General features: G+C 70.5%; 52 protein-coding genes, 1 pseudogene and 1 riboswitch (2 of these 54 cut by a window edge). Of the genes and pseudogenes, 29 read left to right on the top strand and 24 right to left on the bottom strand.

Annotation, left to right across the window (positions count from 1 at the left end):
* The 3 genes from ACIPY8_RS15760 to ACIPY8_RS15750 form a co-directional block, all read left to right on the top strand.
* Positions 1-759, top strand: partial view of a uroporphyrinogen-III synthase gene (locus tag ACIPY8_RS15760; protein WP_400820065.1) — the 3' portion only. It extends 33 nt beyond the left edge of the window; only the last 759 of its 792 coding nucleotides appear in the window; the start codon falls outside the window, past its left edge; it ends in the stop codon at positions 757-759.
* The gene (gene hemB, locus ACIPY8_RS15755) at positions 756-1,733 is read left to right on the top strand and encodes a porphobilinogen synthase (protein WP_400820063.1); all 978 of its coding nucleotides are present in this window, start codon (positions 756-758) and stop codon (positions 1,731-1,733) included. The genes ACIPY8_RS15760 and hemB overlap by 4 nt, the downstream gene beginning before the upstream one ends.
* Positions 1,734-1,856: 123 nt before the next feature.
* On the top strand, positions 1,857-3,179 hold the full coding sequence (locus tag ACIPY8_RS15750; protein WP_400820375.1) for a glutamate-1-semialdehyde 2,1-aminomutase: 1,323 nt from the start codon (positions 1,857-1,859) through the stop codon (positions 3,177-3,179).
* A 35-nt stretch (positions 3,180-3,214) separates the two neighbouring features.
* Here the strand turns inward: ACIPY8_RS15750 and ACIPY8_RS15745 are convergent, their stop codons facing one another.
* Entirely contained in the window at positions 3,215-4,660 is a 1,446-nt protein-coding gene (locus ACIPY8_RS15745) for a DUF222 domain-containing protein (RefSeq protein WP_400820060.1), read from the bottom strand.
* A gap of 144 nt (positions 4,661-4,804) precedes the next feature.
* On the opposite strand from ACIPY8_RS15745, the gene ACIPY8_RS15740 reads away from it, so the two are divergent.
* Positions 4,805-5,254 carry a hypothetical protein gene (locus tag ACIPY8_RS15740; RefSeq protein ID WP_400820057.1) on the top strand — a complete coding sequence of 150 codons (450 nt, stop codon included), beginning with the start codon at positions 4,805-4,807 and terminating at the stop codon, positions 5,252-5,254.
* Positions 5,255-5,321: 67 nt separating this feature from the next.
* Here ACIPY8_RS15740 and ACIPY8_RS15735 read toward each other — a convergent pair whose 3' ends face one another.
* On the bottom strand, positions 5,322-7,307 hold the full coding sequence (locus ACIPY8_RS15735) for an ATP-binding cassette domain-containing protein (protein WP_400820055.1): 1,986 nt from the start codon (positions 7,305-7,307) through the stop codon (positions 5,322-5,324).
* A 121-nt stretch (positions 7,308-7,428) separates the two neighbouring features.
* Between ACIPY8_RS15735 and ACIPY8_RS15730 the strand changes: the two genes are divergently transcribed.
* The 3 genes from ACIPY8_RS15730 (at position 7,429) to ACIPY8_RS15720 (ending at position 12,661) form a co-directional block, all read left to right on the top strand.
* Positions 7,429-8,490 (top strand): enoyl-CoA hydratase/isomerase family protein, encoded by a 1,062-nt coding sequence (locus tag ACIPY8_RS15730; RefSeq protein ID WP_400820052.1) that lies wholly within the window; start codon positions 7,429-7,431, stop codon positions 8,488-8,490.
* A gap of 215 nt (positions 8,491-8,705) precedes the next feature.
* Positions 8,706-10,433, top strand: a complete 1,728-nt coding sequence (locus ACIPY8_RS15725) for an ABC transporter ATP-binding protein (RefSeq protein ID WP_400820050.1) — start codon at positions 8,706-8,708, stop codon at positions 10,431-10,433.
* The gene (locus ACIPY8_RS15720; protein WP_400820048.1) at positions 10,430-12,661 is read left to right on the top strand and encodes an ABC transporter ATP-binding protein; all 2,232 of its coding nucleotides are present in this window, start codon (positions 10,430-10,432) and stop codon (positions 12,659-12,661) included. Before ACIPY8_RS15725 ends, ACIPY8_RS15720 begins: the two co-directional genes overlap by 4 nt.
* 112 nt (positions 12,662-12,773) lie before the next feature.
* Here ACIPY8_RS15720 and ACIPY8_RS15715 read toward each other — a convergent pair whose 3' ends face one another.
* Entirely contained in the window at positions 12,774-14,270 is a 1,497-nt protein-coding gene (locus ACIPY8_RS15715; protein ID WP_400820046.1) for a D-alanyl-D-alanine carboxypeptidase family protein, read from the bottom strand.
* Between the two features lie 81 nt (positions 14,271-14,351).
* Positions 14,352-14,461, top strand: a riboswitch (TPP riboswitch).
* Between ACIPY8_RS15715 and ACIPY8_RS15710 the strand changes: the two genes are divergently transcribed.
* The 6 genes from ACIPY8_RS15710 to ACIPY8_RS15685 all read left to right on the top strand — a co-directional run bounded on the left by ACIPY8_RS15710 (position 14,455) and on the right by ACIPY8_RS15685 (position 21,014).
* Entirely contained in the window at positions 14,455-15,111 is a 657-nt protein-coding gene (locus tag ACIPY8_RS15710; protein WP_400820043.1) for an ECF transporter S component, read from the top strand. Its footprint overlaps the riboswitch before it by 7 nt.
* A complete protein-coding gene (locus ACIPY8_RS15705; RefSeq protein WP_400820041.1) occupies positions 15,108-16,568 on the top strand; it encodes an ABC transporter ATP-binding protein in 1,461 nt (486 codons plus the stop codon). Before ACIPY8_RS15710 ends, ACIPY8_RS15705 begins: the two co-directional genes overlap by 4 nt.
* Entirely contained in the window at positions 16,565-17,362 is a 798-nt protein-coding gene (locus ACIPY8_RS15700; RefSeq protein ID WP_400820039.1) for an energy-coupling factor transporter transmembrane component T family protein, read from the top strand. The genes ACIPY8_RS15705 and ACIPY8_RS15700 overlap by 4 nt, the downstream gene beginning before the upstream one ends.
* Positions 17,363-17,526: 164 nt before the next feature.
* A complete protein-coding gene (locus tag ACIPY8_RS15695) occupies positions 17,527-18,561 on the top strand; it encodes a TerC family protein (RefSeq protein ID WP_400820037.1) in 1,035 nt (344 codons plus the stop codon).
* Positions 18,562-18,655: 94 nt separating this feature from the next.
* Positions 18,656-19,954: a hemolysin family protein gene (locus tag ACIPY8_RS15690; protein WP_400820373.1), complete on the top strand. Its 1,299-nt coding sequence runs from the start codon at positions 18,656-18,658 to the stop codon at positions 19,952-19,954.
* Positions 19,955-19,991: 37 nt separating this feature from the next.
* Positions 19,992-21,014 (top strand): Gfo/Idh/MocA family protein, encoded by a 1,023-nt coding sequence (locus ACIPY8_RS15685; RefSeq protein ID WP_400820034.1) that lies wholly within the window; start codon positions 19,992-19,994, stop codon positions 21,012-21,014.
* Positions 21,015-21,023: 9 nt separating this feature from the next.
* Here ACIPY8_RS15685 and ACIPY8_RS15680 read toward each other — a convergent pair whose 3' ends face one another.
* Complete coding sequence (locus tag ACIPY8_RS15680; protein WP_400820031.1) at positions 21,024-21,749, bottom strand: phosphotransferase; 726 nt, start codon at positions 21,747-21,749, stop codon at positions 21,024-21,026.
* 152 nt (positions 21,750-21,901) lie between these two features.
* Between ACIPY8_RS15680 and ACIPY8_RS15675 the strand changes: the two genes are divergently transcribed.
* The gene (locus ACIPY8_RS15675; RefSeq protein ID WP_400820029.1) at positions 21,902-22,663 is read left to right on the top strand and encodes an SDR family NAD(P)-dependent oxidoreductase; all 762 of its coding nucleotides are present in this window, start codon (positions 21,902-21,904) and stop codon (positions 22,661-22,663) included.
* A 29-nt stretch (positions 22,664-22,692) separates the two neighbouring features.
* Positions 22,693-23,523, top strand: a complete 831-nt coding sequence (locus ACIPY8_RS15670) for an SDR family oxidoreductase (protein ID WP_400820027.1) — start codon at positions 22,693-22,695, stop codon at positions 23,521-23,523.
* Between the two features lie 28 nt (positions 23,524-23,551).
* On the opposite strand, the gene ACIPY8_RS15665 is transcribed toward ACIPY8_RS15670, so the two are convergent.
* Genes ACIPY8_RS15665 through ACIPY8_RS15650 form a run of 4 tightly spaced genes read right to left on the bottom strand, consistent with a single transcriptional unit; the run spans position 23,552 to position 26,050 of the window.
* Complete coding sequence (locus ACIPY8_RS15665) at positions 23,552-24,301, bottom strand: sulfite exporter TauE/SafE family protein (RefSeq protein WP_400820024.1); 750 nt, start codon at positions 24,299-24,301, stop codon at positions 23,552-23,554.
* Between the two features lie 7 nt (positions 24,302-24,308).
* A complete protein-coding gene (locus ACIPY8_RS15660) occupies positions 24,309-24,797 on the bottom strand; it encodes an ankyrin repeat domain-containing protein (protein ID WP_400820022.1) in 489 nt (162 codons plus the stop codon).
* Between the two features lie 49 nt (positions 24,798-24,846).
* On the bottom strand, positions 24,847-25,485 hold the full coding sequence (locus ACIPY8_RS15655; RefSeq protein WP_400820020.1) for a bifunctional 4-hydroxy-2-oxoglutarate aldolase/2-dehydro-3-deoxy-phosphogluconate aldolase: 639 nt from the start codon (positions 25,483-25,485) through the stop codon (positions 24,847-24,849).
* Positions 25,486-25,537: 52 nt separating this feature from the next.
* Positions 25,538-26,050, bottom strand: coding sequence for a ribosomal protein L7/L12 (locus tag ACIPY8_RS15650; RefSeq protein WP_400820018.1), 513 nt, complete (start codon positions 26,048-26,050; stop codon positions 25,538-25,540).
* Positions 26,051-26,115: 65 nt separating this feature from the next.
* On the opposite strand from ACIPY8_RS15650, the gene rlmN reads away from it, so the two are divergent.
* The gene (gene rlmN / locus ACIPY8_RS15645; protein ID WP_400820016.1) at positions 26,116-27,402 is read left to right on the top strand and encodes a 23S rRNA (adenine(2503)-C(2))-methyltransferase RlmN; all 1,287 of its coding nucleotides are present in this window, start codon (positions 26,116-26,118) and stop codon (positions 27,400-27,402) included.
* Here the strand turns inward: rlmN and ACIPY8_RS15640 are convergent.
* A complete protein-coding gene (locus tag ACIPY8_RS15640) occupies positions 27,351-27,995 on the bottom strand; it encodes an NAD(P)H-dependent oxidoreductase (protein ID WP_400820014.1) in 645 nt (214 codons plus the stop codon). The genes rlmN and ACIPY8_RS15640 overlap by 52 nt on opposite strands.
* A gap of 55 nt (positions 27,996-28,050) precedes the next feature.
* Here ACIPY8_RS15640 and ACIPY8_RS15635 point away from each other — a divergent pair, with 55 nt between their 5' ends.
* From ACIPY8_RS15635 to ACIPY8_RS15620, 4 genes are all read left to right on the top strand, one after another.
* The gene (locus ACIPY8_RS15635; protein WP_400820012.1) at positions 28,051-28,629 is read left to right on the top strand and encodes a TetR/AcrR family transcriptional regulator; all 579 of its coding nucleotides are present in this window, start codon (positions 28,051-28,053) and stop codon (positions 28,627-28,629) included.
* Between the two features lie 75 nt (positions 28,630-28,704).
* Positions 28,705-30,312, top strand: a complete 1,608-nt coding sequence (locus ACIPY8_RS15630; RefSeq protein ID WP_400820010.1) for a DUF4407 domain-containing protein — start codon at positions 28,705-28,707, stop codon at positions 30,310-30,312.
* A gap of 193 nt (positions 30,313-30,505) precedes the next feature.
* Positions 30,506-31,033, top strand: coding sequence for a hypothetical protein (locus ACIPY8_RS15625; protein ID WP_400820008.1), 528 nt, complete (start codon positions 30,506-30,508; stop codon positions 31,031-31,033).
* A 9-nt stretch (positions 31,034-31,042) separates the two neighbouring features.
* The gene (locus tag ACIPY8_RS15620) at positions 31,043-32,056 is read left to right on the top strand and encodes an aldo/keto reductase family protein (RefSeq protein ID WP_400820006.1); all 1,014 of its coding nucleotides are present in this window, start codon (positions 31,043-31,045) and stop codon (positions 32,054-32,056) included.
* 152 nt (positions 32,057-32,208) lie between these two features.
* On the opposite strand, the gene ACIPY8_RS15615 is transcribed toward ACIPY8_RS15620, so the two are convergent.
* The 4 genes from ACIPY8_RS15615 to ACIPY8_RS15600 form a co-directional block, all read right to left on the bottom strand.
* Complete coding sequence (locus tag ACIPY8_RS15615; protein WP_400820004.1) at positions 32,209-33,123, bottom strand: carbohydrate ABC transporter permease; 915 nt, start codon at positions 33,121-33,123, stop codon at positions 32,209-32,211.
* Positions 33,120-34,082 carry a carbohydrate ABC transporter permease gene (locus ACIPY8_RS15610; protein ID WP_400820002.1) on the bottom strand — a complete coding sequence of 321 codons (963 nt, stop codon included), beginning with the start codon at positions 34,080-34,082 and terminating at the stop codon, positions 33,120-33,122. Before ACIPY8_RS15610 ends, ACIPY8_RS15615 begins: the two co-directional genes overlap by 4 nt.
* A 3-nt stretch (positions 34,083-34,085) precedes the next feature.
* Positions 34,086-35,399 carry an ABC transporter substrate-binding protein gene (locus ACIPY8_RS15605; protein WP_400820001.1) on the bottom strand — a complete coding sequence of 438 codons (1,314 nt, stop codon included), beginning with the start codon at positions 35,397-35,399 and terminating at the stop codon, positions 34,086-34,088.
* A gap of 99 nt (positions 35,400-35,498) precedes the next feature.
* Positions 35,499-36,734, bottom strand: coding sequence for an aminotransferase class V-fold PLP-dependent enzyme (locus ACIPY8_RS15600; RefSeq protein ID WP_400819999.1), 1,236 nt, complete (start codon positions 36,732-36,734; stop codon positions 35,499-35,501).
* A 167-nt stretch (positions 36,735-36,901) separates the two neighbouring features.
* Here ACIPY8_RS15600 and ACIPY8_RS15595 point away from each other — a divergent pair, with 167 nt between their 5' ends.
* Positions 36,902-37,600, top strand: a complete 699-nt coding sequence (locus tag ACIPY8_RS15595; protein WP_400819997.1) for a FadR/GntR family transcriptional regulator — start codon at positions 36,902-36,904, stop codon at positions 37,598-37,600.
* A gap of 3 nt (positions 37,601-37,603) precedes the next feature.
* On the opposite strand, the pseudogene ACIPY8_RS15590 reads toward ACIPY8_RS15595, so the two are convergent.
* The 6 genes and pseudogenes from ACIPY8_RS15590 to ACIPY8_RS15565 form a co-directional block, all read right to left on the bottom strand.
* Positions 37,604-38,110 (bottom strand): annotated as a pseudogene (locus ACIPY8_RS15590) (glycine cleavage system protein R).
* Positions 38,111-38,132: 22 nt separating this feature from the next.
* Positions 38,133-38,762, bottom strand: a complete 630-nt coding sequence (locus tag ACIPY8_RS15585) for a phosphoribosylanthranilate isomerase (RefSeq protein ID WP_400819995.1) — start codon at positions 38,760-38,762, stop codon at positions 38,133-38,135.
* Between the two features lie 67 nt (positions 38,763-38,829).
* Complete coding sequence (locus ACIPY8_RS15580) at positions 38,830-39,888, bottom strand: PLP-dependent cysteine synthase family protein (protein WP_400819993.1); 1,059 nt, start codon at positions 39,886-39,888, stop codon at positions 38,830-38,832.
* A gap of 42 nt (positions 39,889-39,930) precedes the next feature.
* Positions 39,931-40,734, bottom strand: coding sequence for a GntR family transcriptional regulator (locus ACIPY8_RS15575; RefSeq protein ID WP_400819990.1), 804 nt, complete (start codon positions 40,732-40,734; stop codon positions 39,931-39,933).
* A 1-nt stretch (position 40,735) separates the two neighbouring features.
* Positions 40,736-41,140, bottom strand: a complete 405-nt coding sequence (gene rbsD / locus ACIPY8_RS15570; protein WP_400819986.1) for a D-ribose pyranase — start codon at positions 41,138-41,140, stop codon at positions 40,736-40,738.
* 9 nt (positions 41,141-41,149) lie between these two features.
* Entirely contained in the window at positions 41,150-42,103 is a 954-nt protein-coding gene (locus ACIPY8_RS15565; protein WP_400819983.1) for a ribokinase, read from the bottom strand.
* A gap of 107 nt (positions 42,104-42,210) precedes the next feature.
* Between ACIPY8_RS15565 and ACIPY8_RS15560 the strand changes: the two genes are divergently transcribed.
* Positions 42,211-42,873 (top strand): transaldolase family protein, encoded by a 663-nt coding sequence (locus tag ACIPY8_RS15560; RefSeq protein WP_400819981.1) that lies wholly within the window; start codon positions 42,211-42,213, stop codon positions 42,871-42,873.
* A 21-nt stretch (positions 42,874-42,894) separates the two neighbouring features.
* On the opposite strand, the gene ACIPY8_RS15555 is transcribed toward ACIPY8_RS15560, so the two are convergent.
* A complete protein-coding gene (locus ACIPY8_RS15555; RefSeq protein ID WP_400819978.1) occupies positions 42,895-43,572 on the bottom strand; it encodes a FadR/GntR family transcriptional regulator in 678 nt (225 codons plus the stop codon).
* A 46-nt stretch (positions 43,573-43,618) separates the two neighbouring features.
* Between ACIPY8_RS15555 and ACIPY8_RS15550 the strand changes: the two genes are divergently transcribed.
* Positions 43,619-44,587, top strand: a complete 969-nt coding sequence (locus ACIPY8_RS15550; protein ID WP_400819976.1) for an amidohydrolase family protein — start codon at positions 43,619-43,621, stop codon at positions 44,585-44,587.
* 245 nt (positions 44,588-44,832) lie between these two features.
* Here the strand turns inward: ACIPY8_RS15550 and ACIPY8_RS15545 are convergent, their stop codons facing one another.
* From ACIPY8_RS15545 to ACIPY8_RS15535, 3 genes are all read right to left on the bottom strand, one after another.
* Positions 44,833-45,804 carry a hypothetical protein gene (locus ACIPY8_RS15545; protein WP_400819974.1) on the bottom strand — a complete coding sequence of 324 codons (972 nt, stop codon included), beginning with the start codon at positions 45,802-45,804 and terminating at the stop codon, positions 44,833-44,835.
* Between the two features lie 304 nt (positions 45,805-46,108).
* Entirely contained in the window at positions 46,109-46,867 is a 759-nt protein-coding gene (locus tag ACIPY8_RS15540; protein WP_400819972.1) for an SDR family NAD(P)-dependent oxidoreductase, read from the bottom strand.
* Complete coding sequence (locus ACIPY8_RS15535) at positions 46,864-47,724, bottom strand: fumarylacetoacetate hydrolase family protein (RefSeq protein WP_400819970.1); 861 nt, start codon at positions 47,722-47,724, stop codon at positions 46,864-46,866. Before ACIPY8_RS15535 ends, ACIPY8_RS15540 begins: the two co-directional genes overlap by 4 nt.
* 132 nt (positions 47,725-47,856) lie before the next feature.
* On the opposite strand from ACIPY8_RS15535, the gene ACIPY8_RS15530 reads away from it, so the two are divergent.
* Complete coding sequence (locus ACIPY8_RS15530; protein WP_400819968.1) at positions 47,857-49,152, top strand: L-fuconate dehydratase; 1,296 nt, start codon at positions 47,857-47,859, stop codon at positions 49,150-49,152.
* Entirely contained in the window at positions 49,139-50,104 is a 966-nt protein-coding gene (locus ACIPY8_RS15525) for an aldo/keto reductase (RefSeq protein WP_400819966.1), read from the top strand. The genes ACIPY8_RS15530 and ACIPY8_RS15525 overlap by 14 nt, the downstream gene beginning before the upstream one ends.
* 149 nt (positions 50,105-50,253) lie before the next feature.
* Here ACIPY8_RS15525 and ACIPY8_RS15520 read toward each other — a convergent pair whose 3' ends face one another.
* Complete coding sequence (locus tag ACIPY8_RS15520) at positions 50,254-51,255, bottom strand: LacI family DNA-binding transcriptional regulator (RefSeq protein ID WP_400819964.1); 1,002 nt, start codon at positions 51,253-51,255, stop codon at positions 50,254-50,256.
* A gap of 171 nt (positions 51,256-51,426) precedes the next feature.
* On the opposite strand from ACIPY8_RS15520, the gene ACIPY8_RS15515 reads away from it, so the two are divergent.
* The 4 genes from ACIPY8_RS15515 to ACIPY8_RS15500 form a co-directional block, all read left to right on the top strand.
* Complete coding sequence (locus ACIPY8_RS15515) at positions 51,427-52,296, top strand: sugar phosphate isomerase/epimerase family protein (RefSeq protein WP_400819961.1); 870 nt, start codon at positions 51,427-51,429, stop codon at positions 52,294-52,296.
* Positions 52,297-52,525: 229 nt separating this feature from the next.
* Positions 52,526-54,028 carry a sugar ABC transporter ATP-binding protein gene (locus tag ACIPY8_RS15510; protein WP_400819958.1) on the top strand — a complete coding sequence of 501 codons (1,503 nt, stop codon included), beginning with the start codon at positions 52,526-52,528 and terminating at the stop codon, positions 54,026-54,028.
* Positions 54,028-55,059 carry an ABC transporter permease gene (locus tag ACIPY8_RS15505; protein WP_400819956.1) on the top strand — a complete coding sequence of 344 codons (1,032 nt, stop codon included), beginning with the start codon at positions 54,028-54,030 and terminating at the stop codon, positions 55,057-55,059. The genes ACIPY8_RS15510 and ACIPY8_RS15505 overlap by 1 nt, the downstream gene beginning before the upstream one ends.
* A 68-nt stretch (positions 55,060-55,127) precedes the next feature.
* Positions 55,128-55,868 carry the 5' portion of an ABC transporter substrate-binding protein gene (locus tag ACIPY8_RS15500; protein ID WP_400819954.1) on the top strand. 261 nt of this gene lie beyond the right edge of the window, so the window shows 741 of its 1,002 coding nt (coding positions 1-741); its start codon is at positions 55,128-55,130; the stop codon falls past the right edge of the window.

The raw sequence follows: 55,868 nt of genomic DNA, 5'->3' as shown, positions 1-55,868 counted from the left end.
GGCTGGCGCATCCTCGTGCCGCGTGGGGGGCCGTGGGGCGACGGCGTCGCCGCGAGCCTCCGCGCCCAGGGCGCCGTCCCCGTGGTGGCGCCGTTGATCAACTTCGCGCCGACCACGGACCAGGCGGCCCTCGACGTGGCGCTCGCGCAGCTCGCGGACGGCGCGTACGACTGGCTGACCGTCACGAGCGCGACGACCGTCGACGTGATGTTCGCGCACCGTGCGGTCGTGCCTCGTGAGACGAAGATCGCCGCCGTGGGGGAGACCACGGCCGCGGCGCTCCAGGCCGTCGGCTACGAGGTCGCCCTGGTGCCCGATCAGGACAACTCGGCGGAGGGCATGGCCGAGCAGCTGATCGCTCTCGAGACGGAGCCGCGGCGCATCCTCGCCCTGCGGAGCGAGATCGCGAAGCCCGTGCTCAGCGTCCACCTGCAGGAGGCCGGGCACGACGTCGACAGCGTCGTGGCCTATCGCACGGTCGGTGTGCCGGTGACGGATCGCATCAAGCGCGACGTCGAGAACGGTCGCATCAACGCGATCCTCATCACGAGCGGCTCGGTCGCGGCCCAGGTGCGCGAGCAGTTCCCGGAGATCCCCGACGAGACCCTGCTCGCGGCGATCGGTCCGCGCACGGCGAGGGACGCCGACAAGGCCGGACTCCCGATCACCGTCGTGGCCGACCGGCAGACCGTCGACGCTCTCATCGACGCGGTGTCGACGTTCACGCTTCCGCACGCGGCGGACGAGTTGGCGCCGTGAGCTTCCCCGACGTGCGACTGCGTCGCCTGCGCCGATCGCCGGCGGTTCGCGGCCTGGTGCGCGAGACCTCGATCGAGCCGCGCCAGCTGGTGCTGCCGGTGTTCGTGCGCGAGGGCCTCACGGAGGCACAGCCGATCGGCTCGATGCCCGGCGTCGCGCAGCACTCGCTCGACTCGCTCAGGGCCGTCGCGACCGAGGCCGCGGAGGCCGGTGTCGGCGGCGTCATGCTGTTCGGCGTGCCGGCCGTGCGCGATGCGCGGGGCTCGGGGGCGGACGATCCGCGAGGCATCCTGAACGTGGCGACCGAGGCGCTCGCCGCCGAGGTCGGTGACGCGCTGGTCGTGCAGACGGACCTGTGCCTCGACGAGTTCACGGACCATGGGCATTGCGGTGTCCTGGCGGCCGACGGCTCGGTCGACAACGACGCGACGCTCGAGCGCTACACATCGATGGCGCTCGCGCAGGCGCGGGCCGGGTCGCAGCTCCTGGGGCTCTCGGGCATGATGGACGGCCAGGTCGCGGTCATCCGCCGGGCTCTCGACGCCGAGGGGTTCACCGACACGCTGCTCCTCGCCTATGCGGCGAAGTACGCGAGCGCCTTCTACGGTCCGTTCCGTGAGGCCGTGGATTCGCAGCTGAAGGGAGATCGTCGGACTTACCAGCTCGACCCGGGCAACCGGCGCGAGGGCGTGCGCGAGGCCGTCGTCGACGAGCAGGAGGGCGCCGACATCGTCATGGTCAAGCCCGCGATGGCGTTCCTCGACGTGCTGCGCGAGGTGCGCGACGCCGTCGACATCCCCGTGTGGGCGTACCAGGTGTCGGGCGAGTACGCCATGATCGAGGCGGCCGCGGCGAACGGGTGGATCGATCGTCGTGCGTCGATCCTGGAGTCGTTGCTGTCGATCCGTCGCGCGGGCGCCGATGCCGTGCTCACGTACTGGGCGACCGAGGCCGCGCGCTGGCTGCGCGGCTGAGCGCCCCTTCCTGACGGGCGGCTCGGGTCCTGAGTCCCGTACCCAGCGGCTCGGGCTAGCCTGGAACGCGTGCTCGGAGCCTTCCGGGCGACGTCTGAGGAGTGTGCTGTGCCCGACCGCGTTGTGACCGACCGCAATGACGACCTGTTCTCCGCCGCACGTGCGGTGATCCCCGGTGGCGTGAACTCGCCGGTGCGGGCGTACGGGTCCGTCGGGGGCACGCCGCGCTTCCTGGCCTCGGCGCGCGGGGCGCGGGTGACGGATGCCGCGGGCGTCGAGTACGTCGATCTCGTCGCGTCCTGGGGTCCGGCGCTGCTCGGACATGCACATCCCGAGGTCGTCGCCGCGGTGCAGGAGGCCGCTGCGCGCGGTCTGTCCTTCGGCGCCCCGACCGAGGGCGAGGTGGAGCTCGCCGAGCTGATCGCCGACCGTGTGCGGGTGGGCGACGCCGCGCCGATCGAGCGCGTGCGTCTGGTGTCGACGGGCACCGAGGCGACGATGACCGCGATCCGACTGGCTCGCGGTGCCACGGGCCGCGACCTGCTCGTGAAGTTCGCCGGGCACTACCACGGCCACTCCGACGGTCTCCTCGCGGCCGCGGGGTCCGGCGTCGCCACGCTCGCGCTGCCCGGCTCGGCCGGTGTGCCGGCGCCGATCGCCGCGCAGACCCTGGTCATCGACTACAACGACCGGGATGCGCTCGACGCGGTGTTCGCGGAGCACGGCGACCGCATCGCCGCCGTGATCGTCGAGGCCGCCGCCGCCAACATGGGCGTCGTGGCGCCGGAGCCCGGATTCAACCGCTTCCTCGCCGAGACCGCGCACGCGCACGGCGCGCTCCTGATCCTGGACGAGGTGCTCACGGGCTTCCGCGTGCACCCCGCCGGGTTCTGGGGTCTGCAGGCCGCGGCCGGAGAGCTGTACGCCCCGGACATCGTCACGTTCGGCAAGGTCGTGGGCGGCGGGATGCCTCTCGCCGCGCTGGGGGGCCGCGCCGAGGTGATGGACCTGCTGGCGCCGGTGGGCCCCGTGTACCAGGCGGGCACCCTGTCGGGGAACCCGCTCTCGGTCGCAGCCGGCCTCGCGACGTTGCGTCTGGCGACCCCGGAGGTCTACGCCGCGGTCGACGCTGCGGCGGCACGCGTCGCCTCCGCCCTCGACAGCGCTCTCTCCGACGCGGGAGTCCCGCACGCGGTCGCCCACGCCGGGAACCTGTTCAACGCGTCCTTCCGTGCGGCCGCCCCGCGAGACTATGCGGAGGCGCAGGCGCAGGAGTCGTTCCGGTACGCCCCGTTCTTCCACAGCATGCGGGCGCAGGGCGTGGCTCTGCCGCCGAGCGTCTTCGAGGCGTGGTTCCTCACTGCCGCTCACGGTGACGAGGACCTCCAGCGCATCGAGGCGGCTCTGCCCGTCGCCGCCCAGGCCGCGGCAGACGCCCACGCCTGACACGCGGCGCACGAATCCGGATCGCATGACCCGAGTCACGTGAACATGACGCGTGGCCGTGGGACGTCGCGGTAGGAGCGTCCGAGCGGACTGAGCCAGTCGATCGTCCCGTCCGGGAGCTGTCGCGCACTCCACCGATGGTCGTCGGCGATGTCCGGATGCTTGAGCACGTGATGGGTCGCGCAGAGGTGCCCGAGGTTGTGCACCTCGGTGCGGCCGCCCTTCGCATGATCGTGGGTGTGATCGACCTGGCATCGGTGCACGGGCATGCGACATCCGGGGAAGCGGCAGTGCTGGTCGCGTGCGCGGAGGAACCGGCGCATCGGCTCGGTGGGTGTGTACGTGTCGGTCTCGGTGACCAGGCCGCGCGCGTCGAGGAAGAGGCGTGACCATCCGCTGTTGCGGCCCGCCAGGGCCCGTGCGATGTCGGGGTGCAGCGGACCGACGCCGTCGATCTCGGCGGGGCGATCATCCAGCCCGGCCAGCGTCGTCGCCGCGACCGTCACCTGGATGCGGGCCTGGATGCCGTCGAGAGCCTGTCCGTGCGCGGCGGAAGGGTCGACCGCGAGCAACAGGTCGGTGAGCAGATCGGCGCGCACCTGGTCGATGGTGCGGTCGTCCGGGGGGATGCGAGCACCGTCGGGGAGGCGAGCGCCGTCGGGGGTCTCGACTTCGGGGGCCTCGATTTCGGGAGTCTCGACCGGATCGGTCACCCCATCGACGGCGAGTCGGGTTTCGGGGTCCGCCGCCGTGTCGATCAGCGGGTCGGTCGTGAACGTGCCGTCGCCGAAGATCGCTCGGTCGTCGCGCGCGGGCTCCGACACGCGTGCGGCGACGACCCCGCGTGCGAGGCGGGTCAGGCGATCCATGATCGCGACGGCCAGGTGCTCGGGGAGGACCACGGTCAGCAGCGCCAGACCGTCGTCGACGGAGCGCATGGTCACCGCGCGCTCCGACCGCGCGCGGGCATGACGCTCGTTCACCGTGACTCCGGCCAGGACGGCGGCGAGAGCGCGCACGTGCACGGCCGTCCGTGCGGGGGATTCGCTCTGCGCGACGATCACCGCACCGGAATCGAAGACGCTCACCGCGCCGGGCTCCGCGATCCCGTTGTCGACCGCTTCGCGCACGATGCCGCCCTCGCGGACGATCGCCCGCACATGAGCGGCCGTGATCGACCCCGCGCGGAACGCGGCGAGCACCTCGGGGTGGCTCCGGTGGAGGAAGGCGGCATCGGTGAAGGCGTACTCCACCGCCCCGGTGGAGAGGCGTCCGGCCGCGGCGTACTCGGCGATCATCGAGCGATGGATCGCATCGCGATGGAAGGGGTTCTCCGCCGCGTCCGACTGCGACAACGTCATCCGCTCGGCGAGCAGCGACGATGCCTGGGCCTCCAGGACGGCGATCCGTCGCCGCTTCTCGACCCAGGCGTCGAGCAGGGCGCGACGGCGGTCGAGGTCGGGTTCCGGAATTGCTGCCATGCCTCCAGTTTAGTAGATTTGTTCGAAACTCGAGCAGAACATCGGAATGAACGAGGGCGTGATGGTGGGAACGGACAAGGGATCGTTGTGGTCCTGTGAAGAAGACGCAGGCAACTGGCAGGGTGCCGCTGGCAGACTGTACGCATGGTGACGTTGCTGCTGGACCAGACGCAACTCGAGGTCGTGCTCTCCCCGATCGAGCGCGCGGCCAGCTTCCATCGGGACAACCTCCGTATCGCGCGAGAGACGATCACGAAGGTCCAGCTCACCGACGACGCGTGGACGTGGCTGCGCGGCGTGCCGAACCCGGGCACGCACATCCCGGGAGTCCTCGCCTCGGGGAGCTGGAAGGCCGCGGGCAGCGTCGACTTCGTGCTCATCCGGCGGCACCGTCCGAGCGTCGTGATCGATCTCGAGGGCGACCCGCAGTTCCGACGCCTGATCCTCACGACGCGACACGGCCTCGCGCTCACGCAGGCTCTCCGGCTCGACGTCTCCGCCGAGGCCGCTGACGTCGAGGAGATCGTCGCCACCGCGCCGACGCCCGTGTCCAAGCAGCGCCGGCGGCCCGTCATCCGCCCCCGGCCCGCCTAGTCCTCGAAGACGCGAATGCCCTCCACGCCGATCGGTGCGGAGGGCATTCGTCGTTCGAGGAGCGGCGTCAGTCCTGTCGGCCCTCGTCGTCCCGGCCCTGCTCGTGCTCGTCGCTCTGCTCGCGCTCGCCGGTCTCGCTCTGCTCGTGCTCGTTGTTCTGCTCGCGCTCGCCGGTCTCGCTCTGCTCGTGCTCGTCGCTCTGCTCGTGCTCGTCGGTCTCGGCCTGATGGCCGTCTGCGCTCGGATCGGCGGCCGGCGCCCAGGCGGGGACCTGGTCGATGACCCCGGTGCTCGCGACGGACCACTGCGCTTCGTCGCCCGACCCGTCGCCTTCGCGTGCGGGATCGGCGTCGTCGGACCCGGCGGCGTCCTCACCCGGGGTCGCGGCTGACGTCTCCGCGTCGCCGAGCGGGTAGTCCGCGGGTTCGTCGTCGTAGTACGCGCGTGCCGCGGCCGCGAGCATCGTCGACACCGCGGCCGAGCGGGGGTCCGACTCGTCGGGCTCGCCCGCCTGACCGTCGTCGCCGTCCTGCGCGCCGAGGTCGTCGAAGACCTCGACACCGGAGGCGTCGGCGACCGACCCGTCCGCCGCGGGAGCGTCCGCGGTCTCGTCGGGGTTCTCGCCATCGGGGGCGCTGCCCGTTCCGAACAGGATGTCGTCGAACGAGGGTGCCGGAGCGTCGGCGTTAGCGTCCTCGGCATCCGACGCATCGTCGTGCTCGGTCGAGTCGTGCTCGGTCGAGTCGTGCTCGGTCGCGTCCTCGTCGGACCGGTCGACGTCGGCGGCAGGCTCCGCCTCCGCGTCCACGGCGTGCTCGGTCGCGTCCTCGTCGGACCGGTCGACGTCGACGGCAGGCTCCGCCTCCGCGTCCACGGCGAGCTCGTGTGCGGGTTCGGCGTCGGTCGGCTCCGGAGCGTCCGCCTCGACCGGGGTCTCCGTCTCCGGGGCGTCGACGGCGATCGCGCCCTCGACGCTCGCGGGCGCGCCGGGCACTGCGGCATCGATCGGCGGCACGACGACAGCACCGGCATCCGCTTCGACGGCACCGGCATCCGCCTCGACGGCGTCGGCATCCGCCTCCACCTCGACGGGCGCGGGAGCCGGCTCCTGCGGGACGACGTGCTCCGAGGCGGGGGCCGCCGCGCCGCGCGCGCCGAGAGTCCCGCCGCGGACCAGGTCGATGAAGACGTCCTCGAGCGTGGGGCCGCGCTGCACGAGAGTGCTGAGTGCGACGCCCGCCGACGCGGCGATCGCGCCGACCGTCTGGGCGTCGCCGCCGCGGACACGGAGGCCGGAACGCAGCACCTCGACCTCGAAGCCCGCCGACGCGAGCGCGGTGCGCAGTCCGACGCGATCGGCGGAGTCGACGACCACGGATCCGCCCGAGGGATCGGCGAGCGTCTCGATGCCGCTCGACAGCACCAGCTGTCCCTTCGAGAGCACCAGCACGTGATCGGCGACCTGCTCGATCTCGCTGAGCACGTGGGACGAGACGAGAACCGTGCGGCCCTCGTCGGCGAGGCGACGCATGAGGAGCCGCATCCACCGGATGCCCTCGGGGTCGAGTCCGTTCGCGGGCTCGTCGAAGACCAGGGCGCCGGGATCGCCGAGAAGCGCGTGCGCGACGCTCAGGCGCTGGCGCATCCCGAGCGAGAAGCTGCCGACGCGTCCTTCCGCCTCATGCTCGAGACCCACGAGCGACAGGACCTCGTCGACGCGGGACAGGGGGATGCCGTTGGCCTTGGCCGCGATGGTCAGATGCCGCGAGGCGCTGCGGCGAGGGCGATAGACCGTCTCCTCGAGCACGGCGCCGATCGTGCGCAGCGGGTGGCGCAGCTCGGGATACGCGACGCCGCCGATCGTGGCGGTGCCGCTCGTGGCGCGCACCTGTCCGAGGAGGATGCGCAGAGAGGTGGTCTTCCCCGCGCCGTTGGGGCCGAGGAAAGCTGTGACGACTCCCGGCTCGACACGTGCGGAGAGGTCGGAGACCGCCGTCACGTCATTGAAGCGCTTCGTCACGCGCGTGAACTCGAGCACCTGTCCGTCGGGCATCCGCGACCTCTCGTTGCAATGGGCGGTTCCGTCTATCCTGCCGGAAAAGCCGCCGGATCGCGCATTTACCGCACGATCGTGTGCAGAGGCAAGCCCCGGACGACGGGGTAGCCTGGCACGCGTGACCGCATCGACCGCCTCGCCCCGCGTCCTCGTCCGCACGGAAGGGGCACTGGGACGGCTCACCCTCAACCGTCCCGAGGCGATCAACGCGCTCGACGTCGACATGATCCAGGCGCTCACCGCGGCGCTCGCGGCATGGCGCGACGACACCGACGTGCAGATCGTCCTGATCGACGGCGAGGGCGAACGCGGAATGTGCGCGGGCGGCGACGTGCGCGCCCTCTACAACCAGATCGTCGCGGGCCAGGCCGAGACGACGACCGAGTTCTTCCGCTCCGAGTATGCGCTCGACGCCATGATCGCGGAGTACCCGAAGCCCGTGGTCGCCCTGGCCGACGGCATCACGATGGGCGGAGGCATCGGCCTCGCCGGCCACGCCGCGATCCGCATCGTCACGGAGCGTTCGAAGCTCGCGATGCCCGAGACCCGCATCGGCTTCACGCCCGACGTCGGGGGCACCTGGCTGCTCGGTCGGGCCCCCGGGCGCCTCGGGGAGTACTTCGGCCTCACGGGGGCGACCATGGACGGAGCGGACGCCGTGCTCCTCGGCTTCGCCGACCACTTCGTCCCGTCCGATCGACTCGATGCGCTGCGCGAGGCGCTCGCCTACCGCGCCGATCCCACGGGGCCGGCCGAGATCGTCCTGCTCTTCGACGAGACGCCGGAGCCGTCCGCGCTGCCGGCCGCGCAGGAATGGATCGACGACGCGTTCGCCGCCGACACCGTGGCCGGGATCGTGGAGCGACTGCGGGCACGCACCGAACCGGATGCCGCCGCGACGGCCGACCTGCTCGAGGTTCTCGCCCCCACGGCGCTCGCCGTGACGCTCGACGCGGTTCGCGAGGCCCGCGCGATGCCGGGCCTCCGTGCCGCGCTGGAGGGCGAGTACCGCCGTGTGATGTGGTTCGTGCGACAGCACCCCGACCTCGTCGAGGGCATCCGCGCGCAGATCGTCGACAAGGACCGCGACCCCCACTGGAGCCCCGCGACGATCGCCGAGCTCGAGCCGGATGCCGGAGGTCCCGCGCGCGGGTACGTCCCGGAGCGCGCGCTGTTCTGACGACCGCGGCGGTGCCCGTCGGGCGGCGTCCGCGGTTCTTCACCGCGGTGTAGAAACCCCCGGCCGCAGCGCGGATCGGTTCGCTGTGAGCGAAGGTCCCCCCAGAGGGGGATACGAATGTCGCCGGTTCGTGGCACTCTTGCATGTGCGCGATCGTCGGCCCGCGTCCGCCTGCCGGGAGATCCGCCGCGTCATCCTTCCTAGAAAGTCCGCCTGTGCTGGGAAAAATTCTCGTCCGCTATCTGTCCCGTTATAAGTGGCTGCTCCTCTCGGTGCTGGTGTTCCAGCTCGCCAGCGCCGCCGCCACTCTCTACCTGCCCCGCCTCAACGCCGACATCATCGATAAGGGCGTCGCCCTCGGTGACACCGGCTACATCTGGCGCACGGGTCTCTTCATGCTGGCCGTCTCGTTCGGCCAGATCGTCGCCTCGGTCATCGCGACCTTCTTCGCGGCCCGCGCGGCCATGAGCGCCGGCCGCGACATCCGCTCCGACGTGTTCGGCAAGGTCAGCGGCTTCTCGGAGCGCGAGGTGTCGCAGTTCGGTGCCGGCTCGCTGATCACCCGCAACACCAACGACGTGCAGCAGGTGCAGATGCTCGCCATGATGGGCGCCACCATGCTCGTCACGGCGCCGCTGCTCGCGATCGGCGGCATCATCTTCGCCGTGCAGACCAACGCCGGCCTCAGCTGGCTGATCGCGGTCTCCGTGCCGCTGCTGCTGATCCTCGCCGCGCTCGTGATCGGGCGCATGGTCCCGCTGTTCCGCAGTTACCAGGGCAAGCTCGACGCCGTGAACCGCGTCATGCGCGAGCAGCTCACCGGCGTGCGCGTCGTGCGCGCGTTCGTGCGCGAGCGCATCGAGGAGGAGCGGTTCCGCGAGGCCAACACCGACATCATGGTCGTGGGGCGCAAGGTCGGCTCGCTGTTCGTCCTGCTGTTCCCGCTGTTCATGCTGATCCTCAACGTCACCGTCGTCGCCGTCATCTGGTTCGGCGGCATCGAGGTCAACAACGGCACCGTCCAGGTCGGCACGCTCTTCGCCTTCATGCAGTACATCGGCCAGATCATGGGCGGCGTCATCATGGCGAGCTTCATGGCGATGATGATCCCGCGCGCCGCGGTCTCGGCCGAGCGCATCGGCGAGGTCCTCGACACGCCGTCGAGCATGGAGCGTCCCGTGAACGGCGTGACGACGTTCCCGACCCCCGGTGCCGTCGCCTTCGACGACGTCGAGTTCACGTACCCCGGCGCCGACTCCCCGGTGCTGACGGGAATCAGCTTCGGCGCGCAGCCGGGGGAGACGGTCGCGATCGTCGGCTCGACGGGCGCCGGCAAGACGACGCTCGTGTCGCTCATCCCGCGACTGTTCGACGTCTCCGGCGGAGCGGTCCACGTCGGCGGCGCCGATGTCCGCGAGGCCGACGTCGAGTCGCTGTGGGCGTCGATCGGGCTCGTCCCGCAGCGTCCGTTCCTGTTCACGGGAACCGTCGCATCGAACCTGCGCTACGGCCGCGAGGAGGCGACGGACGAGGAGCTGTGGCACGCGCTCGAGATCGCGCAGGGCCGGGACTTCGTCGAGGAGATGCCCGACGGACTCGAGTCGCGCATCGCGCAGGGCGGGACGAACGTGTCCGGCGGGCAGCGGCAGCGTCTCGCGATCGCCCGCGCGATCGTGCGGCAGCCGCAGATCCTCGTGTTCGACGACTCCTTCTCGGCGCTCGACCTCACGACCGACGCGCGGCTGAGGCAGGCGCTGTGGCGCGAACTGCCGCACGTGACGAAGATCGTCGTCGCGCAGCGGGTCTCGACCATCACGGATGCCGACCGCATCGTGGTGCTCGAGGGCGGCACGATGGTCGGCGTCGGCACGCACGAAGAGCTGCTGGAGACGAGCGACACGTACCGAGAGATCGTCGAGTCGCAGCTGGGGGTGGACGCATGAGCGACGACAACGCACAGAAGCGCCGCGGTCGGCGTGGAGCCGCACCCGCTGCTCCCGTCGTCGAGGTCGAACTGACCGACGAGGAGAAGTACGAGGCCGAGCTCGCCGAGCAGGCCCGTCAGAACGGCGGCGGCTGGGACAGCGTCGCACCGGGCAAGGCCGACAACTTCGGCAAGAGCTTCGGCCGCATGATCGGACTGCTCCGGCCCTACGCCGTCTGGTTCATCTTCGTGTCGGTCCTCGGCGCGATCGGCGTCGTGCTCACGGTCGCCGCCCCGAAGGTGCTCGGCGAGGCCACGAACCTCGTCTACAAGGGGTTCATCTCGAACCAGCTCGGCCAGCCGAGCGACGGATTCCCCGGGTTCCCGGACGGCACGTCGAAGGACCAGGTCGTCGACGCGCTCCGCAGCGCCGGGCAGGACGACTTCGCGAACCAGGTCGGAGCCCTCGGCGACTTCCGGGTCGGAGACGGCATCGACTTCGACGCCCTGCGGTGGATCATCATCGCCGTGCTCGCGATCTACATCGCCGCGGCGTTCCTCAGCTGGATCCAGGGGTACGTCATCAACGTCATCATGGTCCGCACGATGTGGCGTCTGCGCGAGCGGGTCGAGGCGAAGATCAACCGTCTGCCCCTGTCGTACTTCGACAAGGTGCAGCGCGGAGAGCTCATCTCCCGCGTCACGAACGACATCGACAACATCACGCAGACCATGCAGCAGTCGCTGTCCGGTGCGCTCACCGCCGTGCTGACGGTCGTCGGCGTGCTCGTGCTGATGTTCTCGATCTCGTGGCAGCTCGCGCTCGTCGCCCTGGTCGCGCTGCCGCTCATGGGCGTCATCTTCGGCGTGATCGGCCCGCGGTCGCAGAAGGCGTTCGGCACGCAGTGGCGCAAGGTGGGTCGTCTCAACGCCCGCGTCGAGGAGGCCTTCTCGGGTCACGCTCTCGTCAAGGTGTTCGGTCGCGAGCAGGACGCCCTCGACAAGTTCAAGGCCGAGAACGAGGAGCTCTACCAGGCGAGCTTCAAGGCGCAGTTCCTGTCGGGCATCATCATGCCCGGCATGACCTTCGTCGGAAGCCTCACCTACGTGGGCATCGCGGTGCTCGGCGGCCTCCTGGTCGCGAGCGGCCAGCTGCGTCTCGGCGACGTCCAGGCGTTCATCCAGTACTCGCAGCAGTTCACGCAGCCGCTGTCCGAGCTGGGTGGCATGGCGGCGGTCGTCCAGTCCGGAACGGCCTCGGCGGAGCGCGTGTTCGACCTGCTCGACGCGGACGAACAGGACCCCGATGACGTCGACGCCCCGGAACTCGACGAGGGCAAGGGCGTCATCGAGTTCGAGAACGTGCAGTTCTCGTACACGCCGGACCGTCCCCTCATCACCGACCTGTCGTTCCGGGTGGAGCCGGGGCAGACCGTCGCGATCGTCGGGCCGACCGGTGCGGGCAAGACCACGCTCGTGAACCTCATCATGCGGTTCTACGAGCTCAGCGGAGGTCGCATCACGCTCGACGGGCAGGACATCGCGGAGATCACCCGAGACGACCTGCGCTCGCGCACCGGCATGGTGCTGCAGGACCCGTGGCTGTTCGCCGGATCGATCCGCGAGAACATCCGCTACGGGCGCTCCACCGCGACCGACGACGAGGTGCTCGAGGCCGCCAAGGCGACCTACGTCGACCGCTTCGTCCACGCCCTCCCCGACGGGTACGACACCGTGCTCGACGAGGACGCGTCGAACGTCTCGGCCGGTGAGCGCCAGCTGATCACGATCGCCCGGGCGTTCGTGGCGCAGCCGTCGATCCTCATCCTCGACGAGGCGACCTCGGCGGTCGACACGCGTACCGAGCTGCTCCTGCAGCACGCCATGGCGGCGCTCCGCCAGGGACGCACGTCGTTCGTGATCGCGCACCGTCTGTCGACCATCCGCGACGCCGACCTCATCCTGGTGATGGAGCACGGCGACATCGTCGAGAAGGGCACGCACGACGAGCTCATCGCGGCGCAGGGGGCGTACTGGCGCCTCTACCAGTCGCAGTTCGAGCAGGCCGCGACCGACATCGACGCGGAGGAGGCCCTCACGGGCACGACTCCCGTCGTGGTCAGCGGCGACGCCGACGAGGCGACCGCGGCTCAGGTCGGCGCATCGGTGGGTGCGCAGGTGCCCGCGGCCGAGGCGGCCGCCGCCCAACGGGTCGTCGAACGACCGGACGGCGAATCACAGAGCTGAGTGCTGTCCGGAAGGAGCGCCGTGTCCCTCGGGGCGCGGCGCTCTTCCGTCTCCGGGCGCTGTTCCCCTCCGCTGCCCCGGCGAGGACGACGCGTGGTGCCGCCGCCTCGCGTCAGCGCTGAGCCTCGGTGAGCCCGAAGAGCTCGAGCGGGTGGGTGAGCCGCCACCACGGGCTCGGTCCGTCGACGTCGTCCGCCAGCGCGAGCGGCGTCACGACGGAGTCGAGGGGGCCCGCGACGAGCAGCGTCCCCACCTCGTCGCCGGCGTCGCGGTGGTCGCCGAGATCGAAGGTCGGAGTCGACTGCGCGCCCGCGCCGTTCCACAGGATGACGTCGGCGTCAGCATCCGCGACGATGTCGACCGTGGCGCCCCACAACGTCGTGACCGTTCCGATGACGGCGTCCTTCGTGACCGCCGGCTGTTGTGCCGTGAGAGACGCCTCGACCTGGGCGAACAGCGCACGCGTCTCGGAGAGACGCTGCTCGTCGTCGATCTGACCCAGGACGGCCGCGTACATCCGCACCGTCGTGTCGTCGACCGTGATGTCCTTCGCCGTGAGGAGGTTCCAGCTGTCGCCGAGCGTGCCGGTCTTGACACCGACGACTCCGGCATCCGCCAGCATTCCGTTCGTGTTGACGACGGTGCCCGCTCCGGGGAGGTCCACCGAGGGCGTGCTGACGATGCTCGCGAAGACGGGGTTCTGCATGGCGCGCTCGGCGAGGGCGATCAGGGACTCCGGGGTGGCCGTGTTGCGGGCGTCGAATCCCGACGGAGTGGCGATCGTGATGCCGTCCAGCCCGCGGTCGCGCAGCCAGACCGTCGCCGCCGAGGCGAAGGCCGACTCGGACCCCCAGATCTCCCGCGCGAGACGGTCGATGTAGTTGTTGGCCGAGCCCATCAGCGTGCCCTGCAGGAGCTGGTACTCGGTGAGCGTTCCCCCCACCGGGACATCGAGAGCCGACTGGTCGGAGCGCCGGTACTCCCAGTAGGCACGGTTGTCGGCGCGCGTGAAGGCGAACTCCGGCCCCTGTTCCCCGACGGCCAGCGGCATCCGGTCGAGCACCATCAGGCTCGAGACGACCTTGGTGACGCTCGCGATCACGGCGGGGTCGAGTGACGACGCGGTGGTGCCGAGCCCGCCGATGCCGACGGCGGCGCTTCCCTGCGCGGGCCAGATGATGTCCGCCGGCGCGGCCGCGGTCGGCGCGAACTCGGTCGCCTGAACGGTGGGCGGCAGTTCGTGGAGCGGCCACAGCAGGGTCGCCCCGGCGTACGTCGCCAGGAGGCCGATCAGGGCGCCGACCGGCACGAGGATGCCGGGGCCGGCCGCCCGGGAACGCAGACGGGCGCCGCGGAGCAGGGTACTGGCAGCCTCGGGGTCGGCCTCCAGCGTCAGAGGGCCGGTCGGTGCGAGGTGAGCGATCTCGACGGGGTCGACCCAGGTGAGCGCGGTCGCGCCGGATCCGGCCTCCGCCCAGCGGGTCTCCTGCTCGGTCCGGCCGTCCGCCACGTCGACGTCCGCGTCCTCCGTCGCGGAACGCGTCAACACCGACGTCGCGTCCGTGGGCGACGGGTCCAGGGCGTCATCAGGCGATCGGTGAGCGGTCACCTCCTCACGGTACCGAATCCCTGCGCGGAATCCCGTCGCCGCGGACGGGAGGACACGGGTGTCGGACCCGAGTAGGATCGTCAGCACAACCACGGGAGTCCGGCGAGCCGGGCTGAGAGGGAGCGAATCGCGCTTCGACCGTCGAACCTGATCTGGGTCATGCCAGCGCAGGGAGGAGCTATCAATGAGCACGTCCACGTCCGGATCCACCACGGAGTCCGCCGCCGTCACCGCGTCCGCGAAGGGTCTCCGTCGCCCCGAGCTCTGGCGCTGGCGTGTCGTCGACATCGTCGTCGCCAGCGTCATCGCCGTCGCGTGCGCCCTGATCTTCCTGCTCTGGAACGTCGGGTACGAAGTGCCGAGCAGCATCCTGAAGCCTCTGCTGCCCGGTGTCCAGGGTCTGCTCGCCGGTCCCTGGCTGATCGCCGGAGTCCTCGGTGCGCTGATCATCCGCAAGCCGGGCGCCGCGCTGTACACCGAGCTCGTCGCCGCGGTCATCTCCGCCCTCGTCGGCAACGCCTGGGGCCCGCTCACGATCGTGTCGGGTCTCGTGCAGGGCCTCGGCGCGGAGTTGATCTTCCTCCTGTTCCTCTACGGCGTGTGGCGTCTGCCGGTCGCGATGCTCGCCGGTGCCGGAGCCGGCCTCGCGTGCGGCATCAACGACCGCATCCTCTGGTACGCGGGCGCCGACACCCTGTTCACGACCGTGTACATCGTGTCGACCACGATCTCGGGGGCGATCATCGCCGGGCTCGGCGCCTGGCTCATCGCCCGAGGACTCGCCGCCACCGGCGCGCTCGGCAGGTTCGCCGCCGGGCGCGAGGTCACCGCACGCGTGTGACGGCGCCGGGGACTCCCGCCGCCCTCGAGGCCCGTGCCTGGGGGTGGCGGTACGCGACGCGCCGGCGCTGGGCCGTGCGCGATGTCGACCTGCGCATCGAACCGGGGGAGCGGGTGCTGCTGCTCGGCGCCTCCGGCTCGGGCAAGTCGACCCTGCTGCAGGGATTCGGCGGGGTGCTCGGCGGCGCCGACGAGGGCGAGACCCGGGGCGCGCTGCTCGTCGACGGTCGACCGCCGACCGAGGCTCGGGGGCGGGTCGGCATGGTGCTGCAGGACCCCGACACCCAGACGATCCTCGCGCGGGTCGGTGACGACGTCGCGTTCGGGTGCGAGAACCTCGGCGTCCCTCGCGACGAGATCTGGTCGCGGGTGCGGCAGGCGCTGGATGCCGTCGAACTCGACGTCGCTCTCGACCGGTCGACCGCCGCGCTGTCGGGTGGTCAGAAGCAGCGCCTCGCGCTCGCCGGCGTCCTCGCGATGCGGCCCGGCGCGATCCTGCTCGACGAGCCGACCGCGAACCTCGACCCCGAGGGGGTCCGGGATGTGCGGGATGCCGTCGCCGCGTCCCTCGAGGCCACCGGGGCGACGCTCGTCGTGATCGAGCACCGCATCGACGTGTGGCTCCCGCTGGTGACCCGCGTGATCGTGCTCGGGGCGGAGGGGGACACCACCGTGGTGCGTGCCGACGGCTCCCCGGACGAGGTGCTGGGCACGCGCGGCGCCGAGCTCGCGGCGTCCGGTGTGTGGGTGCCCGGGCATCCGCCGCGCGTCCCCGCCCCGCCGTCGTCCGCCCCCGGGGAGGTGCTGCTCGACGCCCGGAGGCTCGAGGTCGCGCGTCGCCGCGGGCTCGCGGTCGCCGGTCCGTTCGACCTCCAGGTGCGGGCGGGCGAGGCGCTCGGCGTCACCGGCCCGAACGGGGCGGGCAAGTCGACGCTGGGGCTGACCCTGGCGGGGCTGATCCCCGCGGAGCGCGGCATCGTCGAGGCGAGCCCCGCGCTCGCCGAAGGGAACGGGCCCGCTCCGATGCGCTGGACCTCGCGCGCGCTGCTCACCCGCATCGGCACCGTGCTGCAGACGCCCGAGCATCAACTGCTCGCGAAGACGGTGCGCGAGGAGCTCGCCGTCGGCCCCCGCGCGTTACGGCTCCCCCCGGCGGAGATCGCGGCGCGCACGGACGACCTGCTCGACCGGCTGCGGCTCCGCGCCCTGGCCGAGGCGAACCCCTACACGCTGTCCGGAGGGGAGAAGCGACGGCTCACGGTCGCCGCAGCGCTCGCGACCCGTCCGCGGATGCTGGTGCTCGACGAACCCACGTTCGGCCAGGATGCCGTGACCTGGGCCGAACTCGTCGGGCTCATCGCCCGGCTCCGCGACGACGGGACGGCGGTGGTCGCGATCAGCCATGACGAGGCCGTGCTGACGGCGCTGCACGCCCGTCGGATCGAGGTGGGACGATGATCGACCCGCTCACCGCGCGCGTCGAGCGCCGCGGCCCCGTCGCCCCGCGGTCGGCTCTGGCCAAGCTCGTGGCGGCGCTGCTCATCGCGCTTCCGCTCGTCCTGACGATCGACGTCGTGTCCGCGGCGGTGGCATTGCTGCTGGAGATCCCGCTGCTCCTGCTCGCGGGTCTCCGCGCGAAGGAGTTCTGGACACGCACGGCGGTGCTGTGGATCGCGGCTCCCCTCGGCGCCATCACGATCGCGCTGTACGGCGTCACGAGCGGCACGGTGCACTTCGAGTGGCTGGTCATGCGGGTGAGCGACGGCTCGCTCGCCCTGGCTGCGGCGACGGCCGTGCGCGTGCTCGCGATCGGCCTGCCCGCCGTGGTGCTGTTCGTCACGGTCGACCCGACCGACCTGTCCGACGGCCTCGCTCAGCGACTGAGGCTCCCCGCGCGATTCGTGGTCGGGGCGCTGGCGGGCATGCGGATGCTCGGCCTGCTCGTCGACGATTGGCGGGCCCTGTCGCTCGCCAGACGCGCGCGCGGCGTCGCGGATGAGGGGCGCGTGCGGCGGGCGCTGGGCATGGCGTTCGCCCTGTTCGTGCTCGCGATCCGGCGCGGCTCCTCGCTCGCGACGGCGATGGAGGCGAGAGGGTTCGGCGGCACCGGCACCCGCTCGTGGGCACGCGAGTCGCGCTGGGATCGTCGTGACACGGCGCTCGTGCTGATCGCCGCGGTGATCCCGGCCACGGCCCTCGCGGTCGCGGTGCTCACCGGGTCGTGGAACTTCATCCTCGGCCCGAGCGTCTGAGTGCGCCCGACCGCCTGTTAGGATGGGGGCAACCCAAGGGGAGTACTCCGCCACGGGCGGCTCGTCATTACGGATGTCTCTGCATCCCGGGTCCCCGGTCCTCGTTCGTGAGGATGGAGAAGACCTTGGCGTCGACATCGTCACGCCTTCGTCTGGAGAACCCTGTGGAAATCACCCCCCTCGTCTGGATCATCACGATCCTCGTCACGATCGCCTTCTTCGTGTACGAGTTCTTCGCGCACGTCCGCACGCCCCACGAGCCGACGGTGGGCGAGTCCGCCCGCTGGTCGGCGTTCTACATCGGCCTCGCGCTCCTGTTCGGCGTCGGCATCGGCGCGGTGTCCGGGTGGACGTACGGCGGTGAGTACTTCGCCGGCTACCTCACCGAGAAGGCCCTGTCGATCGACAACCTCTTCGTGTTCCTCATCGTGATGACGGGCTTCGCCGTACCTCGGAAGTATCAGCAGAAGGTGCTGATGATCGGCATCGTGATCGCGCTCATCATGCGCGGCGCGTTCATCGCGGTCGGCGCGACGCTCATCGAGAACTTCTCATGGATCTTCTACCTGTTCGGCGCGCTGCTGCTCGTGCTCGCCTACCGCCAGGCGTTCTCCGACGGCGACCACAACCCCGCCGACGGACGCTTCATGCGCTTCGTGCGTCGCATCCTCCCCGTCAGCGACCAGTACGACGGTGACCGCCTGACCGTCAAGAAGGACGGACGTCGCTTCGTCACCCCGATGTTCCTCGTGATCATCGCGATCGGCTTCGTCGACCTGATCTTCGCGGTCGACTCGATCCCCGCGATCTACGGCCTCACGGAGGAGGCGTACATCGTCTTCACCGCGAACGCCTTCGCGCTCATGGGTCTGCGCCAGCTGTACTTCCTCATCGGCGGTCTGCTGCAGAAGCTCGTCTACCTCGCGCAGGGCCTCGCGGTCATCCTCGCCTTCATCGGCGTGAAGCTCGTGCTCCACGCCATGCACGTCAACGAGCTGCCGTTCATCAACGGCGGTGAGCCGATGCTCTGGGCCCCCGAGATCCCGATCTGGTTCTCGCTCGTGTTCATCGGCCTCACGATCGCCGTCGCGACCGTCGCGAGCCTGATGAAGTCCCGGGCCGACGAGCGCCGCGCGGCGCTCGAGCCCGCCCCGCACACCCCCGCCCTCACGACCGATACGGAGAAGGATCACTCGTGAACCAGTCGCGCCGCGCAGACGCGTCCGCAGACCCTGACAGACCCGGTGCCCGACCGACCTCGGGCACCCTCTCACCGCAGGTGGTGACCCGATGATGGCCGACCTGCTGTGGAACATCGCACTCGTGCTCGTCTTCGTGCTGGTCGGCGGCGTGTTCGCCGCGACGGAGATGGCCCTCGTGACGCTGCGCGAGAGCCAGATCAACGCGATCGCCGCGCGCGGCCGTCGCGGAGCCAAGGTCGCGGGACTCGCGCGTAACCCGAACACGTTCCTCTCGGCCGTGCAGATCGGCGTGACGGTGGCCGGATTCGCCTCGGCCGCCTACGGCGCCACCTCGATCGCACCGTCCGTGGCCCCGCTGCTGCAGTCGTGGGGCCTCGACGAGCAGCTGTCGTTCACGCTCGCGACCGTCATCCTCACGCTCCTCATCGCCTACCTGTCCCTCGTGCTCGGCGAGCTCGTGCCCAAGCGCCTCGCGATCCAGCGCAATGCGCAGTTCGCGTACGCCGTCGCCCCGGTGCTCGACGGCTTCGCGACGATCATGCGACCGGTCATCTGGCTGCTCTCGGTGTCGACGAACGCGCTCGTGCGCCTGCTCGGCGGCGACCCGCACAAGACCGCCGACGAGCTCAGCGAGGAGGAGCTGCGCGACATCGTCGCGACGCATCAGAGCCTCCCCGACGACGAGCGCCGCATCCTCGACGACGTCCTGTCACTGCGCGACCGCCAGGTGAGCGAGGTCATGCGCCCTCGTCCCGAGGTCGTGGCGCTCGATGCCGCCGCACCGCTGGCGGAGGCGATCGTGCAGGTCACCGAGCTGCCGTTCTCGCGCTACCCCGTGGTCGACACCTCGATCGACGACATCGTCGGTTTCGTGCATGTGCGCGACCTGTTCGAGGCGGCATCGACCGACGCCACACGGACCGTCGAGACGCTCACGCGTCCGGTCGAGTACCTCCCGTCGACCGCTCGGGTGCTGCCCACACTGACCCGCATGCGGGCGGCGGGGCATCAGATCGCGGTCGTGGTCGACGAGTACGGCGGCACCGACGGCATCGTCACTCTCGAAGACCTCGTCGAGGAGGTCGTCGGCGAGATCTTCGACGAGTACGACACCGAGGAGCGGATGCCGGCGGCCGGCGGCCCGCTGGACGGGCGCCTCAACCTGCAGGACTTCGCCGAGATCACCGGCATCGCGCTGCCCCGCGGGGCCTCCGACACGGTCGCGGGCTTCGTGACGGAGATGCTCGGCCGCCTCGCGGTGGTCGGCGACACGGTCGAGGTGCCCGGGGCGACGATCCGCGTCACGGGCATCGACCGCCGCCGCATCTCGGAGATCCGGGTGACGGTGCACGACGACGACGCGGATGCGGTGGAGGCGGTCACCGCCTGACCGGGGGCATGCGGGCGGCGCGTGTAGGGTGAGCGGCGTGACCGCGAGCCAGACCCTTCCCGAGTCCACCGCCGGTCCGCTCCGGGGAGGTCCCGTCCTCCGCTGGGGCGTCCTCGGCCCCGGGGGGATCGCGTCGGACTTCACGGCCTCGCTGCACGACCACACCGATCAGCGCGTCGTCGCCGTCGGCTCGCGGTCGGCCGAGCGCTCGGCGCGGTTCGCGGCGGAGCACGGCGTCGACCGCAGCCACACGTCATACGAGGCTCTCCTCGCGGACCCGGGCGTCGACATCGTGTACATCGCGACCCCGAACAACCTCCACCGGGACCACGCGCTCGCCGCCATCGCGGCCGGCAAGCACGTGCTCATCGAGAAGCCGATCGCCATGGATGGGGCGCAGGCCGGGGAGATCGCGGTGGCGGCGCGCGCCGCCGGTGTCTTCGCGATGGAGGCGATGTGGACGCGCTTCCAACCGAAGTCGACGGTGATCGCGCGGCTGCTCGCCGACGGAGCCCTCGGTGACGTGACCTACGCATCCGCGACTCTGGGATCACGGTTCCCGCAGGATGTGCAACGCATCTGGGATCCGCAGCTCGGCGGTGGGAGCCTGCTCGACCTCGGCGCCTACTCGGTGTGGTGGACGCAGTTCGCGCTGGGGACGCCGACGGCGGTGAGCGCCGTCGGTTCGCTCGGGGTGACCGGCGTCGACACGCAGGCCGTGATCTCTCTGGCCTACCCGAGCGCGCAGGGCGTGAGCGTCTCGGGCGCGCTCGCCACGCTCGACAACACCGGCGTGATCGCCGGCAGCGAGGGGCGGATCGTGTGCGGCCACTTCCTGGCGCCCGGCGGCTTCACGCTCGCGGCATCGGACGGTCGCACGCTCGAGTACGAGGACCCTTCCGGGCTGCAGTGGCGCCACGCGCTCTGCTGGCAGGCCGTGGCCGTCGCGCAGCACATCGCGGACGGACGGACGGAGGCGCCGGAGCATCCTCTCGACGCCTCGATCGCCGCCATGCGCACCCTCGACACCGCCCGCGCGGACCTCGGCTACGTGTTCTGAGGCATCCGGTCAGGTCGCGTTCCAGAGCCGCCGGTAGTAGTCGAGGCGCACGGGGTCGGGCTCGACGCCGTAGGCCTCGATGAGCGGTTCCTCCCACCCGGGGCCGTAGTTCCATGCGGTGCTCATCGAGGCGACGGCGATGTCGGCCCACCGATCGGCGACGCCCAGCGCCGCGAGATCGACGTGCGCGAGCGGGCGACCGTCGTCGTCGAGCAGCGTGTTGGGCACGCAGGCGTCGCCGTGGCACACGACCAGCCGATCGACGGGCGGGGGTGTGCGCAGCTCGATCGGGACCGCGATGCCGCGGACGGCGGCGTTCGCGATGCGGGTGGCCGGATCCCACGTCCACGGGCACTCGGCGACGGGGAGGGCGTCGTGCAGGCGGCGCAGGGCGACGCCGACCGCGCGCACGGCCGTGGCGGGCTCGGCGATCCACCGCGGGTCCACCGCGCTGCGCCCCGCGAGCGCCGCCGTCACGAGCCACTCCTGCGCGGCATCCTCGCCCTGGTCGAGCACCTCGGGCACGAGCGTCCAGCGACGAGCCCACCGCATCCGCTCGGCCTCGTCGCGCATGGTGGCCTCGGCGTCATGCGGACCCCACTTGATGTAGCGGTCGTCGTCGGCGCGGAAGGTCAGGCCGCCGATGCCGTTGCGCCAGACGGGCGTGAGTCGTGCGCCGCCGGCGAGGGCGTGCACGACCGCGGGGACGCCGACGTCCTCTCCCGGGATGCTCATGCCTCCATCCTGCCCGCGTGCGGAGACCCGGGCGCGCAGCGCGCCGGTGTCCTAGGCTCGGACCGATCCTCCGCAGCGACGATCTCGCTGCGGGGTGGAACCGGGAATCAGTTAGGCTGAGACCCAGTCGCACACGTTCGAAGGAGAACCGCATGCAGATCCAGGGTTCGAGCGCTCTCGTCACCGGGGGCGCCTCCGGGCTCGGCCTCGCGACCGCCCGTGCGCTCACCGCCGCCGGCGCCGTCGTCACGATCCTCGACCTCCCGTCCTCTGCGGGGGCCGACATCGCCCAGGAGCTCGGCGGCACGTTCGCTCCCGGCGACGTCACGAGTCCTGAGGACGCCGCCGCGGCCGTCGCCGCCGCGCAGGCGTCCGCTCCGCTCCGGATCGTCGTGAACTGCGCCGGCATCGCCCCACCGGCCAAGGTCCTCGACCGCGAGGGCCACCCCGCCGTGCTGGCCGACTTCGAGCGCATCGTGCGGATCAACCTCGTCGGCACGTTCAACGTGCTGTCCCAGGCGGCGGCCGTGATCAGCACGAACGACCCCGTCGACGGCGGCGGCCGCGGCGTCATCGTGAACACCGCGAGCGTGGCCGCGTTCGACGGTCAGATCGGCCAGCCCGCCTACTCGGCGTCGAAGGGCGGTGTGCACGCCATGACCCTCCCGGTCGCCCGCGAGCTCGCCCGGCATGGCATCCGTGTCTGCACGATCGCCCCCGGGATCATGGAGACCCCCATGCTCATGGGGCTGCCGCAGGAGGCGCAGGACTCGCTCGGCACCCAGGTGCCGTTCCCCTCGCGCCTCGGGCGCCCCGACGAGTATGCCGCGCTCGTGCAGCAGATCGTCGCGAACGACTACCTCAACGGCGAGACCATCCGCCTCGACGGCGCGATCCGCATGGCGCCGAAGTGACCTCAGCCCCCGCACCCTCTGGAGATCCCATGTCCCTGGCCGGAAAGACCATTCTCATGTCGGGCGGCAGCCGCGGCATCGGCCTCGCGATCGCGCTGCGCGCCGCGGCCGACGGCGCGAACATCGCCATGCTCGCCAAGACCGACACCCCGCACCCCAAGCTCGAGGGCACGGTCCACACCGCCGCCGAGCAGATCCGTGCGGCGGGCGGACGGGCGCTGCCGATCGTCGGAGACGTGCGCGACGACGACGACATCACCGAGGCCGTGCTCAAGACGCAGGGCGAGTTCGGCGGCATCGACATCGTCGTCAACAACGCCAGTGTGATCGACCTCTCCCGGTCGCTCGACCTCGGCGCCAAGAAGTACGACCTCATGCAGGACGTCAACGTGCGCGGGACCTTCATGCTGTCGCGAGCGGCGATCCCCATGCTCCGGGATGCCGAGAACCCGCACATCCTGTCGCTGTCGCCGCCCCTGAACCCGACACCGAAGTGGCTGGGCGCGCACACCGGGTACACGCTCGCGAAGTTCGGGATGACCATGGTCACGCTCGGCCTCGCGGCGGAGTTCGCGCGCGACGGGATCGCCGCCAACACGCTGTGGCCGCGCACCACGATCGCGACCGCCGCGGTGCAGAACCTGCTCGGCGGCGACAAGGTCATGGCCGCGAGCCGTACGGCCGACATCTACGCGGACGCCGCGTACTCCGTGCTCACCACGCCCGCGGCCGGCTACACCGGCCAGACGCTCATCGTGGAGGACGTGCTCGAAGCCGACGGCGTGACCGATCTCTCGGGCTACGCGGCCATCCCCGGCACGCCCGACGACCGGCTCTTCCCCGACATCTTCCTCGACTGAGCGGTTCGAGCCTGAGCAGCGACCCGCGTCAGAACAGCAGGTAGATCGCGCCGGCGACGGTCAGGACGATCACGATGCGGTCGAACAGGCGCTGGTCCAGACGCTTCGCGACGGCGATGCCGATCAGCGCGCCGATCACGACGAGCGGCGCGAGCACGGCATCCATGAGCAGGACGGGTCCGTGGAAGAGGCCGAGGCCCGCGAGGAACGGCACCTTGACGAGGTTGATGATTGCGAAGAACCACGCCGACGTGCCGAGGAACACCTGCACGGGAGTGCGCGTCGCCAGGAAGTACATCGACATGACGGGGCCGCCCGCGTTCGCGACCATGGTCGTGAAGCCGCCGAGCGTGCCGTAGGTGCCGGCCAGGAGGATGCCGCCGCGCGGCGTCTCCACGGTTTCCGCGCGGTTCTGCCGCCGACGCCGCCACAGGGTCACGGCGATCATGAGCAGCAGGATCACCCCGATCGCGCGACGCACGATCCCGTCGCCGGCGATCGCGAGGAACGCGAAGCCGACCACCAGCCCCGCCACCACGGCCGGCGCGAGCCGGAGGAGGGTCGGCCAGTGCGCGTGTCGGCGGTACGCGAGCAGCGCGAACACGTCGCCGACCATGAGCAGCAGGAGCATCGCGGCGGTCGACGTGCGCGCGGGGAGCACGGCGGCGAACAGGGCGATCGCGAGGATGTTGCCACCGGGGAGAGCCGTCTTGGAGATGCCGATCGTGACGGCGGCGAGTCCGAGCGCGGCCCAGGCCCAGGGTTCGAGATCGATCACCGTGCACTCAGCCTTCCAGGAGCGCGGCGATCGCGTCGTAGCCGCGCGCGGTCGCGAGGTCGTGCGGAAGCACGCCGTCGCCGTCGCGGTTCGTGCTCGCGAGGTCGGCGCCGTGGTCGAGCGTCAGCCGCAGGATCTCGTCGTGCCCGCGGGCGCCGGCGTACAGGTACGCCGAGTCCTGGATGTCGTCCTTCGCGTTCACGTCGGCACCGGCCTCGATCAGCGTGCGCGCGGCCTCGACGTGGTCGGCCTTGGTCGCCATGACGAGCGCGGTCATGCCGCCATCACCACGGGCCTCGATGTCGGCCCCGGCATCGAGCGCCGCACGCACGGCATCGGCGTCTCCGGTGGTCGCGGCGACGAGCAGGTCAGGGGTGGCGTCGGACATGGAGGACGCCTCGGGAACGGGCGGATCGGATGCCGGGGCGCAGGCCGTCATCCCCAGGGTGAGTGCCGTCGCGAGGGTGCCGAGCAGCAGCATCCGTGCGGATCTCATGCTCCCGGTCTCCCAACCCGCGCCGACCGCGTGCGCGAGGACGCGGTGATCAGCCCCGCGCGGCGGTGAGCGCGGCGGCGAAGCGCGCGGAGCGCTGCTCGATGTCCGCCCAATCGCCGCCCGCGATGGACGCGCCGTTCGCGAGGTCGCCGCCTGCGCCGACCGCGACGGCGCCGGCACGGAACCAGTCGGCCAGGTTGTCGGGCGTCACGCCGCCCGTGGGCATCAGCGGAGCGGACGGGAACGGGCCGCGGAGAGCTCCGAGGTACGAGGGGCCGCCGAGCGAGGCGGGGAAGATCTTCACGACGTCGACGCCGAGCTCGAGCGCACCCATGACCTCGGTCGGCGTCATGGCGCCGGTCATCACCACGCGTCCGGTGTCGAGCATCGCCCGCGTGAGCGCGGGCAGCGTGCCGGGGCTCACGAGGAACTCCGCGCCCGCGTCAGCCGCGTCGGTCGCCTGCTCCACGGTGGTGACGGTGCCGGCTCCGATGTAGGCGGCGTCGCCGTGGCGTGCGATGAGCTCGCGGATGACGGCCGGGGCGTCGGGGGTCGAGAACGTGACCTCGATGCCGGTCACCCCGCCGCGGATGATCGCCTCGGACGCCTCGAGCGCGAGCTCGGGGGACGGGGCGCGAAGGACGGCGAGGACGCCGGTGGAGCGGGCGCGGTCGAGACGGTCGGACATCGGGTCTCCTTCGGTGGGGGCTGCGTCCATTCTCCTGCACGCCAACCTGTAGTTACAAGCTGTGTGTCGTGGGCCAGGCCTCGATCAGATCCTTCGACTCCTTGAGACCGAGCCCGGCGTGCTCGCGGAGCACCTTGATCGCGCTGATCTTCTGCTCCCGCGCGACGAGCCGGTCGATCTCGGCGGCGACGTCGGCGGGAAGAGCGGCGCGCACCGCCGACGGCGTCTCGACGGAGGGGGACGGCGCGCCCGGGGTCGGGGTGCCGGTCGTGCTGACCGCCCACTGGTCGATGCGCTCCTTCGCCTCGCGGAGGCCGACGCCGGTGTGGTCGCGGTAGACCTTGATCGCCTGGATCCTCTGATCGGCCTCCACGAGGCGATCGATCCGGGCCGTGACCTCGGCGGGCAGCACGGCCGGCGCCGTGACGAAGGCGGTCGCGGTCGATGCGCTCGTGCGCGGCTGCTCCGGCACCGTGGGGCGCATCGACCGGACCGCGCTGCGGATGACGAGCGCTGCGATCACGAGGACGAACGCGGCCGCGACGACGAGGAGCAGGGGATCCATGCCGTCAGTCTAGGGAGCGGCGTCGATCCAGCCGTCTCCCACCCGTCCGCCGGTACCCTGGAGGCATGACCGAGAAGCCCCGCACGCGCGAGACGCGCCCCGCGACCGCGTCCGCCCGCCCGGGGACCACGATCCGCGCCACCGGCGGCACCCAGGTGCGTCCGGCGACCGAGGGGTGGACCCAGCAGAAGGACGCCGAGGGGCGACCGCTGCTGCAGTTCGCGAGCCCCAAGCGCGGCAAGCCGCCCGTGCACCTCGCCGACCTCACGCCTGCCGAGCGCGTCGACAAGGTCAAGGAACTGGGCCTCCCGGGGTTCCGGGCCAAGCAGCTCTCGACCCACTACTTCCGGCACTATACGTCCGACGCCGCCGAGATGACCGACCTCCCCGCCGGCATCCGCGACGAGCTCGTCGCCGGCATGCTCCCGCCGCTCATGACCGAGGTGCGGCGCCTCGAGACCGACCGCGGCGACACGATCAAGTTCCTGTGGCGGCTGCACGACGGCGCGCTCGTCGAGTCCGTGCTCATGCGCTACCCGGGCCGCATCACGCTGTGCGTGTCGTCGCAGGCCGGGTGCGGCATGAACTGCCCGTTCTGCGCGACCGGCCAGGCAGGACTCACGCGCAACATGTCGACCGCCGAGATCGTCGAGCAGATCGTACGAGCGAACCGCCTCATCGCGGACGGCGGCCTGGGCGGCAAGAAGGCCGACGACCACTCGATGGAGCGCGTGTCGAACATCGTCTTCATGGGCATGGGGGAGCCGCTCGCGAACTACAAGCGGGTCATGGACGCCGTGCGCATCATGGTCGCCCCGCAGCCCGACGGACTCGGCATGAGCGCCCGCGGCATCACCGTCTCGACCGTGGGCCTCGTGCCCGCGATCAAGAAGCTCGCCGACGAGAACATCCCGGTGACCTTCGCGCTGTCGCTGCACGCGCCCGACGATCACCTGCGCGACGAGCTCATCCCGGTGAACTCCCGCTGGAAGGTCGACGAGGCGCTCGACGCCGCCTACGACTACTACGCCAAGACGGGTCGTCGGGTCTCGATCGAGTACGCGCTCATCAAGGACATGAACGACCACGCGTGGCGCGCCGACCTCCTCGCCGAGAAGCTCAACCAGCGCGGCCGCGGATGGGTGCACGTGAACCCCATCCCGCTGAACCCGACGCCCGGGTCGATCTGGACCTCGTCCGAGCCCTCGGTGCAGAACGAGTTCGTGCGACGCCTGAACGACGCCGGCATCCCGACGACCCTCCGCGACACCCGCGGCAAGGAGATCGACGGCGCCTGCGGTCAGCTCGTCGCGACGACCGAGGACGAGGCCGCCGCCGCCGCGATGGCCTGAGCGGAGTCGGAGCGCGACCGCGACGCATCGCGGATGCCGTCGCGACGGCCCAGCTCCTCGGCGCGAGCGATCCAGGACGCGATGCGCTCCGGACCCGCGGTCTTGACGCCGAGCATCCGGTGCGTGCGGACCGAGCGGACGCCGCAGAGACGCAGAGTGTTGCGGGCAACCTGCGTCTGCGCCGGCAGCCCCGTGAACGGCACCGCGTACCACGGGGTGTCGGCGAGCAGGAGCAGCCGGCCGCGCCGTGCGGGGAGCAGACCCTCGGGGAGGCCGAGCCTCGTGTAGCGGTACTCCTGCTGGGGCAGCAGCGCGCGATCGAAGAAGCCCTTGAGCACGGCGGGGACGGAGCCCCACCAGAGCGGGGTGGCGACGGTCACGGACGACGCCTCGCGGAGCGTCCTCTTGGCGTCGGCGAGGTCGGGTTCCAGCTCCATGCGTTCGCGGTAGCCGAAACGCAGCGAGGGGTCGAAGGCGAGGTCGCGCACCGCGAGGACACGGGCATCGCCGTGCGCGGCGGCATACCGTCGGGCGAGCTCGGCGGTCAGCGAACGGGCGTCGGGGTGGCCGTCGAGGATGAGGGCGGTGGTCATGGCTGCTCCAATGTTGACACTGTCAATGTGATGGACACTGTCAAGATAAGGAACAATGTTGCTCGTGTCAAGTTCTCGATCGGGTTATCACCACGGCGACCTCGCCCACGCCCTCGAAGCGGCGGCGATGCAGCTCCTCGTCGAGCGGCCGGCGCAGGACATCAGCCTCCGTGAGGTGGCTCGCGCGGCCGACGTGAGCCACAACGCGCCCTACCACCACTTCTCCGACCGCCGCGGGCTGCTGAAGGTACTCGCCGAGCGGAGCATGGCCGACCTCGTCGAGGCGGTGCGCCTCGCGATCGCTGACGCACCCGACCCGACCTCGGCGGCGATCGACGGCGGCGCGGCGTACATCCGCTACGCCGTCGAGAACCCCCACGGGTTCGACGTGATCTACGACCCGACCGTGTGCATCCCCGGTGAGCCGAGCGACACCATGGCGCCGCTCATCGCCGAACTCGAGGGGCAGCTGTCACGCGCCGCGGCCTCCGCCGGATTCGACGCCGCCGAGGACGTCGTCGGCATCTGGGGTCTCGTGCACGGTCTCGGCACGCTGTGCGCGGCGGGGCACTTCCCCCTCGACGCCGCGCTCGCCGGGTACGAGCACACGCTGCGCCGCATGCTCCCGGCCTGACCGCCACGCGATCTCGCGGCGGAGACACAGGTCCCGTCCACGTTTTCCACAGGCGGACTTTCGTAGATTGTCGGGATGCCCTATTCCGCTCACCGTCCCGGACGGTTCGATTCGCAGGGCCGGATCCTCCTCGACGGCGACCCGAACGCTGACACGGACGATCTGGACTTCCTCCGCGCCTACGAGCCGAGCGGCGCCGACACGCAGTCGACCGCGCCGATCGACGACCAGGCCGTGACGGCGGACGAGGCGGATGCCGCGGCATCCCGTCCCGCGCGCGAGCCGAAGCCCCGCCGGCAGCCGCGCGAGAAGAAGCCGCGCACGCCGGGATCCCGTCTGCGGACGCTCGCGATCCTCGGCGGCGCGGAGGGTGAGATCCTCGACCGCGTCCCCGGTGAGACCCCGCGGTTCGTGCAGATGTTCTTCGTGCTCGCGGGGACCGCCCTCGTGTCGGCGATCTCCATGCTCTTCGCGCTCACGACCGGAGTGCAGGCCGCGATCTGGCTGGCCGTGCCCCTCGCGATCGTGTGGGCGCTCATCATCTTCAACCTCGACCGGTTCCTCACGTCGACCATGACGTCGACCCGCAACGTGTGGCGCCTCGTCGGACTCGCGATCCCGCGTATCGTCATGGCCGCGATCATCGGGTTCGTCGTCGCCGAGCCGCTCGTGCTGCAGATCTTCCACAACGACATCGCCCGCGAGGTCGCCTCGACCAACATCACGCAGGCGCAGTCCGACCAGGACGCGCTCGAGACCGGCCCCGAGAAGAAGGCGCTGGATGCGGCGTCCGATCGTGTCGCCGAGCTCGAGAACCAGGCCGCGACCGGAATCGTCGCAGGGACGGACTCGTCGTCCGCGAGCGAGTCCGCCGCGCAGGCGACCGTGGACGACGTCACCGCCAAGATGACCGCGCAGCAGGGCGTGATCGACCAGGCGCGGGTGCTGTACCAGTGCGAGCTCACGGGCGAGGGCGCGGGGACCGTTCCCGGCTGCACGGGCGTCAACGGCGAGGGCGCGAGCTCGGATGCCGCGAAGGCCCAGCTCGCGGAGGCGCAGCAGACCTACGACGCGCTCGCGGCGCAGCTGCGCACCGCCAACGAGGAGCTCGCCGCCGCCGGCACCTCGGCCAAGGAGAACACCACCGCCTCCGAGACGCAGAACCGCGAGGAGGCGAAGTCGCAGCTGCCCGCAGCCCGCGACTCCTACGACACCGCGCTCGCCGCGTACAACGCCCGCGCCGAGTCGGTGGCCTCCGGCAACGCGGGGGCGATCGGTCTGCTCAGCCAGATCAGCGGACTGAACCGGCTGAGCGAGAAGGAGCCCACGATCCTCTGGGCCCACATCCTCATCGCGGCGCTGTTCTTCATGATCGAGCTGCTGCCCGTGCTCGTGAAGGTGCTCACGTCGTACGGCGACCCCTCGCTGTACGAGAAGGCCGTCGCGATCCGCAAGCAGGTCGCGCTCGACAAGGTCACGGCCGAGGGGTTCCGTGACCGAGCGTCGATCGTGAACGAGCAGTCGAGCGGCATCCAGGCGGAGACGGATGCCGCGGTGCCGCAGACCCGTGCCGAGAGGCGCGAGCAGGACCGCCAGGCCGAGCAGGAGCGCGAGCGCTCCGAGCAGCGCGCACAGGCGCAGACGCTGGAGGATCAGGAGCGGCTGCTGCAGACGCAGGCCTGACGCGTGGAGGCAGGGGCGCGCGGCAGGGCGCGCTCTGCTCCAGTCGCAGTTCGTGCCGCTTTTCGGGCGGGCGGCGGCGCCGCGGTCGCAGTTCGTGCCGCTTCTTCGGCTCCGGCGCGGCACGAAGTGCGACCGGAACTCACCGAGCGCGCGAGTTCGGGATGCTCTCAGCGAGCGCTCTTAGCGTGAGCGCATGACCTCTCACCGCTCCCGCATCGTCGTGTCCGTCGTCGGCGTGCTGGCCGTGACGCTGTACGCGGCGCTCGCCGCCGTGCAGATCCTCGTGCTGAACCCGCTCGCGGCCGCTCCGGGCCTGACGCTCGACGACATCCGCGCCGACATGCACGGGGCCAACGAGAGCCTCGGCGAGGAGGTCGTGTTCCTGGTCCTGGGTCTCGGGGTCGCCCTCGCGGTGGCAATCGGGATCATCGTCATGCTGAGGTCGTCGCCGCCGCGGCTCGCCACTCTGCTGTTCCTCGCGATCCTCACGATGGGCGTGCCCGCGTACTTCATCGCGTCATTCGCTGCGGGCATGGGACTCGCCGACACCTACGGCATCAGCGGCGCCGACTACTCGCCGTGGTCGCGGATCTTGTACATCGTGAGCCTGGGGTCGTTCGTCGCGGCCGTGACGCTCGCGGTACTGACGACCCTCCGAGGGCGCGGTGGCGGTCACGCCCGGATGACGGAGACGGCCCGCGGCCCCGGCATCCGCGGGTAGCGTGGCCTCATGGTCAACTATCGCTACCTCGGTAACAGCGGACTCAAGGTCTCGGAGATCACCTACGGCAACTGGGTCACCCACGCCTCGCAGGTCGGTGACGAGGCCGCGGTGAAGACGGTGCACGCGGCGCTGGATGCCGGCATCACCACGTTCGACACCGCCGACACCTACGCCAACACGGCCGCGGAGGTCGTGCTCGGCAAGGCCCTCGAAGGGCAGCGCCGCGAGAGCCTCGAGATCTTCACGAAGGTCTACTTCCCGACCGGTCCCAAGGGGCCGAACGACACCGGACTCAGCCGCAAGCACATCATGGAGTCGATCGACGGCTCGCTGACCCGTCTCGGCACCGACCACGTCGACCTGTACCAGGCGCACCGCTTCGACTACGAGACCCCGCTCGAGGAGACGTTCCAGGCGTTCGCCGACGTCGTGCGCCAGGGCAAGGCGCTCTACATCGGCGTCTCGGAGTGGACGGCGGAGCAGCTGCAGGACGGGCACGCGCTCGCGCGCCAGCTCGGCATCCAGCTCATCTCGAACCAGCCGCAGTACTCGATGCTGCACCGCGTGATCGAGGGCAAGGTCGTGCCGGCCTCCGAGGAGCTCGGCATCTCGCAGATCGTGTGGTCGCCGATGGCGCAGGGCGTGCTGAGCGGCAAGTACCTGCCAGGTCAGCCCGTGCCGGCAGGCTCCCGTGCGACGGATCCGCACAGCGGCGCCGACTTCATCAAGGGCCTCCTGAAGGACGAGGTCCTCACGGCCGTGCAGCGCCTCAAGCCGATCGCCGAGCAGGCCGGTCTCACGATGCCGCAGCTCGCGATCGCGTGGGTGCTGCAGAACCCCAACGTCGCCGCCGCGCTCGTCGGAGCATCCCGGCCGGAGCAGCTCGCCGACACGGTCAAGGCCTCGGGCGTGACCCTCGACGCCGACACCCTCGCGGCGATCGACGAGGCTCTGGGCGACACCGTCAACCGCGACGCCGAGGCGACGTACTCCGTCTCGCCGAAGTCCCGCCTGGTCTGACCCCGGGCTGCAGGCACGTCGCGCCGAGACCCACCTCGCGCGCCGAGACCCACCTTCCCCGACGCCGGGGAAGGTGGGTCTCGGCGGTTCTGGTGGGTCTCGGCGCAGATGGAGGCGGGGTGTGCCGGGACAGGACACACGAGGTGCCGGGGCTACTCCTTCACGGCGCCGGCCGTGAGGCCCTGCACGATCCAGCGGCTCGCGAGCGCGAACATCGCCATGGTCGGCAGGATCGTCAGCACGGCCGCCGCGCTCATCGAGCCCCAGTCGATGTTGAACGTCGAGATGAAGCCGTTCAGCGCCGAGGGCACCGTGCGGTTCTCGTCGGTGTTCATGAGCACGACCGACAGGAACAGCTCGTTCCAGCAGTTCACGAAGTTGAAGATGAACGCCGCGATGATGCCGGGCGTCATCACGGGCACGAGCACGCGGAACAGGGCGCCGAGGCGCGAGCATCCGTCGATCATCGCCGCCTCCTCCAGCGCGTCCGGCACGTTCTCGAAGAACCCTCGGAGCATGACCGTCGAGAACGGGATGCAGATCGCGATGTACACGAGGATCAGGCCGGGCTTCGTGTCGACGAGTCCCAGGTCGGTCATCATCGAGTACAGCGGCCCGAGCGCGATGAACGCGGGGATCATCTGCGTCAGCAGGAACGCGATCAGCACCGCGCCCTTGCCGCGGAACTCGAACCGCGCGATCACATACGCGCTCAGCAGCGCGATCAGGGTCGCCACGGCTCCCGCCACGACCGCGACGAGCGCCGAGTTGCCGAGGAACGTCGCGAAGGCGCTCTGCTGGAACAGCTTCACGTAGTTGTCGAATGACGGCTCGCTCGGCCAGTACTCGATCGGGAAGCGGTTGATCGTGCCCGGCGACTTGATCGACGTGAGCGCGATCCAGTACAGCGGGAACAGCGTGATCACGAGCCACAGTCCGAGGCCGACCACGCGCACGACGCCGCCGACCGTGACCCGACGCGGACCCCGCGGGGCCTTCACGGCGTTCGGCACCGTGATGCGGCGCGTCTCGGTCATGGTGGTGCCGGTGGGGGTGGTGACGGTCATCGCTGGGCCCTCCGCATCGCCACCAGGTAGAACGCGCAGAACACGAACAGGAACGCCACGACGATCAGCCCGATCGCGCTCGCGATGCCGTAGTTGCCCTGCTGCGTGTAGTTGATCATCCAGGTCGTGATGATGTGCGTCTGGTTCGCGGGTCCGCCGTTCGTCATCGCGTAGATGATGTCGGGGAAGTTGAAGATCCAGATCACGCGCAGCAGGATCGTCAGCAGCAGCGTCACCGAGATGTACGGGATGATGATCGAGAACAGCTGCCGTACCTTGCCGGCGCCGTCGAGGCTCGCGGCCTCGAGCATCTCGTCTGGTACCGACTGGAGGGCTGCGAGGATCATGATCGCGAAGAACGTCACGCCGTACCAGACGTTCGCGACGATGACCGCGAACATCGCGAGCTTGGGGTCGGCCAGCCACGGCAGCGGCGCCTCGATGAGGCCCGCCTTCATGAGCAGGTCGTTGACGACGCCGAACTCCGCGTTGAACATCCAGCGGAACAGCATCCCGATCAGGAAGCCGGAGACCGCCCACGGGAAGAACACGAGCGCCTGGTAGAGCCCGCGGAACCTGAAGCGCTTGCGCAGGGCGAGCGCGATCAGGAAGCCGATCACGAGCTGCGGCACGAGCGAGCCGACCACCCAGAGGATCGAGTTCCCCGCCACGACCGGGAACGCGGGGTCCTGGAAGACGGTCACGAAGTTGTCGAAGCCGACCCAGGGGGTCGAGGTGAGGTCCCACAGGTTCCAGTCATGGAACGCCATGCGCGCGCCCTGCAGCATCGGCCAGTACGTGAACCACGCGACGAACACGATCGCCGGGGCCATGAAGGCCAGCAGGGTCAGCGCGTGACGGCCCCGGAAGGGGCGACGACGCGGGCCCGGGGAGGCCGCGCCGGCCGCTTCTCGCGAAGCCGTGCCGGCGGAGCCCCTCTCACGAAGAGCGGATGCCACGGATCAACCCTTCTCCGCGGCGTACTTCTCGGTCCAGAAGGTGTCCCACGACTCGAGCAGCTCGCTCGTCGACATGTTGCCGAGGAGAACGTTCTGCACGTCCTGGTCGGACTTCTGGATCCACTCGGTCCACCAGCTCACGCCGCGCGGCTGGCGCACGTTCACGTAGGTCTCCGGGTCCTCCGTCATGGTGACGTAGCTGGTCCACGGGCCGGTCGAGTAGAACTCGTCGTCCGCGGCATCCGTGATGATCGGCACTAGGCTGTTCGCCTGCGCGAACTCCGTCGCGGGCTCGGCCGAGGAGAGGAACTCGACGAGCTCGACCGCGGCCTCCTGGTGCTCGCTGTTCTCGGCGACGCCCCAGCCGGCGACGGCCAGCGGCTGCGCGGCCTTGCCCGAGGGGCCGACGAGCAGCGGGGCCGTGTCCCACTGGTCCTCGGTGAGCGAGGAGTCCTGCACGGTCGCGATGACCTCCGGGTCCTGCAGCAGGAACGCGGTCGTGCCGTTCGTGAAGCCGGCGACCATCTCGGGGTAGCCCCACGACACGGCCGAGGGCGGCGACGCCTCGGTGAAGAGCTCGAAGTAGTCGTCGACGGCGTCCTGCGCCTCGGGGGCCGCGAAGATCGTCGAGCCGTCCTCCATGAGGAACGCGTCCTCGGTGTCGAGGCCGTCGATCGTGTACGCCTCGATCGCCGCGACCACGTTGCTGTTGGCGTTGGGTCCGCCGCGGAACGCGTAGCCGTAGATGTTGTTCGACGGGTCCTGGATGGCGCTGGCCTGCTCGAGGAGGTCCTTCCAGCTGTGCGGCGGTCCGTCGAAGCCGGCGTCCTCCACGAGGTCGGTGCGGTAGAACAGCGACAGGCCGTAGAAGCCGTACGGCACGAAGTAGCTCTTGCCGTCGGCGGCGACCGACGCGGACTGGGCATTGTCGGTCAGGGCGTCCCAGCCGTCCCACTTCTCGAGGTCGGGCCCGAGGTCGTACAGCCAGCCGTTGTTCGCGAAGGGGCCGACCGTGATGTCGCGGACCTCGAGGACGTCGACGCCCTTGCCGGACTGCAGCATCTGCTGGATCTTCGCGTCGGCCTGCTCGGTCGGCGGGGACACGAGGTTGACCTTGATGTCGGGGTTCTCCTTCTCGAACTGGTCGAGCAGGCCGCGCAGCAGCTCCGTGCGCGCAGGGTTGGTCAGGCTCTCGACCATCTGCAGGGTCACGGTGCCGTCGGCGGACGAGCCGCTGCCGCCGGAGCAGCCGGTGAGCGCGAGGGCGGCGACGGTGCCGATTCCCGCGGCGGTCGTCAAGATGCGGTTCTTCTTCACGAGGTGCCTCTCAATTGTGGTGGGGTGATGGATCGGGTGGTGGGGTGATGGATCGGGTGGTGCGGTGGTGGATCGGGTCAGGGGACGATGGGGATGCCGTCAGGCGATGACGGTCGCGGGGGTGGAACGGATGCCGGCGCGGCTGAGGATCTGCGGCACGCACCGCTCGACGAACGCGGTGAAGTCGGACTCCTCCGTGTAGAGGTGCGCGGACAGGCGGAAGTAGCCGATGCCGCGGAAGCTCGTGAACGCGGTCTCGACGCCGACCGCGTCGAGCAGGTCCATGCGCAGGGCGTCGGCCTCCTCACGGGTCGCGCCGAGTCCGAGCGGCAGTCGCACGAGGCGCATCGACGGCACGGGCGAGGGCAGCGGCGTCAGCGGGTCCTCGTCGCCGTAGGGGCGCAGCGACTCGGCGATCATCTCGGCCCCGGCATCCGCGATCTCCGAGATCGCGACGCGGGCCCGGGCCCAGCCGAACTCGTCCTCGACGAAGTCGATCGCGGTCGGGGTGGCGAGGTAGGTCGTGGCGTCGATCGTGCCCTGGGTGTCGAAGCGCGTGGGGTAGGGATCGCGGGCGGCCCACGAGTCGATGAGCGGCCACAGCTCGTCACGGTCGGACGCCGTGGTCACCAGCAGGGCGGACCCGCGCGGGGCGCAGGGCCATTTGTGCATGTTGCCGAACCACCAGTCGCCGCCGCCGAACGCCGCGGCGTCGGCGATGAGGCCGGGCGCGTGCGCGCCGTCGACGAGCGTGCGCACGCCCTGCTCGGCGGCGCGGTCGGCGATGCGGCGCGTGGGCAGCAGGCGGGCGGTCGGAGAGGTGATCTGGTCGACCACGATCAGGCGGGTGCGCGGGGTGAGGGCGTCGGCGAACAGCTGCACGACCTCATCGTCGGAGGCGAGGAGCGGGAGGGAGACCGTGCGGACGGTCGCGCCGAAGCGACGGGCGAGACGCTCGGCGCCCATCGTGATCGCGCCGTAGCCCTGGTCGGTCACGAGGATCTCGTCGCCGGCCTCGAGACGCAGGGCGTTGTAGACGACGGTCGCGGCGGCCGAGGCGTTCGGCACGAAGACGGTGTCATCGGCACGCGCGCCCACGAACGGGGCCGTGCGCTCGCGCGCCTCCCGCACGCGCTCCGCGATGCGCGGGAACCACTCGACCGGGCTCAGATCGGCCCGGCGACGCAGAGCGTCCTGATGCGCGACGACGGCGGTGGGTACGGCACCGAAGGATCCGTGGTTGAGGTGGATCACCTCGGGATCGAGGGGCCAGGCGTCGCGCGCTCGCAGGCCGGAGGTCAGCGTGAGCGGTGCGGGGAACAGCGGAGCGGGCATCGATCCTCATCGGTGAGTCAGGGGCGAGTTGTTGCACAACTTTGCCACACGGCTCCCGAAATCGCTACGGAAAGGCGAAGATGAAACATAGTTGTCATACGAGTTTTCCGCGTCGGCACAATCCGACAGACTTCACGGAGGGGTGGGGCGTGTCAGGGAGGATGACGATGAGCGCACTCGACACGGCGCTGCACGGACTGCGTGCGCTGATCGCCGACGGTGCGCTGCGCCCCGGAGACCGGCTTCCCAGCGAAGGGGAGCTCTGCGAACGGCTCGGCGTCTCGCGCGGGTCCCTCCGCGAGGCGATCCGGATGCTGGCGGCGCTCGGGGTGCTCGAGACGCGCCACGGCTCCGGCAGTTACGTCGGCGAGCTCCGAGCGGCCGACCTCATCGGCAGCCTCTCGCTCACGGTCGGGCTGCTGCCCATGGCCGGGGTGCTCGAGCTCACGGAGCTCCGGCGCGTGCTCGAACCCCACGCCGCGGCGCTCGCCGCCGCACGGATCGACGCCGACACCGTGGCGGTGCTCGACGGCATCCTCACCGAGATCGAGGCGAGTGACGACTTCGAGGAGCACTCGCGCCTCGACCACGCGTTCCACATGACGATCTCCGAGGTCGCGGGCAACGACGCCCTCACCAGCCTCATCGACGTGCTGCGCTCGCGCTCGCGCGCCTACCGGATCCCCGACGAGCACGACGCCCACGAGCTCAAGCGGAACTCGGATGCCGGGCACCGGGCCATCCTGCGCGGACTCGCCGCCGCCGACCCGGTCGCCGCGTCCGCCGCGGCGTCGTCGCACGTCGCGGCCACGGAGTACTGGGTGCGGCTGTACACGGAGGGTGAGGGCGAGGCGTCCTCGCCCTGACGGTCACTCGAACGTGATGTCGACCTGGATCTCGGTCGCCAGGCGCTCGAGATCGGCCTGCAGCGCCTCGACGTCGACGTCCGCGGGCACACGCGCCGCGACCGTCGCCTCGAACAGGCGGCCGCCCGCCATCGCGGCATCGCGGGTCTCGGTCGCCAGCTACTCGATGCTCAGCGCGTGCGCGTGCAGCACGGCCGACACCTCGCGCACGATGCCGGGGCGGTCGTTGCCCAGAACGCGGAGTTCCAGCATCCGCTCGTCGGGGATCGCGGTCTCGGTGCCCTGGCGCACGGCGACCGTGAGCAGGCCGTCGAGCTCGCGCAGAGCCGACTCCATCTCGGACGAGCGCTCCGGGGCGACCGAGACCTCGATCACGCCGGCGAACGTGCCCGACAGCTCGGCGAGCTGACTGCTCTCCCAGTTGCCGCCGTGGGCGTCCACGACATCGGCGACGGCGGCCACGAGGCCCGGACGGTCAGCACCCGCGACGGTGAGGATGAGAGTGGTCATGCCGCCAGCGTACGGGGAGTGCTCAGGCGGCGTCGACCGGCCCGACCGAGCGGACGGCGGTGATGAACGCCCGCACCCGGTCGGGATCCTTCACGCCGGGTGCGGATTCGACGCCGCTGGACACGTCGACACCCCACGGGCGCAGGTCCCGGATCAGGCCGACGACGTTCTCCGGGGTCAGTCCGCCGGCGAGAGCCCAGTCCCGAGACGGGGGAGACGTTCGCAGGTCCGATGAGTCGAACGTTTGCCCGGCACCCGGAGAGGGGGCATCGAGCAGCAGGAGGTCCTCGCCGTACGCGTCGCGCTGATCCGGCGTCTCGGCGAGGTACCGCGCGGCGGTCGTCGCCCGGATGGTCCGGAACCCGTGCGCGCGGACGAGCGCGAAGTCCGACGGAGGTTCGTCCCCGTGGAGCTGCACGGTCGTGACACCCGCCTCGGTCGCGAGACGGACGACATCGTCGACGGGCTGGCGGCGGAAGACGCCGACCGTCGCCACGGAGCGGGGAACGCGGCTGACGAGGTGCGCGGCGTCGGCGGCCGCGAGGAACCGGGGACTCTTCGCGGCGAACACGAACCCGACCGCGTCGGCGCCGGCTTCCCCTGCCGCATCCACGGACTGCTCGTCGCGGAGACCGCACACCTTCACCCACATAGGGCCTCAGCCTAGGCGAGGCGACGATGCCGGCGGTGCGAGCGCAGTCTGCGAAAGCAGGCTCGCGTCACTCGACCCAGTCCCCGGTCTCCAGGAACCGGTCCAGCCGCGCGCGGTGCGGGGCGAGGTCCCACCCCTGCCCGTCGACCCACTCGTCGGAGTAATAGGTGCCGGCGTAGCGGATGCCGCTGTCGCAGATGAGCGTGACGACGCTGCCGGTCTCGCCGGCCGCGCGCATGCGGGCGATCAGCTGGAACGCGCCGTAGAGGTTGGTGCCGGTCGATCCTCCGGCGAGGTGCAGAGTGCGCTCGCGCAGCATCCGGATGGCGGCGACGGATCCGGCATCCGGCACCTGGATCATCTCGTCGATCACGGTCGGCACGAACGAGGGCTCGACCTGCGGGCGGCCGATGCCCTCGATGCGGCTCGGGCGGCCGGCAGGGGCGTCGACGGTGCCGGCCCAGCCGTCGTAGAACGCGGATCCCTCGGGGTCGACGACCGCGATCTGCGTGTCGTGGCGGCGGTACTTCACGTAGCGGCCGAAGGTCGCGCTGGTGCCGCCGGTGCCGGCGCCGACGACGATCCAGCGGGGGATCGGATGCCGTTCCTGCGACAGCTGGCTGAACACGCTCTCGGCGATGTTGTTGTTGCCGCGCCAGTCGGTCGCGCGCTCCGCGAACGTGAACTGGTCGAGGTAGTGGCCGTGGCAGTCGCTCGCGAGCCGCCGGGCCTCGGGCGACATGTCCTCCGCGCGCTCCACGAAGTGGCAGGTGCCGCCGTAGAACTCGATGAGGTCGATCTTCTCCTGGCTCGTCGACCGCGGGACGACCGTGATGAACGGCAGGCCCAGCATCCGTGCGAAGTACGCCTCCGAGACGGCGGTCGATCCGCTCGACGACTCGACGAGGGTGGTGTCCTCGGTGATGCGGCCGTTCACGAGCCCGTAGAGCAGCAACGAGCGTGCGAGGCGGTGCTTGAGCGACCCGGTCGGATGCACCGACTCGTCCTTCAGGTACAGGTCGATGCCCCACTCGGCCGGCAGCGGGAACAGGTGCAGGTGCGTGTCGGCGCTGCGGTTCGCGTCGGCTTCCAGCAGGGCGATCGCGGTGCTGGTCCAGTCGCTCATGTGTCGAGCGTAACGCTCCCGTCACTCCATGCCCGGCTCGGGTCAGCGGACGGTGCCGGCGCGCGAGGCACTGCCGTCGTCGTCGATGTGCAGCAGCGACGCCTGCGACTGCTCCTGCTGCAGCTGGAACTCGAAGCGCGAACGGTCCCCGCGGTGGTGGGCGACGAAGTACTCGATCGGGATGCCGTCGGCGCCGCGACTCACACTGCGCAGACGCAGCAGCGCCGACCCCGCGCTGACGCCGAGGTGCTGGGCCTGCTCGTGCGTCGCGACGGTCGCCTCGGCGGAGCGGACGCCGCTCGTCGCGACGATCCCGTGGTCGGCGAGCACGCGGTACAGCGACGACTCCGACAGGTCGACGCCGAGCGTGACCCCGCCGACCGCCTCCGGCATCCATGTCGTCGACAGCGACCAGGGCTCGCCGTCGACATGCCGCAGACGTTCCAGCACCACGACAGGAGTGCCCGGCTCGACCTCGAGCGCGGCCGCGATCTCGTCGTCGGCCAGCGCCTGCTCGTGCCGCAGCACGTCGCTGTGCACATGGCCGCCGCGCCGCTCCACGTCGTCGTACAGGCCGACCAGCGTATGCACGAGGCTCTCCGCCGTGCGCGGTCGCGACACGAACGTGCCCTTGCCCTTGACGCGCTCGACCAGTCCCTCGTGCTCGAGCTGCGCCAGCGCCTGCCGCACGACCGTGCGGGAGATGCCGTACCGCTCGCACAGCCGGTGCTCGCCTGGTAGCGGATCGCCCGGCTGCAGACCGTCGCGGGCGATGCCCTCGATGATCAGCTGCCGCAGCTGGTCGTACATCGGCGCCGCGGAGTGCCGGTCGATCGAGTCCTCCATGTCAGTACGCCACACCAGCGTGCAGGATCACGTTGGCGTACGGCGTGAACTCGCCCGAGCGCACGAACGCCCGCGCCCCGTGCGTGAGCTTCTTGAACTCGACGTGCGGCACGAGCTCGATCTCGAAATCCTGGTCGGCGAACCGTGCACGCAGCGCTTCCAGCACCTCGGGGCTCTTCTCCGCGACCTCGGCCGACACCGTGGCGCCCTCGACGACGAGCTCGGCGAGCACCGTGTCGAGCACGTCGAAGAACGCGGGAGCGCCCGGGCGGTAGGCGAGGTCGATGCGCTCGGAGCCCGGGGGGATGGGAAGACCCGCATCCGTCACCACGAGGAGATCGGTGTGTCCGGTCTCGCTGATGACACGGGAGAGCGCGGGGTTGATGGTCGTGGCGGTCTTGCGCATGGGGACTCCTCAGGCAGCGGCTTCGCGGGCGGACAGGAACGCGTCGACCTCGGCGCGCAGCGGCAGGCTCGGCGAGGCGCCCTGCTTCGTGACGGCCAGGGCTCCGGCCGCGGTCGCGAGGCGCACGGCCTCGTCGAGCGTGCTGCCGTTCGCGAGCGCTGCGCCGAGGTACCCGGCGTAGGCGTCGCCCGCGGCGGTGGTGTCGACCGCCTCGACGGGGAACGGCGGGATGACGGTCGCACCCTCGGCGGTGACGACGCACGACCCCTGACCGGCCAGGGTGATGACGGCGGCGCCGACCCCTCGGTCGAGGAACCAGCGTCCTGCGCGTTCGGCGGACGCGGCATCCGTCACCTCGACCCCGCTCAGCAGCGACGCCTCGGTCTCGTTCGGGGTCACGATGTCGATGCTCGACCACACCTCGTCGGGCAGGGGAGCGGCCGGAGCGGGGTCGAGGATCACGGTCATGCCGTGCTCGCGTCCACGCGCGGTGATGTGCGCCGTCAGAGCGGACGGGGTCTCGAGCTGCGTGAGCAGCACCGAGGTCGTGGGAGCGAGCGCCGCGAGCGCGTCGTCGATCTGCTCGGCGCTCAGTGCGGCGTTCGCGAGCGGCACCATGACGATGTCGTTCTGCGCCGAGGCGTCGACGCGGATGTGCGCGATGCCCGTCGGGCCCGGCACGGTGCGCAGGTGGGCGAGGTCGACGCCGGCGTCGCTCAGCCCGTCGACCACGAGGTCGTGGAACAGGTCGTCGCCCACGCATCCGACGAAGCTCGTGCGCGCCCCCGAGCGGCCCGCGGCCACGGCCTGGTTCGCGCCCTTGCCGCCCAGCATGAGCGTGAACTGGTCGCCGAGGATCGTCTCGCCGCGGGCCGGGAGGCGGGTGGAGAACGTGGTGACGTCGGCGGTCACGCTTCCGACGATCACCACTCCGGTGCGGTCGGCCGAGGCGGCGGGGGTCATGGCGCTCCTGATCGTCATCGATCCGCGGGGCTTTGACAATCCTCCGCGGCTGTCATTACATTAGCCGAATCCGAACCTGTAACGACAGGTTGCGCCCGAGGAGAACCATGACCGCGTCGTCCCCCCGTCTCTACGTCGACAGCGCCGATCTCGAGCGGGTCTCCTCCCTCCTCGCGACCGGTGTCGTGCACGGTGTCACGACCAACCCGACGATCCTCGAACGCGGTGGACGCACCGCCGCCGAGATCCCCGACCTCTACGCCCGCTGGGCGAGCGAGGGCGCGCGGGAGATCTTCTTCCAGACCTGGGGCGGCGACACCGCCTCCTTCCTCCGCAACGCGGAGGGCATCCGCGCGCTCGGCGACCTCGTCGCGGTCAAGGTGCCGGCGACCCGCGAGGGCTTCGCCGCGGCATCCGCGCTCGTGCGCGACGGCGCCACGGTGCTCGTCACGGCCGTCTACTCGGTGGCGCAGGCGCTCGCCTGCGCGAGCATCGGCGCGCAGTACATCGCGCCCTACCTCGGACGGATGCGGGATGCCGGGATGGACGGCGACGCCGTGATCGCCCGCATGCAGGAGGTCTGCGTCGGCAGCGGATCGAACGTCCTCGCCGCGAGCCTGCGGTCGCCCGACGACATCACGGGACTGCGGCTCGCAGGCGTGCCCTACTTCACCGCCGCACCCGACGTGCTCGACGCCGTGCTGTTCCACGAGGTGAGCGACAGCTCGGCCGCCGAGTTCGACGCGGCCATGGTGCGGCTCGGGGCCTGATCCCCGACTCGAGGCGGTGACTCAGGCGGACGCCGCCTGGCGCAGCCACCGCTCCACGCCGGCGATGTGCGCGGTGGCGAGAGACGTCGCGAGGACCGGGTCGTGCTGCGCGACAGCATCCGCGATCGCCCGGTGCTCCGACAGGGTGCGCTCGACCGCGCCGCCCTCGGTGAGTCCGCGCCACACGCGCGCGCGGACCGTCTGACTGCTCAGGTGCTCGATGAGGCTCGCGAGGTATGCATTGCCCGACATCGCGACGATCTCGCGATGGAAGCGGATGTCGTGCTCGACGAGCTCCTCGATGCTCACGTTCGCGTCGACCGCGGAGACCTCGTCCTCGAGCTGCGCGATCGCCTCGGCGGTGCCGAGCGTCGCCGCGAGACCCGTGGCCTGCGACTCCAGCATCCGCCGCACGGCGAAGATCTCCAGCATCGAGTCGTCGTCGTGCATGTCGACGACGAAGGAGATCGCCTCCAGCAGCAGGTGCGGTTCGAGGCTCGTGACGTAGGTGCCGTCGCCGCGGCGCACGTCGAGCACCCGGATCACCTCGAGCGCCTTGACGGCCTCGCGCATGGAGTTGCGGGACAGGCCCAGGCGCTCGGACAGCTCCTTCTCGGGCGGCAGCCGATCGCCGGGCGCGAGCTCGCCAGACACGATCATCGCCTTGATCTTCTCGATCGCCTCGTCTGTCACAGCCATGGCGTCATCCTAGCCATTGATCGGATGTCTGAGGCAGGATGGGGGCATGCGCGCACTGGATTCGCACCTGCACCTGTGGGACCCCGAGGTCCTGCACTACACCTGGCTCGAAGGGCCCCTCGCCTGGCGGTTCGCCGACACCGAGATCGAGCACTCCCGCGTGAGTCGCGCCACGACCGAGACGGCCGTCTTCGTGCAGGCCGAGACCGTCGAGGACGACTTCCTCGACGAGGTGCGCTGGGTCGCCGGTCAGGCGTCCGCGATCGGCGTGGTCGGCATCGTCGCCGGCGTCCGCCTCGACCGCGGCACCGACACGACCGCGCACCTCGAGGGGCTCGAGGCCGAGCCGCTCGTCGTCGGGGTGCGGCACATCCTTCAGGGGGAGGACGACGGCGCCGCCGGGACAGCTGCCTTCGTGACCGGTGCGCGCGAGGTCGCGGCCCGGGGATGGACGTTCGATGCCTGCATCCATGCGGCGCAGCTCCCCGAGGTCTCCCGCCTCGCCGCGGCGGTCCCCGAGCTGCGCATCGTGCTCGATCACCTCGGCAAGCCCGCGGTCGGGACGGCGGAGGCCCCGGTCGCCCCGACCCCCGAGTGGGTGCGCGACATCGACGACCTCGCCCGGCATCCGCTCGCGTACTGCAAGCTCTCCGGGCTCCCGGCCGAAGCCGGGGGGGACTGGTCGCGCGAGCAGCTCGAGCCCTTCCTCGACGCGGCGGCCGACTCGTTCGGCGTCGACCGTCTGATGTGGGGGAGCGACTGGCCCGTATCGGTCATCGGACCGGCCGAGGCCGACGACCCGCACGCTCCGGACGACGGCTCGGCCGCGTACCAGCCGACCGCCCGCGACCGCTGGGCCGAAGTCGTGATCGCCTGGGCCGAGGACCGCGGACACGACGTCGATGCGATCCTCTGGCGCAACGCCACGGAGTTCTACCGGATCGGCGAGCGCCGCGCGACGCCGGATGCCGAGGATCAGCCGCGCCGCGGCATCCTGGGCTGGCTCCGGGGCTGATGCGGGCGGCGTGATCGGGGCCCGCCCTGGTCCCGGTCTGGCGTTCCCGGTCGCAGTCGGTGCCGTCCGCTCCCGTGGCTGGGTGGTGCAGTCGCAGTTGGTGCCGTCCGCTCTCGTGACTGGGTGTTGCGGTCGCAGTTGGTGCCGTCCGATCTCGCATTCGGCGGCGCGAAGTGCGACCGGAAGGTCGAGATCGCCCGGGACGCGGCACGAAGTGCGACCGCAGGGGTCACTTGGCTGATCGATCAGGGGCCCAACGCCTGCCGCACTCGCTCGACGAGCACCTCGGGTCGTGCAAGCAGGTCGGACGTCACCTCGATGACGGTCCAGCCCGCAGCGCGGAGAGCGGCGATGCGTTCGACGTCGGCGGAGTAGCGGTCGTGATGCAGGATGCTCTGATACTCGATGGCGATCCGCTTCTGCGGGTACGCCAGGTCGACGCATCCGATGAATCGGCCGGAGCGGTCGTGGACGTCGTGGTTCAAGATCGGCTCGGGCAGCCCGGCGAGCACGAGATGGCAGCGCAGTCGGGACTCGCGGGGTGACCAGGAGTCCTCGCGGATCAGATCGAGCGCTTCGCGAAGACGACGGATCCCGACGCGACGAGCACCCGTGAGCATGCCGCGCAGCTCCTCGCGGGTGGTGAGCGGGGGCCGACCGATGTCACGCCGCCCCACACCCTCGCGCCAGACGCGACAGAAGTAGTCGCCGAGAGCCACGAGGTCCAGCAGGGACATCTCCCCCGACTGCGCCCAGACCGTGGATGGGCTCGCGATGCGGGATCCGTCGCGGTCGGTGAAGGTCTCGCTTGAGACTGGGGCACGATGCGCGCGCACGCCGACGGCCCTCACCAGCGGTCCGGAGCCGATGGTCGCCACATGGACGGGAAGGTCGGAGCCCGCGAGGGCACGGCTTTTCCGTGCGATCAGGGGCTGCGGGCCGCCGAGCAGAGCGATCGCGGTCTGGTGGCTGAAGAACTGTCCGTCGCGCAGGCGCGGTGCGTACTGACGCGCACGGATGCGGAGGTCGATCGCTTGGCGTTCATAAGGGTCGAGGTCCGGGTCCACGGTTGCGGAGCCGCCGGCGAGACGGACCCCGCGGAACGGCGTCTCGAGGTCGGTGCGGCGGAGGCGTCCGCGGTTCACGCCGACCGCGGCGGCATCCTGCACAGTGAAGTGTCGCCCGAGTTGCTCGGGGAGTGGTCGTGGTCGTCCCATCGTGCCACCGTCGCAGCAGACGACGCCCACCGGGGGATCTCCACAGGCGTCATCGGACGTTATCCACAGGCGTCGCAACCGCCGCGGCGGTTGTCGTCGTCTCCGGTCGCAGTTCGTGCCTTCCGGCTCGCGACCTCCGGGCTTCCGGTCGCAGTTCGTGCCGTCAGATAGACGCGGGAGCGGCACAAAGTGCGACCGGAGCGGATAGCGGGGCACCAGAAGCGGCAGGAAGTGCGACCGAAACGGCGGGGGCGTTCGGTCGCGGCAGGGAGTGCGACCGGAACGGCGCGCGTCCCGGGCGCGGTCAGCTGCCGACGGGGCGCGGACGCAGTCGCGCCATGCCGCCGTCGACCTCGATGAACGTGCCCGTGGTCGAGCCCGCGGCCGGGCTCACGAGATAGGCGACCGCCGCGGCGACCTCGTCGGGGGCCACCAGGCGTCCGTGGGGCTGGCGGGCCTCGAGGGCGGCGCGCTCGGCGTTCGGATCGGATGCCGTGTCGAGCAGTCGTCCCACCCACGGGGTGTCGGCGGTGCCCGGGTTCACGGCGTTCACGCGGATGCCCTCGCGCAGGTGATCGGTCGCCATCGCGCGGGTCAGCGCGGCGACGGCCCCCTTCGACGCGCTGTACAGGGCGCGCTGCGGGAGTCCGGTCGTGGAGGCGATGGATGCCGTGTTGCAGACCGACGCGCTCGGAGACCTCCGGAGCCAGGGGAGTGCCGCTGCCGTGACGCGGGCGATGCCGGTGACGTTGATCGAGAGCACGCGCGCCCACTCGTCGTCGTCGTTCGCCGTGATGTCGCCCTGCGCGCCGATGCCCGCGTTGTTCACGACGATGTCGATGCGCCCGAAGCGCTCCGCGACCGCGGCGACCGCGGCGTCGACCGAGGTGCGATCGGACACGTCGGCCGTGAACGCGGCGAACGCGGCATCCGCGCTCGAGGTGTCACGGTCGAGCACGGCGATCTGCGCCCCGTCGGCGTGCAGGCGGGTGGCGATCGCGGCTCCGAGGCCGGAGGCCCCGCCGGTGACGATCGCGACGAGGCCGTCGAGTGCGCCGGTCACTTCTGCGCCTCCCAGGCCACGAACTCCTGGCGCTGGTGGCCGAGCCCCTCGATCTCGATGTCGACGACGTCGCCGGCCTTCAGGTAGGGGAACTTGCCGCCGAAGGCGACGCCCTGCGGCGTGCCCGTGAGGATGAGGTCGCCCGGCTCGAGCGTCACGTACTGCGACAGGTGGTGCACGATCGTGCGCACGTCGAAGATCATGTCGTCGGTGTTCGAGTCCTGACGGGCCTCGCCGTTCACCCAGCTGCGCAGACGCAGGGCGTCGACGTCGACCTCGTCGGGCGTGACGAGCCACGGCCCCGTGGGGTTGAAGCCGGGGGCGATCTTGCCCTTCGACCACTGTCCGCCGGAGACCTCCATCTGGAAGGCGCGCTCGGACACGTCGTTCGCGACGACGTAGCCGGCGATGTGCGCCTCGGCCTGCTGCGGAGAATCGAGGTACGCGGCGCGGGCGCCGATCACGATGCCGAGCTCGACCTCCCAGTCGGTCTTCTCGCTGCCGCGGGGGATGGTCACCGCGTCGTCGGGACCGACCACCGTGTTGGGCGTCTTGAGGAACATGATCGGGACCGTGGGCGGCTCGGCGCCGGACTCCCGGGCGTGCGCCGCGTAGTTCTGGCCGATGCAGATGACCGCGCTCGGTCGGACGATCGGGGCGCCGACGCGCAGGTCGGCGGCACCTTCGAGCGGCACGAGCTCGCCGGCGGCGCGGGCGGACTCGACGCGGGCGTGGACATCGCTCGCGAGGAACGCGCCGTCCACATCGGATGTCACGGGGCGCAGATCGAGGTGGACGTCACCCTCGACGAGGACGGGGATCTCGGCTCCGAGTTCTCCCAGGCGTGCGAACTTCATGTCTCTCCTGCTCAGTCGGATCGTCGTGCGGTGCGGACGCGTCAGCACCGTCCGTCTCGTTGACAGTATAGACATCGGATGTTTACACTCCAAGAGATCCGCACGCATCCCATCCGTGCCCGAGAGGAACCCGTGAGCCGTATCGTCGCCCTCGACACGACCGACATCCGCTTCCCCACGTCGCTGAGCCTCGACGGCTCCGACGCGATGAACCCCGACCCCGACTACTCGGCCGCGTACGTGATCGTGCGCACCGACGCCGAGGACGGCATCGAGGGCCACGCGTTCGTGTTCACGATCGGCCGCGGCAACGACGTGCAGGTCGCGGCGATCGACGCCCTCGCCGGACACCTCGTGGGGCGCGAGATCGAACCCCTGCTCGACGACATGGGCACGACGTTCCGCGACATCATCGGGGACTCGCAGCTCCGCTGGCTCGGCCCCGAGAAGGGCGTCATGCACATGGCCATCGGCGCCGTGATCAACGCGCTGTGGGACATCAAGGCCAAGCGCGCCGGGCTCCCGCTGTGGCAGCTCCTCGGGCGGATGAGTCCCGAGGAGATCGTCGATCTCGTGGACTTCCGCTACCTCACCAATGCGCTCACCCGCGAGGAGGCGCTCGAGATCCTGCGGACGGCCGTCCCGGGGCGCGACGAGCGCGAGCGCGAACTGCTCGTCAGCGGATACCCCGGCTACACGACCAGCCCCGGATGGCTCGGCTACTCCGACGAGAAGCTCGAGCGCCTCGCCCGCGAGGCCATGGCCGACGGCTTCACGCAGATCAAGCTCAAGGTCGGCGCGGATCTCGACGACGACATCCGACGCTTTCGCAAGGCGCGCGAGGTGTGCGGGCCCGACTTCCCCATCGCGATCGACGCGAACCAGCGCTGGGAGGTGTCGGAGGCGATCGAGTGGGTCAACGCGCTCGCCGAGTTCCACCCCGCATGGATCGAGGAACCCACGAGCCCGGACGACGTGCTCGGTCACGCCGAGATCGCCCGCGGCGTCGCCCCCATCCGTGTCGCGACGGGCGAGCACGCCCAGAACCGGGTGATCTTCAAGCAGTTGCTGCAGGCCGAGGCCATCTCCGTCATGCAGATCGACGCCGTGCGCGTCGCCGGGGTGAACGAGAACATCGCGAACCTGCTGCTCGCCGCCAAGTTCGGCGTGCCGGTGTGCCCGCACGCGGGCGGCGTGGGGCTCTGCGAGGCCGTGCAGCACCTGTCGATGTTCGACTTCGTCGCGGTCACCGGTACGAAGGAGGGACGCATGATCGAGTTCGTCGACCATCTGCACGAGCACTTCGTCGTCCCCACCGACATCCAGGGCGGTTCGTACAGGGCGCCGACCGCGCCCGGAGCGGGCATGGAGATGAAGGCCGACAGCATCGCGACCTACTCGTGGACGGGCGCGCATGTCGCGGTCTGATCGGCTGACCGTCCCCGCGCTCGGCTACGGTGCCGCGAACGTCGGCAACCTCTTCCGTCCGCTCAGCGACGACGAGGCGTGGGCCGTGCTCGACGCGGCGTGGGAGAGCGGCATCCGCTTCTACGACACCGCCCCGCACTACGGCCTCGGGCTCTCGGAGCGACGCCTCGGCGCGTTCCTGCAGACCAAGCCCCGCGACGAGTACGTGCTGTCGACCAAGGTCGGCCGGCTGCTGCGCCCCAACCCCGACCACGCGGGCGGGCTCGACACCGCGAACGACTTCCACGTGCCCGACGACCTGCGTCGCGTGTGGGACTTCTCGGCCGACGGCATCCGCACGAGCCTCGACGAGTCGCGCGAGCGGCTGGGCATCGAGCGCCTCGACCTCCTCTATCTGCACGACCCCGAGCGGCACGACCTCGACCTCGCCCTCGCCGAGGCGCTCCCGGCCCTCGAGCAGCTCCGCGCCGCCGGCGAGGTCACGGCCGTCGGCATCGGTTCCATGGTCTCGGATGCTCTCGCCGCAGCCGTGCGCTCGGCCGACCTCGACCTCGTGATGGTCGCGGGACGCTACACGCTGCTCGAGCAGCCGGCGGCCGTCGACGTCCTGCCGGCGTGCCGCGAGCGGGGGACGGGCATCGTCGCGGCATCCGTGTTCAACTCCGGTCTGCTCGCCGCAGACGTTCCGCGTCGCGACGGCCGGTACGAGTACGGTCAGCTGCCCGACGAGCTGTGGGACCGGCTCGTGCGCATCGCCGAGGTGTGCGCGGTGCACGACGTTCCGCTGCCGGCGGCGGCGATCCAGTATCCGCTGCAGTCCGACGCGGTGCGGTCGGTCGTCGTGGGCGGCAGCCGGCCGGAGCAGCTGCGCCAGAACGCGGAGCATGCCGCGCGGGAGATCCCGGCGGCGCTGTGGGAGGAGCTCGCCGCGGAGGGGCTGATCCCGGGCTGAGGCGCGGGTGCGCGCGTGTCGGAGGGAGGCGACGACGCCGCGGTAGGACGTTTCGTGCAGCATCCTCCTCCGCCGGGTTCGCCGCCTACCTCGGAGCCGGTGCCGGCCGACCCGGCCCGGCAGTGCGGCGCGCGCCCGGGCGGCGGGGCTCAGCGCCCGACGGTGGACTCGCGCACGACGAGCTCGGCGGCGAACGGCGTCGGCGCGGGCAGGGGCGCGTCGGGGTGGGCGAGCTGCTGCAGCAGGGCGGCGCCGGCGGCGCGGCCGATCTCGTAGGCGGGCTGGCGCACGCTCGTGAGCGGGACGACGGACTGGTGCGCCTGCGCCACGTCGTCGAAGCCCACCAGCGCGATGTCATCGGGAACCCGGATGCCGTGGCGGAGAAGCTGCGTGAGCACGCCGATCGCGACCATGTCGTTCGCCGCGAACACGGCGTCCGGCCGCTCCTCCGGGGTGAGGGCGACGATGCGTGCTCCCGCGTCGAGGCCGTCCTCCGTCGCGAGGTGCGCGACCTCGTCGACCTCGATCGTCGCGGCCGATCCGTCCACCGCGTCGCGGAGTCCCTGCAGGCGGTCGTTCGACTGGCTCACCGACGGCGCGCCGAGGAACCGGATGCGTCGACGCCCGAGCGCGACCAGGTGCTCGCCCGCGAGGCGCCCGCCGCCGCGGTCGTCGAACCGCACCGATCCGACGGTCGCCGATTCGCGGATCGGTCCGATCACGACCGAGCGGATGCCGCGCTCGGCGAGCTGCTCGAGGCGCGGTACGACGTCGCCCAGCGGATAGATCACGATTCCCTGCACGCGGTGGGCCTCGAACATGTCGATGTTGCGGCGCTCGAGATCGCCGTCGCGGTTGCTGTTGCTGAAGAAGAGGGACCACCCGCCCTCGCGCGCGACGTCCTCGACGCCGCGGGAGAGCTCCTGGAAGTAGGGGATCCAGGCATCCAGGAGCACGAGCGCGAGCGTCGTGCTCGAGCCGGCGCGCAGTTGCCGCGCCGATTCGTTGGGCACGTAGCCGAGCTGCGCGATCGCGGCGCGCACCTTCTCGGCGCTCGCCTCCCCCAGGACGTGCGGGTGATTGAGGTAGTTCGACACCGTCGAGGAGGACACCCCGGCGAGAGCGGCGACGTCCTTGACGCTTGCGGGCATGGAGCTCCTCTGCTGATGCGATGCGTGACCAGGCTAGTGCACGGGTTGCAACGTGCCAAGAAAGTTCTTGACAGTGTCGGAACCGTGCACGTAGCGTGGCCTGCACGCCGACTTGCAACGTGCCAAGTGGGCAGGGGCGACGGTGCCGCACACCCGCCTCCGAGAGGTGCCATGAACATCGGATGCCACGGGCTGGTGTGGACAGGACGCTTCGACGCCGAGGGCATCCGCCTCTCCGTCGAGAAGACCAAGCGGGCCGGGTTCGACCTCATCGAGTTCCCGCTCATGGACCCGTTCTCGTTCGACGTCGCCGCGGCCCGTGAGGCGCTCGCGGAGCACGAGCTCGCGGTCAGCGCCTCGCTCGGGCTCTCCGAGGCGACCGACATCACGAGCGCGGACCCGTCGGTCGTCCGGGCGGGGGAGGACCTGCTGCTGCGCGCGGTCGACGTGCTGGCCGAACTCGGTGGACGTCACTTCTGCGGTGTCATCTACAGCGCCATGAAGAAGTACATGGAGCCCGCCACGCCGGAAGGCCTCGAGAGCAGCCGTCGCACGATCGCGCGCGTCGCCGACCATGCGGCCGAGCGCGGAGTGGAGGTCGCCCTCGAAGTCGTGAACCGCTACGAGACGAACGTGCTCAACACCGCGCGACAGGCGATCGACTACCTGGCCGCCGTCGACCGGCCGAACCTCGGGATCCACCTCGACACGTATCACATGAACATCGAGGAGTCGGACATGTTCGCTCCCGTGCTGGACGCGGCGCCGTCGCTGCGCTACGTGCACATCGGCGAGAGCCACCGCGGGTACCTCGGCACGGGCACCGTCGACTTCGACACGTTCTTCAAGGCGCTCGGGCGTATCGGGTACGACGGTCCGATCGTGTTCGAGTCCTTCTCGTCGGCGGTCGTCGCCCCCGACCTGAGCCGGATGCTGGGCATCTGGCGCAACCTCTGGACCGACAACGACGAGCTCGGAGCCCACGCCCACGCGTACATCCGCGACAAGCTCACGGCCATCGAGTCGATCCGCCTCCACTGAACGCGGCGCGCGCACCCGTTCGGAGCTGAAATCGGTTTCTCTCGATCGGTCCGCGCGGTTCCCGTCGAGCTGTGACCGACTTGTTATTACAGGTCTTCCCTTTCCGGGATCGAGTAGATACATTTAGATACAACTTGCGATGCAGGCATCGCAGGCCGCAGAATTGATCCGATGTTTCCGGGCCCGACCGGAGGCAGCGGATACGACCTTCAAGGAAGCAGGTGAGCGCATGAGTGACCCCATCCTCCGAGTGGACGGGATCAGCAAGGGATTCCCCGGCGTGCAGGCTCTGAAGGGCGTGCACCTCGAAGTGCACGCCGGTGAAGTGCTGGTTCTCGTGGGCGAGAACGGCGCGGGCAAGTCCACGCTCATGAAGATCCTCTCGGGGATCTACACCAAGGACGAGGGGACGATCACCTTCGAGGGGCAGGAGGTCGAGCTGACCGGTCCGCTGCAGGCGCAGCAACTGGGCATCACGATCATCCATCAGGAGCTCAACCTGATGCCGGACCTCACCGTGGCGCAGAACATCTTCGTGGGGCGCGAACCCACGTCCGGGCCGTTCCTGTCGGAGCGCAAGCTCAACGCGCAGACCGCCGAGCTGCTCACGCGCCTGAACATCCGCCTCGACCCGCGACGCAAGGTCGGCGAGCTCACCGTCGCCGAGCAGCAGATGGTCGAGATCGCGAAGGCTCTGTCGTTCAACGCCAAGGTCCTCATCATGGACGAGCCCACCTCGGCTCTCACCGACTCCGAGGTCGAGACCCTGTTCGTGCTCATCGAGCAGCTCAAGGCCTCGGGGACCGGCATCGTCTACATCTCGCACCGCATGGATGAGCTGCGACGCCTCGCCGACCGGGTCACCGTGCTCCGTGATGGTACATACATCGGATCACTGGACAAGTCCGAGGTCAGCATCCCGACCATCATCGAGATGATGGTCGGGCGTGTGATCGACGAGGGCACCCGTCCGCAGGCACGCGAGCACGCGAACGACCCCGTGGTCCTCGACGTGCAGGGGCTGTCGACCAAGGCGCTGCTCAAGGACGTCTCGTTCCAGCTGCACAAGGGCGAGATCCTCGGGTTCGCCGGGCTCATGGGAGCCGGCCGCACCGAGACCGCCCGCGCGATCATCGGCGCCGATCGCAGCGACGGCGGCGTCGTCACGATCGGCGGCCGGTCGGTCCGGATCGCACAGCCCGCGGATGCCGTCAAGCACGGCGTCGGCTACCTCTCGGAGGACCGCAAGCTCCTCGGGCTCATGCTCGAGCAGGACGTGACCTTCAACACCGTGCTCGCATCGCTCGGGTCCTACGCCAACGCGATCGGCTGGATGGGCGACGGCAAGGCCAAGAACCGCACCAAGGACTACGTGCAGCAGCTGCGCGTCAAGACGCCCTCGGTCAACCAGGTCGTCAAGCTCCTCTCCGGAGGCAACCAGCAGAAGGTCGTCATCGCCCGGTGGCTGATGCGCGACTGCGACATCCTCATCTTCGACGAGCCGACCCGAGGGATCGACGTCGGCGCGAAGGAGGAGATCTACCGCCTGATGCAGCAGCTCGCTGATCAGGGAAAGTCCATCATCGTCATCTCGTCGGAGCTCCCGGAGATCCTCCGCGTCGCGAACCGCATCGCGGTCTTCGCGAACGGTCGCATCACCGGCACGCTCCGCAACGAGGACGCCAGCCAGGAGAAGATCATGCAACTCGCAGCCCACGGAGAGGAAGACTGATGAGCGCTCCGCAGAACGGATCGTCCACGACGACGATCATCCAGACGGCTCTCGACGAGAACACCGACAAGCGCGACGTCGTCGGGTTCCTCAAGCGTCAGGTCCAGCAGTCGCTCGCGTTCGGCACGCTGATCGTGCTCGTGATCTTCTTCTCGATCGCCAGCCCGAACTTCTTCACCTTCAGCAACATCGCGACCGTGCTGCTCTCGACGGCCGTCATCGGCATCCTGGCCCTCGGCACGACGTTCGTGATCATCACCGGCGGCATCGACCTCTCGATCGGTACCGGCATGGCGCTGTGCGCCGTGATGACCGGCGTGATCGTCACGAACATGGGTCTGCCCGTGTGGATCGGCGTGATCGGCGGCGTGCTCACCGGCGTGCTGATGGGCCTCGTGAACGGGGTGAACATCACGTTCCTCCGACTGCCCCCGTTCATCGCGACCCTCGCGATGATGATGATCGCCGGCGGCCTGGCCCTCGTGATCTCGAACGTCGCCCCGATCTACTTCTCGACGTCCGCCCCGGACTTCAAGAAGATCGCGCTCGGCGTCATCATCCCGGGCATCCCGAACGCCGTCCTCATCACCGCCGCACTCGCCGTCGTCGCCTGGCTCGTGCTCTCGAAGACGCTCCTCGGCCGCTACACCTTCGCGATCGGCTCGAACGAGGAGGCCACCCGCCTGTCGGGCGTCAACACGCGCCGGTGGACGATCCTCATCTACATGTTCGCCGGGGCCTTCACGGGTGTCGCGGGCATCGTGATCGCCGCCCGCCTCGACTCCGCGCAGCCGCAGATCGGCACGGGCTACGAGCTGCAGGCGATCGCCGCGGTCATCATCGGCGGCACCTCGCTGCTCGGCGGACGCGGCTCGATCCTCGGCACCGTGATCGGCGCGCTCATCATGAGCGTCCTCGTGAACGGCCTGCGCATCATGTCGATCCAGTCCGAATGGCAGAACATCGTCGTCGGCGTCGTCGTGCTGCTCGCCGTGTTCCTCGACTCGCTGCGCAACCGCCAGCACACCTGACGCTCCACCCGAGCACCACAGCAGTACCCACCACCACAGCAGTACCCACCACAAACAATGGAGTTTCCATGAAGTTCGGCAAGAAGACCGCATTCGCGGCACTCGTGGCCGCATCCGCCCTCGTGTTCGCCGGCTGTGCCGGCGGCGGCGGCGACGTCATCGAAGAAGGCGGCGACGCCGGAGGCAGCGGCGACGGCGAGATGTACATCGCCATGGTGTCGAAGGGCTTCCAGCACCAGTTCTGGCAGGCCGTCAAGAAGGGCGCGGAGCAGAAGGCAGAGGAGCTCGGCGTCCGCATCACGTTCGAGGGCCCCGCGGCCGAGACCGAGATCGCCCAGCAGCTCGAGATGCTGACGAGCGCCATCGACAAGAACCCGGATGCCATCGCCTACGCCGCCCTCGACCCCGAGGCGTGCGTCGCCCCGCTCGAGCAGGCGAAGTCGAAGGACATCCCGGTCGTCTACTTCGACGCTCCCTGCGACGGCGACGTGGGCCTGAGCCTCTCGGCCACCGACAGCAAGGTCGCCGGCGCGCTGGCGGCCGAGCACATGGCCGACCTCATCGGCGGATCGGGCCAGGTCGCGATCGTCGGTCACTCGCAGATCAACTCGACCGGTGTCGAGCGTCGTGACGGCTTCGTCGAGAAGATCGAGTCGGACTACCCCGACATCGAGATCGTCGACATCCAGTACGGCGACGGCGACCACCTGAAGTCCGCCGACATCGCGAAGACCCTCATCGCGGCCCACCCCGACCTCAAGGGCATCTACGGCACGAACGAGGGCTCGGCGATCGGCGTCGTCAACGCC

Origin of the sequence: Microbacterium sp. NPDC089696 (assembly GCF_044749125.1) — a bacterium.
GTDB lineage: Bacteria > Actinomycetota > Actinomycetes > Actinomycetales > Microbacteriaceae > Microbacterium.
Note: the sequence above shows the minus strand (reverse complement) of the source record. Positions and strands in the feature narration are given on the sequence as shown.

Coding starts and splice junctions, on each gene's coding strand:
- ACIPY8_RS15745 (WP_400820060.1), bottom strand. CDS start 4,660: ATGGCAGCAATTCCGGAACCCGACCTCGACCGCCGTCGCGCCCTGCTC.
- ACIPY8_RS15740 (WP_400820057.1), top strand. CDS start 4,805: ATGGTGACGTTGCTGCTGGACCAGACGCAACTCGAGGTCGTGCTCTCC.
- ACIPY8_RS15735 (WP_400820055.1), bottom strand. CDS start 7,307: ATGCCCGACGGACAGGTGCTCGAGTTCACGCGCGTGACGAAGCGCTTC.
- ACIPY8_RS15720 (WP_400820048.1), top strand. CDS start 10,430: ATGAGCGACGACAACGCACAGAAGCGCCGCGGTCGGCGTGGAGCCGCA.
- ACIPY8_RS15710 (WP_400820043.1), top strand. CDS start 14,455: ATGAGCACGTCCACGTCCGGATCCACCACGGAGTCCGCCGCCGTCACC.
- ACIPY8_RS15700 (WP_400820039.1), top strand. CDS start 16,565: ATGATCGACCCGCTCACCGCGCGCGTCGAGCGCCGCGGCCCCGTCGCC.
- ACIPY8_RS15690 (WP_400820373.1), top strand. CDS start 18,656: ATGGCCGACCTGCTGTGGAACATCGCACTCGTGCTCGTCTTCGTGCTG.
- ACIPY8_RS15680 (WP_400820031.1), bottom strand. CDS start 21,749: ATGAGCATCCCGGGAGAGGACGTCGGCGTCCCCGCGGTCGTGCACGCC.
- ACIPY8_RS15675 (WP_400820029.1), top strand. CDS start 21,902: ATGCAGATCCAGGGTTCGAGCGCTCTCGTCACCGGGGGCGCCTCCGGG.
- ACIPY8_RS15670 (WP_400820027.1), top strand. CDS start 22,693: ATGTCCCTGGCCGGAAAGACCATTCTCATGTCGGGCGGCAGCCGCGGC.
- ACIPY8_RS15660 (WP_400820022.1), bottom strand. CDS start 24,797: ATGAGATCCGCACGGATGCTGCTGCTCGGCACCCTCGCGACGGCACTC.
- ACIPY8_RS15655 (WP_400820020.1), bottom strand. CDS start 25,485: ATGTCCGACCGTCTCGACCGCGCCCGCTCCACCGGCGTCCTCGCCGTC.
- ACIPY8_RS15650 (WP_400820018.1), bottom strand. CDS start 26,050: ATGGATCCCCTGCTCCTCGTCGTCGCGGCCGCGTTCGTCCTCGTGATC.
- rlmN (WP_400820016.1), top strand. CDS start 26,116: ATGACCGAGAAGCCCCGCACGCGCGAGACGCGCCCCGCGACCGCGTCC.
- ACIPY8_RS15640 (WP_400820014.1), bottom strand. CDS start 27,995: ATGACCACCGCCCTCATCCTCGACGGCCACCCCGACGCCCGTTCGCTG.
- ACIPY8_RS15635 (WP_400820012.1), top strand. CDS start 28,051: ATGTTGCTCGTGTCAAGTTCTCGATCGGGTTATCACCACGGCGACCTC.
- ACIPY8_RS15630 (WP_400820010.1), top strand. CDS start 28,705: ATGCCCTATTCCGCTCACCGTCCCGGACGGTTCGATTCGCAGGGCCGG.
- ACIPY8_RS15625 (WP_400820008.1), top strand. CDS start 30,506: ATGACCTCTCACCGCTCCCGCATCGTCGTGTCCGTCGTCGGCGTGCTG.
- ACIPY8_RS15620 (WP_400820006.1), top strand. CDS start 31,043: ATGGTCAACTATCGCTACCTCGGTAACAGCGGACTCAAGGTCTCGGAG.
- ACIPY8_RS15615 (WP_400820004.1), bottom strand. CDS start 33,123: ATGACCGTCACCACCCCCACCGGCACCACCATGACCGAGACGCGCCGC.
- ACIPY8_RS15600 (WP_400819999.1), bottom strand. CDS start 36,734: ATGCCCGCTCCGCTGTTCCCCGCACCGCTCACGCTGACCTCCGGCCTG.
- ACIPY8_RS15595 (WP_400819997.1), top strand. CDS start 36,902: ATGAGCGCACTCGACACGGCGCTGCACGGACTGCGTGCGCTGATCGCC.
- ACIPY8_RS15585 (WP_400819995.1), bottom strand. CDS start 38,762: ATGTGGGTGAAGGTGTGCGGTCTCCGCGACGAGCAGTCCGTGGATGCG.
- ACIPY8_RS15580 (WP_400819993.1), bottom strand. CDS start 39,888: ATGAGCGACTGGACCAGCACCGCGATCGCCCTGCTGGAAGCCGACGCG.
- ACIPY8_RS15575 (WP_400819990.1), bottom strand. CDS start 40,734: ATGGAGGACTCGATCGACCGGCACTCCGCGGCGCCGATGTACGACCAG.
- rbsD (WP_400819986.1), bottom strand. CDS start 41,140: ATGCGCAAGACCGCCACGACCATCAACCCCGCGCTCTCCCGTGTCATC.
- ACIPY8_RS15565 (WP_400819983.1), bottom strand. CDS start 42,103: ATGACCCCCGCCGCCTCGGCCGACCGCACCGGAGTGGTGATCGTCGGA.
- ACIPY8_RS15560 (WP_400819981.1), top strand. CDS start 42,211: ATGACCGCGTCGTCCCCCCGTCTCTACGTCGACAGCGCCGATCTCGAG.
- ACIPY8_RS15555 (WP_400819978.1), bottom strand. CDS start 43,572: ATGGCTGTGACAGACGAGGCGATCGAGAAGATCAAGGCGATGATCGTG.
- ACIPY8_RS15550 (WP_400819976.1), top strand. CDS start 43,619: ATGCGCGCACTGGATTCGCACCTGCACCTGTGGGACCCCGAGGTCCTG.
- ACIPY8_RS15545 (WP_400819974.1), bottom strand. CDS start 45,804: ATGGGACGACCACGACCACTCCCCGAGCAACTCGGGCGACACTTCACT.
- ACIPY8_RS15535 (WP_400819970.1), bottom strand. CDS start 47,724: ATGAAGTTCGCACGCCTGGGAGAACTCGGAGCCGAGATCCCCGTCCTC.
- ACIPY8_RS15525 (WP_400819966.1), top strand. CDS start 49,139: ATGTCGCGGTCTGATCGGCTGACCGTCCCCGCGCTCGGCTACGGTGCC.
- ACIPY8_RS15520 (WP_400819964.1), bottom strand. CDS start 51,255: ATGCCCGCAAGCGTCAAGGACGTCGCCGCTCTCGCCGGGGTGTCCTCC.
- ACIPY8_RS15515 (WP_400819961.1), top strand. CDS start 51,427: ATGAACATCGGATGCCACGGGCTGGTGTGGACAGGACGCTTCGACGCC.
- ACIPY8_RS15510 (WP_400819958.1), top strand. CDS start 52,526: ATGAGTGACCCCATCCTCCGAGTGGACGGGATCAGCAAGGGATTCCCC.
- ACIPY8_RS15505 (WP_400819956.1), top strand. CDS start 54,028: ATGAGCGCTCCGCAGAACGGATCGTCCACGACGACGATCATCCAGACG.